Genomic DNA, 57,671 nt, shown 5'->3' on the forward strand with positions numbered 1-57,671 from the left:
ACCCTGTGGGAGAGTAGGACGCCGCCGAACTATTATTAGAAGAGCTGGTCCCTGAACTTCGGTTCAGGGACCAGCTCTTTTTTGTTTTGCGTCACTTGCCGTTCACGTTCCGCCGCCAGCATCAGAGTCATGCAGACAGTTGGCATGTTGCGAGCCGCAGGTGTCGGTGACGGTGACGAGGTCATCGTGCCGGCATACGGAAACGTCGAGATCGCCGAGGCCGTGGTCCTGGCAGGGGCCGTGCCCGTGTTCGCGGACATCGATCGGGTGACGTACTGCCTCGATCCTGACGCGGTGACCGCCGCCGTGACCTCCCGTACGGCCGCTGTGGCCGTCGTGCACCGCTTCGGGCACCCGGCCGACGTCAGGCGGCTTCGGGACGTCGGGCAGCGGCACGGCGTCCTCGTACTGGAGCAGGGCGAGTTGGACGCACCGTACGACGAGCTCGCGCAGCGGCGGGCGCACGCGACCTATCTGAGTGGGCGGCTCGGCGGTGTGATCACGCCGGACGGTGTCGAGGGGCACAGCTATCAGCAGTACGTCGTACGTGTGCCCGGCAACGGGCGGCCGGACCGGGATGCGTTCGCGCGTGCCGTGCGGGCCAAGGGAGTTGACTGCCGGGTGCCCGTGAAGACGCCCGTTCACCGCACGCCGAAGTTCTGGCGGGACGTCTATCTGCCGGAGACCGAGCATGCCGCGGACGAGACGCTGTCGCTGCCGGTCGGCGCTTCGATGTCGCGGCGCGAACTGCAGCGGGTCGTATCGGCGTGCAATGCGCTCGGAGGGCTGTTGCAGCCTGCCTTCTGAGGGGCACTCACGGCGGTTCGGATCGGGCGTGAGTTCGGGGTATGCTTTATTCCGTTGCGGAGCGGGAAACCGCGAAAGCGCAACAGGCCCCTATAGCTCAGTCGGTAGAGCGTCTCCATGGTAAGGAGAAGGTCAGCGGTTCGATTCCGCTTGGGGGCTCAGAGAGTAAGTCGGGAAAGTCCCCGCCCAGTTGGGCGGGGACTTTTTGTTTTCCGGGGGCTTGAAGGCCCCCGGAACGGAACTGTCAGTCCTTCTGGAGGCCGGGGACCCGCATCGCGAGGATCGCCATGTCGTCCGACGGGGCGTCCGTCGCGAAGCGCTCCACCGCGCGCATGATGCGGGCCGCGACCGCGCCGGCCGTGAGGCCCGTACACGTCGTGAGGACGTCTGCGAGGCCGTCGTCGCCGAGCATGCGCGTGCCCTCGCGGCGTTCGGTGACTCCGTCCGTCACGCAGAGCAGGACATCGCCCGGGTCGAGCGTCATCGTCTGTTCGTAGAGCTCCAGGTCGTCCATGACGCCCAGGAGCGGCTGCGGCTCCGCGTACGGCTCGACCGTGCCGTCCTGGCGCAGGCGGAGCGGGAGCGGATGGCCGGCGCAGACGATCTTCAGGACCGCCGAGCCGTCCTCCTGCGGCCACAACTCCCCGTAGAGCAGGGTGAGGAAGCGGCTTCGGGCGCCCTCGTCGAGGATCGCGGCGTTCAGGCGCTCAAGGACCGCCGGGCCGCCGAAGCCCTCGCGGGCGAGCAGGCGCAGGGCGTGGCGGGCCAGGCCGGTGACCGCTGCGGCCTCCGGGCCCGTGCCGCAGACGTCGCCGATCGCGAAGCCGTACGCGCCGTCGCGGATGGGGAAGAGGTCGTAGAAGTCGCCGCCGACCTCATTGCCCTCGCCGGCCGCGCGGTAGATGACGTCGACCTCGACGCCCGGGATCTGCGGGAGACCTGGAGGCAGCAGGCTGCGCTGGAGGGATTGGCTGATGGCCATGCGCTCGGAGTAGAGGCGGGCGTTGTCCAGGGCGAGGGCCGCTCGGCGGGAGAGATCTTCGGCCAATTCCAGGATCTCTTGGCGGAAGTGTTCGTCGGAGGGCTTGCCCAGCGTGAGCATGCCGATGACGCGGTTGCGGGCGACCAGGGGCAGGACGACCGTCTCGCCGCCCACCGCCGATGCCGTGGAGAGCGTCGTGCCGATGCCGGAGCCCAGGCTCATCGGCTCACCGAGGCCGAGGCTGCGCATGGAGGTGCGCAGGGCGGCCTGGTGGGCCGCTTCCGAGGGTGCGGCCCAGACGCGGGCTCCGGGGGTCGGCACGGGGTCAGGAGGGGCGATCTTGGAGAGGAGGGCCTTCAGGCCGTCGATGCGCTCCTCGTCCTCATGGAGGACGTACGAGAGATAGGGATCGGACGCCTGGTCGGCGATCGTGTAGACGGCGCACCAGGTGGCGAGCGTCGGGACCGTCATCTGGGCCATGAGGGCCAGGGTCTGGTCGCGGTCCAGGGTGCCGGCGAGGAGATCGGAGGCCTCGACGAGGAAGGAGAGCGAGCCGCGGCGCAGACGCTCGAGCTCGCCCAGGCGCGCTGACTCGACGGCGAGGGCGATGCGGTCGGCGGCGAACTGGAGGCGCAGGGCTTCTTCGTTCGAGTACCGGTCGGGGGACTCGGCGGCGACGCCCAAGGAGCCCGTGAGGCGGCCCTCGACTTTGAGGGGGACCGTGACCACGGAGCGCATGCCCGTGCCGCTGAGGAGCGGGACGGCGCCGGGGACGACCGTGAGGTCCTCGTGTACGGCCGGCATACGGGCGGAGCCGTAGCGTCCGGGCCCCGCTTCCACCGGGACGCGCGCGAAGCGCTGGCGGGCCGATGGAAGGCCTGTGGAGGCGCGAACCTCCAGCTCCGTCTCGTCGTCCGTGGCGAGGAGCAGGAAGGCGGCGTCGCCGTCGAGCATGTCGCGGGCGCGCTCGACCGTGCGCTGGAGCAGACCGTCGAGGTCGTCCGGCGCCGGGGAGCCGATGAAGACCTCGAAGGGGTCGGCGGTGTGCGACTCGGCGAGCACCCCGGGCTCGGGGGCGGGCCCGCGCAGCGGGGTCTGCAGGACTGCGCGCTCGTCGTCGCGGACGAGCAGGCAGACCGTGGACGGTTCGCCGTCGGCGTCACGGACGCGCAGGTGCGAGGCGTAGACGGGGGTCACGCGGCCGTCGGAGCTGCGGATGCCGTAACTGCCCTCCCAGCGGGAGAGTCTCAGGGCCTCCACGATGCCGGTGCTGGTGCCCGGGGTGTGCGGCCAGGCGGCGAAGTCGGTGAGCGGTTTCCCGGTGACCTGTTCGGCGGCGTACCCGAAGAGTTCTTCCGCGTCTTCGTTCCAGGCGGAGATCGCGCCCACGCGGTCGATCTGGACGACGGCGACACGGACTCTGCCGTCGGTGACCGGGAGCATCTCGGCCGGTAGTGCGGGGCCCGCGGCGCGGGTGCCCACCGAGCGGTCGGGGAGGTCGAGTTGGAACCAGACCTGCTTGTGCTCGGGGGTGTAGTCGACGCCCCAGCGGGTGGCGAGCGCCGCGCACAGCTGGAGGCCGCGACCGCCCTCGCGGTCGGGGCTGCCCATGTTCGCCGCGGACTGCTGGAGCGGGATCTCGCGCTCCGGGTAGTGGTCGGACACCTCGATGCGTACGGCGTCCTCGCTGCGCAGGCAGAGGACGTCGGCGGCGGTTCCGGCGTGGACCACCGCGTTGGTGACCAGCTCGCTGGTGAGGACGACGGCGTCGTCGACGATGTCCGTGAACCCCCAGCCCTGAAGGGTGTCGCGGACAAAGGAGCGTGCCGTCGCGACGGAACGCCCGACGGGGTCGAAAGTCGCAGCCGCGCGCGCGGTGATCACAGAACTCCTCGTACGAGTATCGACGCCCAGATCTCCCACCATGGTGCGGCCGCCCCTCCGATGCCCGCTTGTACGTGTGCCACCGCCCAGGCCGGGCAGGACCGGAGTGGTTGGACAGCCGGATGCCAGGTTACTTACCTTCGCCGTCCATGCTGATGCCGGTCGTCAGTGTTTTCCGCCCGGAGGGTGTGCGGACGGTGTGCGAAGCTGCCGAACTGTTATGGCCTGGTTCAGCCATGGTGAAACACTGGGCAAGCTTCTTGGAGAGAGCCCAGGTAACCCGAGCAGTACGGTCGACCCTTGCGGGAGGGACACAGTGGAGTCTGGCGCAGCGACGCGGGGCACTAAAACGCGTGCGAAAGACGGACAGTCCCCGAGCAAACAGCGCAAACCGCGCCACGGGGCTACTACGTCCGTGGACACGGCGGCCCTGAACAGGTTGCTCGCGGCGCTTGCGGCCATGCGGGACGGAAACTTCCGCAAGCGGCTCACGGTCTCCGGTGACGACGTCATGTCCGAGATCGCCGCCGTCTTCAATGAGGTGGCTGATCGCAATCTGCATCTGACGGGCGAGATTTCCCGGGTGCGTCGCATGGTCGGACGTGAGGGAAAGCTCACGGAACGGCTTGAGACCGGCGCCAGTGAGGGCTCGTGGGCACATGCGATCGACGCGTCGAATGCGCTCGTCGACGATCTCGTGCGTCCGGTCTCCGAGGTGGGGCGGGTGCTCTCCGCGGTCGCGGACGGCGACCTGGAGCAGCGGATGGAGCTGCGGGCGCAGGCGGACGAGGGGAGCGGCCACCCGCTGCGCGGGGAGTTCCTGAAGGTCGGCCGGACGGTCAACAATCTGGTCGATCAGCTCTCGACGTTCACCGACGAGGTCACGCGAGTGGCCAGCGAGGTGGGCACCGAGGGCAAGCTGGGCGGTCAGGCGCGGGTCCGTGGAATGTCCGGTTCGTGGAAGGACCTCACGGATTCGGTGAACACCATGGCGTACCGGCTCACCGCGCAGGTGCGTGACATTGCTCTCGTCACGACGGCGGTCGCCAAGGGCGACTTGTCCCGGAAGGTGACGGTTCACGTCGCCGGCGAGATGCTGGAGCTGAAGAACACCGTCAACACGATGGTGGACCAGCTCTCGTCGTTCTCCTCCGAGGTGACCCGTGTCGCGCGCGAGGTCGGCACGGAGGGTGAGCTCGGCGGCCAGGCGCAGGTGCCTGGTGTGGCGGGAGTGTGGAAGGACCTCACCGATTCGGTGAATCTTATGGCCGGCAATCTCACCGCACAGGTGCGTGGGATCGCCCAGGTCACGACGGCCGTCGCGAACGGCGATCTGTCCCAGAAGGTGACGGTGAGCGCGCGCGGCGAGGTCGCCCAACTCGCCGAAACGATCAACCAGATGACCGAGACGCTGCGCACGTTCGCGGACGAGGTCACCCGGGTGGCGAACGAGGTCGGCGCCGAGGGGCAGCTGGGCGGTCAGGCGAATGTGCCGGGCGCGGCGGGAACGTGGAAGGACCTCACCGACTCGGTGAACACGGTCTTCAGGAACCTCACCACGCAGGTGCGGGACATCGCGACGGTGACGACGGCGGTCGCCAACGGTGATCTGTCGCAGAAGGTCACCGTCGATGTCGCGGGCGAGATGCTCGAACTGAAGAACACCGTGAACACGATGGTGGACCAGCTCTCCGCCTTCGGTGCCGAAGTGACACGTGTGGCGCGGGAGATCGGCGTCGAGGGTGAGCTCGGCGGCCAGGCCCAGGTGCAGGGCGCGGCCGGTACGTGGAAGGACCTGACGGACTCGGTCAACACCGCCTTCCGTAACCTCACGGGGCAGGTCCGCAACATCGCGCAGGTGACGACGGCGGTCGCCAACGGTGATCTCTCTCAGAAGGTCACCGTCGATGTCTCCGGCGAGATGCTTCAGTTGAAGAACACCGTGAACACGATGGTGGACCAGCTGTCGTCCTTCGCCGACCAGGTCACGCGGATGGCGCGCGACGTGGGCACCGAAGGCCGCCTCGGCGGCCAGGCGCGCGTGGACGGTGTCAGCGGCACCTGGAAGGAACTGACCGACTCCGTCAACTTCATGGCGGGGAACCTGACGTCGCAGGTGCGTCAGATCGCCCAGGTCACCACGGCGGTGGCCCGGGGCGACCTCTCCCAGAAGATCGACGTGGACGCGCGCGGCGAGATCCTGGAGCTGAAGAACACCATCAACACGATGGTCGACCAGCTCTCCGCCTTCGCCGACCAGGTGACCCGGGTGGCCCGCGAGGTGGGCACGGAAGGCCGTCTGGGCGGGCAGGCGCAGGTGCCCGGCGTGGCCGGTGTCTGGCGCGACCTGACCGACTCCGTGAACGGCATGGCCGGCAACCTCACCGCCCAGGTGCGCAACATCGCGCAGGTCGCGACCGCGGTGGCGCGGGGCGACCTGTCGCAGAAGATCGATGTGGACGCGCGCGGCGAGATCCTGGAGCTGAAGAACACCCTCAACACGATGGTGGACCAGCTGTCGGCGTTCGCCGAGCAGGTGACGCGGGTGGCCCGCGAGGTGGGCACCGACGGCATCCTGGGCGGCCAGGCCGAGGTGCAGGGTGTCTCCGGCACCTGGAAGGACCTCACGCAGTCCGTGAACGGCATGGCGAACAACCTGACCCTTCAGGTCCGCAACATCGCCGAGGTCACCACGGCCGTCGCCATGGGCGACCTCTCCAAGAAGATCACCGTCGACGCCAAGGGCGAGATCCTCGAACTCGTCACCACCGTGAACACGATGGTCGACCAGCTCTCCAACTTCGCCGAGCAGGTGAACCGCGTGGCCCGCGAGGTGGGCACGGAGGGCAACCTGGGTGGCCAGGCGCGGGTCCCGGGCGTCACCGGCACCTGGAAGGACCTCAGCGACAACGTCAACCTGATGGCGAACAACCTGACCGGCCAGGTGCGCAACATCTCCCAGGTCGCGGCGGCGGTCGCCAACGGTGACCTCACCAAGAAGGTCACCGTCGAGGCGCGCGGCGAGGTCGCGCAGCTCGCCGACACCGTCAACACGATGGTCAAGACACTGAGTTCGTTCGCGGACGAGGTGACCCGGGTGGCCCGTGAGGTGGGCACGGACGGCATCCTCGGCGGTCAGGCCCGTGTGCCCGGAGTCTCGGGTACGTGGAAGGACCTGACGGAGTCCGTGAACGGCATGGCCTCCAACCTCACCGGCCAGGTCCGCAACATCGCGATGGTCACCACCGCGATCGCGAAGGGCGACCTGACCAAGAAGATCGACATCGACGCCCGGGGCGAGATCCTGGAGCTGAAGACCACCATCAACACCATGGTCGATCAGCTGTCGTCCTTCGCCGAGCAGGTCACGCGGGTGGCTCGCGAGGTGGGCACGGAAGGACAGCTGGGTGGTCAGGCGCGGGTGCGGGACGTCGACGGCACGTGGCGCGACCTCACCGAGTCCGTGAACGAGATGGCAGGGAACCTGACGCGTCAGGTACGCGCCATCGCCGAGGTCGCCACCGCGGTGACGCGCGGCGACCTGAACCTGAAGATCGACGTCGACGCGGCGGGCGAGATCCAGGTACTTCAGGACAACATCAACTCGATGATCGCGAACCTTCGCGACACCACCCTGGCCAACAAGGAACAGGACTGGCTCAAGGGCAACCTGGCCCGCATCTCCGGTCTGATGCAGGGCCGCCGTGACCTGGACGACGTCGCCTCGCTGATCATGAGCGAGCTGACGCCGGTGGTCTCCGCGCAGCACGGCGCCTTCTTCCTCGCCCTGCCCACGGAGGACGCCACGGAGCCCGGCGCCGAGCAGGGGGACGCGTACGAACTGCGCATGATGGGCAGTTACGGCTACTCCATGGGCTCCATGCCGACGTCCTTCCGGCCCGGTGAGACGCTGATCGGTACCGCCGCGCAGGAGCGGCGCACGATCCTCGTGGAGAACGCGCCGTCCGGCTATCTGCGGATCGCATCCGGCCTCGGCGAGGCGCCGCCCGCCCAGGTGATCGTCCTTCCGGTGCTCTTCGAAGGGACCGTCCTCGGTGTGATCGAGCTGGCCGCCTTCCAGGCGTTCACGCAGATCCAGAAGGACTTCCTCAGCCAGATCGCCGAGATGATCGCGACGAGCGTCAACACGATCAGCGTCAACACGAAGACCGAGGTGCTGCTCAAGCAGTCGCAGGAGCTCACCGAGCAACTGCGGGAGCGCTCGGCGGAGTTGGAGAACCGGCAGAAGGCGCTGCAGGACTCCAACGCCGAACTGGAGGAGAAGGCCGAGCTGCTCGCCCAGCAGAACCGCGACATCGAGGTCAAGAACACCGAGATCGAAGAGGCCAGGCAGGTACTGGAGGAGCGCGCCGAACAGCTCGCCGTCTCGATGCGGTACAAGTCCGAGTTCCTGGCGAACATGTCGCACGAGCTGCGTACGCCGCTCAACTCGCTGCTGATCCTGGCCAAGTTGCTCGCCGACAACGCCGACGCGAACCTCACCCCCAAGCAGGTGGAGTTCGCCGAGACGATCCACGGTGCGGGCTCGGACCTGCTGCAGCTGATCAACGACATCCTCGACCTGTCCAAGGTCGAGGCGGGCAAGATGGACGTCTCCCCGACGCGCATCGCCCTCGTCCAACTCGTGGACTACGTAGAGGCCACTTTCCGGCCGCTGACCGCCGAGAAGGGACTCGATTTCTCCGTACGCGTGTCTCCGGAGCTGCCGGCGACCCTGCACACGGACGAGCAGCGGCTTCTGCAGGTTCTTCGCAACCTCCTGTCCAACGCGGTGAAGTTCACCGACTCCGGAGCGGTCGAGCTGGTGATCCGGCACGCGAACGCCGATGTGCCCAACGCCATCCGCGAACAGCTCCTCGAGGCGGGTTCGCTGCGGGACGCGGACGCGGACCTGATCGCCTTCTCGGTGAGCGACACCGGCATCGGGATCGCGGGCAGCAAGATGCGGGTCATCTTCGAGGCGTTCAAGCAGGCCGACGGCACGACAAGCAGGAAGTACGGCGGCACGGGCCTCGGGCTCTCCATCAGCCGGGAGATCGCGCGTCTGCTCGGCGGAGAGATCCACGCGGCGAGCGAACCGGGCCGGGGTTCGACGTTCACGCTCTATTTGCCGCTGCACCCGAGCGAACTGCCGCCCCAGGGTTACACGCAGCTGTCCCCGCTGCCGGGAACGGTCGCGCGGCCCGCTCTGGAGGAAGGACCTTCCACGGCCGAGCAGCCGCCGCAGAGCGAGGCGCCGCCGGCGCCGCGGCTCGACGCGGTGCCCGACCCCGGCACGCTCTTCAGGCGTCGCCGACGTGCCGCGCATGCCTCCCCGGAGCAGCCGCCGGTCCTGCCGGGCCAGGGGCCGACCGCGGAGCAGCGTTCCCAGGAGCAGTGGGCGGCGACAGGCCAGGAAACGTCCGAGGCGCGTCCCGGCTATCACTTCGGCGGTGAGAAGGTTCTCATCGTCGACGACGACATCCGCAATGTGTTCGCGCTCACCAGCGTCCTGGAGCAGCACGGGCTCTCGGTGCTGTACGCGGAGAACGGCCGTGAGGGCATCGAGGTCCTGGAACAGCACGACGACGTGACGGTCGTCCTGATGGACATCATGATGCCGGAGATGGACGGGTACGCGACGACGACGGCGATCCGCAGGATGCCGCAGTTCGCCGGACTCCCGATCATCGCGCTCACCGCGAAGGCCATGAAGGGTGATCGGGAGAAGGCCATCGACTCCGGCGCATCCGATTACGTTACGAAGCCGGTCGACCCGGATCATCTGCTGTCGGTGATGGAGCAGTGGATGCGCGGGGAGTGACCGAGAAGAGGCTCCATTACGCGGAGTTGCTGACAGAGTGTGGCCGAAGTCGTGTAGAACCACGGTATTCGGGGAACCTTCTGGTCTCCCACTGCGTTTCTGCTACGTGCACAGTGACATCGCGGTGACAGGGTGTGGCGACAGGCGGGGTGCGGCTACCATGACCGGCACAAGGACGGACGGCGTAAGGGAGTCGTCCCCTGGGGCGGCGCCCGGTGTACCGCCGGGGCGAGGAGGGCGGGCCATGGTGCAGAAGGCCAAGATCCTCCTGGTCGATGACCGGCCGGAGAATCTGCTGGCGCTGGAGGCCATCCTCTCTGCGCTCGATCAGACCCTGGTACGGGCATCGTCCGGGGAGGAAGCGCTCAAAGCACTACTGACGGATGACTTCGCGGTCATTCTGCTGGATGTCCAGATGCCGGGCATGGACGGTTTCGAAACCGCCGCGCACATCAAGCGGCGAGAACGGACCCGGGACATCCCGATCATCTTCCTCACCGCCATCAACCACGGTCCGCACCACACGTTCCGGGGTTATGCGGCGGGAGCGGTGGACTACATCTCCAAGCCGTTCGATCCGTGGGTGCTGCGCGCGAAGGTCTCGGTTTTCGTCGAGCTGTACATGAAGAACTGCCAACTGCGGGAGCAGGCAGCCCTGCTGCGTCTCCAGCTCGAAGGCGGCGGCAAGTCCGCGGCGGGTGACGCCAAGGAGCCCGCAGGGCTTCTCGCGGAGCTCTCCGCGCGCCTCGCGGCCGTCGAGGAACAGGCGGAGGCGCTCTCCAAACAGCTCGACGACGACTCGGCGGATGCCGCCGCTGTCGCCACCGCGGCCCATCTCGAACGCAAACTCACCGGTTTGCGGCGGGCTCTTGACGCCTTGGAGCCGGGCACCGGCAGCGGTGCGCCTTCGGTGTCCTCGCAGAACTGAGTTCGGCGCGGACTCCGGGCGGAGCAGTGCCGGAGGCGGTGAACATCCGGAATCTTCCGGACCGGAGGCGGTGAATATCCGTCAGTTCACCGCCTCCGCAAGGGCGACACAAACGGGTGAAGCGGTGGGCACACGTGTCCGCAGTGGTCTCCACCGGTAACCTCGGACCCATGGCCTCACGTCCGTCCGCAGCCAAGAAGACGCCCGCGAAGAAGGCGGCCGCGCCCACAAAGGCTCCGGCGAAGAAGGCCGCCGCCAAGAAGCCGCCCGCCAAGAAGGCTCCGGCGAAGAAGGCGCCCGCCAAGAAAGCCGTGGCGAAGAAGCCCGTGCCCAAGCCGGCGCCCAGTCCCACGGGCGGCGTCTACCGCCTCGCACGCGCACTCTGGCTCGGTCTCGCGCACAGCGTGGGTGCGCTGTTCCGCGGCATAGGGCGAGGCGCGAAGGGGCTCGACCCGGCGCACCGCAAGGACGGCATCGCGCTCCTGCTGCTCGGTGTCGCCCTGATTGTCGCCGCGGGCACGTGGTCGAATCTGCGCGGCCCCGTGGGCGACCTCGTCGAGATGCTGGTGACCGGCGCGTTCGGCCGCCTCGATCTGCTGCTCCCGATACTGCTCGCGGTCATCGGCGTACGCCTCATCCGGCACCCGGAGAAGCCCGAGGCGAACGGCCGCATCGTGATCGGCCTGTCCGCGCTCGTCATCGGCGTGCTGGGCCAGGTGCACATCGCCTGCGGTTCGCCCGCCCGTGCGGACGGCATGGAGGCCATAAGGGACGCGGGCGGCCTCATCGGCTGGGCCACGTCCACTCCGCTGATCTTCACCATGGGCGAGGTCCTCGCCGTACCGCTGCTCGTCCTGCTGACCGTCTTCGGACTCCTTGTGGTCACGGCGACGCCCGTCAACGCCATCCCGCAGCGGCTGCGGCTGCTCGGCACCAAGCTCGGCATCGTCCAGGCGGCGCCCGAAGAGGTGCAGGGCGACTACGCGGACGACGAGCGGTACGAGGAGCAGTGGCGCGAGGCGCTGCCCGCCCGCTCGCGCAGGCGCGCCGAGGCCCCTGAGTCGTACGACCCGGACCATGCGGAGGAGGAGGCGCTCACCCGGCGGCGCAGGCCCCGCAGGGCATCCTCGCAGCCTTCCATGGACCGGCCGATGGACGCGGTGGACGTGGCGGCCGCCGCTGCCGCCGCCCTGGACGGCGCCGTCCTGCACGGCATGCCGCCCTCGCCGCTGGTCGCCGACCTCACGCAGGGCGTCTCCGCCGAGCGCGAGCGCGAGGAGCAGCCCGCGGAGACCTCCGCGCCGGTGCCGACCGCGCGCGCCACGGACAGTCCCGCACGAGAAAAGGACAGCCCGCCGCCCGGCGTGCGCCGCAAGAAGCCCGGTGAGTCCGACGACTCAGCGGTGCCGGACCTGACCAAGGCCCATTCGGACAAGCCGCGGGACCTCCCGCCGCGCGCCGAGCAGCTGCAGCTCGCGGGGGACATCACGTACTCGCTGCCCACGCTCGACCTGCTCGAGCGCGGTGGCCCCGGCAAGACTCGCAGCGCCGCCAACGACGCGGTCGTCGCCTCGCTCAGCAATGTCTTCACCGAGTTCAAGGTCGACGCGGACGTCACCGGGTTCACACGGGGCCCGACGGTCACGCGGTACGAGATCGAGCTCGGCCCGGCCGTGAAGGTCGAGAAGATCACGGCCCTTGCCAAGAACATCGCGTACGCGGTCGCAAGCCCCGACGTCCGCATCATCAGCCCCATCCCCGGCAAGTCCGCGGTCGGCATCGAGATCCCGAACTCCGACCGCGAGATGGTCAACGTGGGCGACGTGCTGCGTCTGGCGGACGCCGCCGAGGACGATCACCCCATGCTGGTCGCGCTCGGCAAGGACGTCGAGGGCGGTTTCGTCATGGCCAACATGGCGAAGATGCCGCACATCCTGGTCGCCGGAGCCACCGGCTCCGGCAAGTCGTCCTGCATCAACTGTCTGATCACGTCGATCATGATGCGGGCGACCCCCGAGGACGTACGGATGGTCCTCGTCGACCCCAAGCGCGTCGAGCTCACCGCGTACGAGGGCATCCCGCACCTGATCACGCCGATCATCACCAACCCCAAGCGGGCCGCCGAGGCGCTCCAGTGGGTCGTACGCGAGATGGATCTGCGCTACGACGACCTGGCGGCGTTCGGCTACCGGCACATCGACGACTTCAACCGGGCCGTCCGCGAGGGCAAGCTCAAGACGCCGGAAGGCAGCGAGCGGGAGCTCACCCCGTACCCGTACCTACTGGTGATCGTCGACGAGCTCGCCGACCTGATGATGGTCGCCCCGCGCGACGTCGAGGACTCGATCGTGCGCATCACGCAGCTGGCGCGCGCGGCGGGCATCCACCTGGTGCTCGCCACGCAGCGGCCGTCCGTGGACGTCGTGACCGGTCTGATCAAGGCGAATGTGCCCTCACGGCTCGCCTTCGCGACCTCCTCGCTCGCCGACAGCCGCGTCATCCTCGACCAGCCGGGCGCCGAGAAGCTGATCGGCAAGGGTGACGGGCTCTTCCTGCCGATGGGCGCGAACAAGCCCACCCGAATGCAGGGCGCCTTCGTCACCGAGGACGAGATCCATGCGGTCGTCCAGCACTGCAAGGACCAGATGGCGCCGGTATTCCGGGAGGACGTCACCGTAGGCACCAAGCAGAAGAAGGAGATCGACGACGACATCGGCGACGACCTCGATCTGCTCTGTCAGGCCGCTGAGCTGGTGGTTTCCACTCAGTTCGGGTCCACGTCGATGCTCCAGCGCAAGCTGCGCGTCGGCTTCGCGAAGGCCGGACGGCTCATGGACCTCATGGAGTCGCGCGGCATCGTGGGGCCCAGCGAGGGCTCCAAGGCTCGTGACGTTCTTGTGAAACCTGATGAGCTGGATGGCGTGCTGGCCGTGATCCGCGGGGAGGCTCACCCATAAGGGTGCGGCAGGCAACCGTTTCCCTTCGACATACGTCAAGTTGAGGGGAGGGACAGCACCATGCCCCACCATCAGGATGTCCCGCCATTCCGATGGCGTACAAAGTCCGTCGCCCAGTTGCCCCACCCTTCGCGAACCCCCCTAGACTGAACATCCGGCAGGTGGCTACACGCTCGAAAGGCGCCCCCGTGTCCATCGGCAACTCCCCTGAAGACGACCGCCCTTCAGACCACCGACCTACAGACGACCAGCCCGCCGAGAACCTTCCGGCAGCTGAGAGTCCGGCAGACGACCGGCCCACGCCGGCGGAAGACCGGCCCTCGATCGGGCGCACGCTGCAGCAGGCACGCGTTGACGCGGGCCTGACCGTCGACGAGATCAGCACGTCCACCCGGGTGCGGATCCCGATCGTGCACGCGATCGAACAGGACGACTTCTCCCGATGCGGCGGCGATGTGTACGCCCGCGGCCACATCAGGACGCTCGCACGCGCCGTGGGGATCGATCCTGCCCTTCTCCTTGCCCAGTACGACGAGGCGCACGGCGGCCGCCCGCCCGCGCCCACTCCGGCGGCGCCGCTCTTCGAGGCCGAGCGGATCAGGTCCGATCCGCGCCGCCCCAACTGGACCGCGGCCATGGTCGCCGCGATCGTCGCCGTCATCGGATTCGTCGGCTTCACCGCCTTCAGCGGGGGCGACGACAGCAACGGATCGAAGTCGCAGGTCGCCGAGGGCTCCACGCCTGCCACCACCAAGCCCCCCACGACGAAGCCCGCGCCCGACAAGCCCGCCGACCCCAAGCCGGACCCGTCGGACAGCGCGATCGCCGGCGCCCCCCGGGACAAGGTCACGGTCAAGGTCAACGCGTCGGACGGCCGCAGCTGGATCTCGGCCAAGGACCACAGTGGTCGGACCCTCTTCGACGGCGTCCTGGAGGAGGGCAAGTCGAAGACCTTCCAGGACAAGCAGAAGATCGACCTGGTCCTCGGCGACGCGGGCGCGATCAAGCTGTTCGTGAACGGCAAGGCGGTCGAGAACGAGTTCGACCCCGGTCAGGTCGAGCGGCTCACGTACACCAAGGGCGATCCCGAGGTCGGCTGAGCTCGGCGAGCTCTGAGAGCTGTGTAGGCCTTGTGACGAGGGCCCGGACCCTCGCGGCGGGGGCCCGGGCAGGGACAAAGTAGTCTTGAGAGCATGCCCGAACGCCGTACTGTCGCCCTTGTCACTCTTGGCTGCGCCCGTAACGAGGTGGACTCGGAGGAGCTGGCAGGCCGCCTTGAGGCGGACGGCTGGCAGCTCGTCGAGGCCGCCGAAGACGCGGACGTCGCCGTAGTCAACACCTGTGGATTCGTCGAAGCCGCCAAGAAGGACTCCGTCGACGCCCTCCTGGAAGCCAATGACCTCAAGGGTCATGGCAAGACCCAGGCCGTCGTGGCCGTCGGCTGCATGGCCGAGCGGTACGGCAAGGAACTTGCCGACGCCCTCCCCGAAGCCGATGGTGTCCTCGGCTTCGACGACTACTCCGATATCTCCGGCCGCCTGCAGACCATCCTCGGTGGCGGCAGTGTCGAGGCCCACACCCCGCGTGACCGGCGCAAGCTCCTTCCGATCAGCCCCGCGGAGCGACAGGAAGCAGGCTCTGACGTCTCGCTGCCCGGGCACGCGCCCGTGGATCTGCCGGACGGCCTGGCGCCGGCCTCGGGGCCCCGCGCCCCGCTGCGGCGGCGCCTTGGCACCAGCCCCGTCGCCTCGGTGAAGCTGGCCTCCGGTTGCGACCGGCGCTGCTCGTTCTGCGCCATTCCCTCCTTCCGCGGCTCCTTCATCTCGCGGCGCCCCTCGGACGTCCTCGGCGAGACGCGCTGGCTGGCCGAGCAGGGCGTCAAGGAGGTCATGCTCGTCTCCGAGAACAACACCTCGTACGGCAAGGACCTCGGTGACATCCGGCTCCTGGAGACGCTCCTTCCCGAGCTCGCCGCCGTCGACGGGATCGAGCGGGTGCGGGTCAGCTACCTCCAGCCCGCCGAGATGCGCCCCGGACTCATCGACGTACTGACCTCCACGGAGAAGGTCGCCCCTTACTTCGACCTGTCCTTCCAGCACTCCGCGCCCGGCGTGCTGCGGGCGATGCGGCGCTTCGGTGACACCGACCGGTTCCTCGAGCTCCTGGACACCATTCGGACGAAGGCCCCGCAGGCAGGCGTGCGGTCCAACTTCATCGTGGGCTTCCCCGGCGAGACCGAGGCCGACGTGGCCGAGCTCGAGCGGTTCCTCACGGGTGCGCGGCTGGACGCCATCGGCGTCTTCGGGTACTCCGACGAGGAGGGCACCGAAGCGGCGACGTACGACAAGAAGCTCGACCAGGACGTCGTCGACGAGCGGCTCGCGCGTATCTCGCGGCTCGCCGAGGAGCTGACCTCGCAGCGCGCCGACGACCGTCTCGGTGAGACCGTCGAGGTGCTTGTGGAGTCTGTGGACGAGGAGGACGGTGCGATCGGCCGGGCGGCCCACCAGGCGCCCGAGACGGACGGCCAGATTCGGTTCACCGGCGCCACGGGTGGGGACGGCCTGCAGGTCGGTCGTATGGTCGTGGCAAAGGTGGTCGGCACGGAAGGCGTGGACCTGGTGGCTGAGTACAGCGAAATTCTGGGGGACCCGCCCCGGATCCCGGCCGAGGAGGCGCGCAGATGACCGGAGTCCCGGCATCCGCGGCGGGCGGCTCCGGCGCGCAGGGCGCCAAGCCGGTGCGCGGTGGAAAGTTGGGCGCTGCGGCCGTCAATCAGGCCAGCGTGTGGAACGTCGCCAACTTGTTGACGGTGATCCGGCTGCTGCTCGTGCCGGGCTTCGTGATGCTCCTGCTCGCCGAAGGCGGGTACGACCCGGCCTGGCGCGCGTGGGCCTGGGCGGCCTTCGCCGTCGCCATGATCACCGACCTGTTCGACGGCCACCTGGCTCGCACGTACAACCTGGTCACGGACTTCGGGAAGATCGCTGACCCCATCGCCGACAAGGCGATCATGGGCGCCGCGCTGGTCTGTCTGTCCTACCTCGGCGATCTGCCGTGGTGGGTGACGGGCGTCATTCTCGGACGTGAGCTCGGGATCACACTGCTGCGGTTCTGGGTGATCCGCTTCGGTGTCATTCCGGCCAGTCGCGGCGGCAAGATGAAGACGCTCTGGCAGGGCGTGGCGGCCGGGATGTATGTCCTCGCGCTGACCGGGCCGCTCGCCACACTGCGGTTCTGGGTGATGGCGGTCGCCGTCGTCCTGACCGTTCTGACCGGGCTCGACTATGTGCGGCAGGCCTTCGTGCTGCGCCGTCTCGGCCTTGCGGAGGCGCGGGAAGCGGCGGCCGCTTCCGCCGCGGCCTCCGGTGAAGGGACCCGGGAGTCGACGACGTGATGTCCGCCGAGCTGTCCACCGGCCTGTCCGCCGATCCGGCTGCGGAGGTCCTGCGGCTTCTTGAGGCTCGCGGCGAGACGCTTGCCGTCGCCGAGTCGCTCACCGGCGGTCTGGTGGCCGCAGAGGTGACGGCGGTGCCGGGGGCCTCACGGGTCTTCCGGGGGTCCGTGACGGCGTACGCGACTGAGCTGAAGCACCAGGTGCTCGGGGTCGACGGCACTCTGTTGGCCGAGCGTGGCGCCGTGGATGCCGAGGTGGCGCTGCAGATGGCGGCCGGTGTGCGCAAGGTCATGGGCGCGGACTGGGGGATCGCGACCACGGGCGTCGCGGGTCCTGATCCGCAGGACGGGCAGGCGGTCGGGACCGTTTTCGTGGCGGTCGACGGGCCGGATTCCACTGTCGGCGGGCTGGTTTCCACGCCCGGCGGGCCGGGGTACGCGCTTCGCTCTGAGGGGAAAGTAGCGGCACTGCGGTTGAACGGTGAGCGTTCGGACATTCGTATGGAGAGTGTACGGAGCGTGCTCAGGCTGCTGCTCGAGCGGCTGTCCGGCGAACGTGCTGGGAATGGGCGGGCACAGGATACGGAACAGAACGGGGGGACTTGATGTTTGCAGCCCTGAGTGAACACGACATCGCTCCCCGCACGGCCGCGGCGCGAGGCGGTACGGTGGGGCGTGAAGGATGCGGCTACGCGGTCCGAGGAGGGAGCCACCGATGATTCTGCTCCGTCGCCTGCTGGGTGACGTGCTGCGTCGGCAGCGCCAGCGCCAGGGCCGTACTCTGCGCGAAGTCTCCTCGTCCGCCCGAGTCTCGCTCGGCTATCTTTCCGAGGTGGAGCGGGGGCAGAAGGAGGCATCCTCCGAGCTGCTTTCCGCAATCTGCGACGCGCTTGACGTACGGATGTCCGAGCTCATGCGCGAGGTGAGCGATGAGCTCTCTCTCGCCGAACTGGCTGCGTCGGCAGCGGCTACGGAACCGGTGCGAGCACCGGTTCGCCCAATGCTCAATTCCGTCTCGGTGAGCGGTGTGCCGCCGGAACGGGTCACTATCAAGGCGCCTGCGGAAGCGGTGGACGTCGTCGCCGCGTAATGCCGCGTTGACTGTGCACACTGCTTGAGCGCTCAGATGTGACGAAAGCCCCGGCCGGGTTACCGGCCGGGGCTTCGTGCGTTCTGACGTTCTGATGTTCTGGCGTTCTGATGTTCTGGGTCAGGACGCGAGGCCTGTTTAAAGCGGCGATTTGAGGTGACTCGTTCATGTGCTGAGCCGACTGTGAGATGTCCCTATTGGTGCACTCGTGTCATGGTTGGTGGGGATTTTCGCTTACGCGATCCCATGATCTTTGGAGGTTGGATGAACGTCGTCAAGAGCCCCCTGTCCGATGCGGATCTGAAAACGGTCTCGGAGGCCCTGCAGGGGGCGCTCGTGGACCTGGTCGACCTCTCCTTGGTGGCCAAGCAGATTCACTGGAACGTGGTCGGCCCGCGATTCCGCTCCGTCCACCTGCAGCTCGACGAGGTCGTGGACACGGCGCGGCTGCACTCCGACACGGTGGCCGAGCGGGCTTCCACGCTCGGCGTCTCGCCCGACGGCCGTGCGGCGACCGTGGGGCAGAGCAGCGGGATCGGCGAGGTCGCCGGTGGCTGGGTCAAGGACACGGATGCGGTGGGAACGCTCGTGGACGCGCTCGGTGCGGTGATCACGCGGATGCGGGAGCGGGTCGGGGCGACCGGTGAGGCGGATCCGGTGAGCCAGGACATCCTTATCGGGATCACGGCCGATCTGGAGAAGCATCACTGGATGTTCCAGGCGGAGAGCGGCTGATCGGCTGGTCGGTCGATCCGCTGGTCGGTTGGTGGGCTGGTCCTCTGGTCCTCTGGTGGGCTGGTCCGCTCGTCGGTTGATCGGCTGATGACAAGAGAGTCAAGAGAGTAAGGAACGGTTGATCAGGGCGGGCAGGACAGGGCAGGGCAGGGCGGTGGCCGTGCCTCGTGTGCTCTGTGGTGCGCCCTCCCGCCCGGTGGAGCCGGGCGTCTAGCGTCGACGGGTGTCGGGTGTCGGCCGTCGGGTGTCATGCATTGGGCGGCTGGCCTCTGGCGTCTGGCGCCTGGTGTCTTGCGTCGGGTATAGAGCGGACCTCGTGCGGAGGTGGTGGCCGTGGCATGGAGAGTTGTGCGGTGGACGCCGGCTCTGGCGTTCGGGGCGCTCTGGTGGTGGGGCGTGCTGCGGCTGGCGCTCGCTCCTGATGCGGGGGTTCTGGAGGGGACCGTCGCGGCCGGAGGGTGGGGGCTGAGCCTGCTGCCGGTGCACTGTGTGCCGCAGTCCCGGGCGGTGCGCGCCGCGTCCCTGGCCAGGGAGCGCACTCCGCGGGCGGATGGTGCGCGGTGGCCAGGCGGGCGTGCGCCGCGGTGGTCCGAGGAGCGTACGGCCAGGGGCGCCGCTCGGTCCGCTGCCGGGGCCGTCACCAGGGCATGGCGACGCCGCCGTTCGGGCGAAGGATCTGGCCCGTCGTGAAGGCGGACGCGTCCGATGCCAGGTGCAGGACGGCGTGCGCGATGTCTTCCGGTTCGCCGACGCGGCCCAGCGGGGACATGCGGACCATCAGCCCCTCGGTGTGCGCCTGGGTGGCGGTGTCGTGGCGGTCGGTCATGGGGGTGCGGATCCAGCCCGGTGCGACGGCGTTGACGCGGATGCCGTGCGGGCCCACCTCGGTGGCGAGGGTCTTCGTGAGCTGGACGACGGCGGCTTTTGCCGCGCCGTAGCAGAGGAGGCCGGGGCCGCCGGTGTCCACGGCCCCTGAGGCCATGGTGATGATGCTGCCGGGGCGGCGGGACCTGTTGGCTTCGTCGGCGTTCGTCGCGGTTGCAGCGGTTGTGGTGGTGCCGGTGTTTGCGGCGATCATCGCGCGGGCCGCGGCCTGGCAGGCGTACAGGACGCCCTTGAAGTTGATGTTCAGGACCCGGTCGAGGTCCTCGTCGCGGGTCTCCAGGACCGGGCTGTTGTGCATGATCCCGGCGATGGCGGCCATGACGTCCAGGCGGCCGGTGGCCGCGGTGGCGCTCGCGACGGCCTGGTCGACCTGAGTTCTGTCCGCCACGTCCAGGGTGTGGGTGTGTGCGGTGCCGCCCGCGTCCTTGATGAGCGTGGCCGTCTCGTGGAGCCCCTGGGCGTCGCGGTCGGCGCAGTGGACGGTGGCGCCCGCTTCCGCGAGGAGTACGGCCGAGGCCCTGCCGATGCCGCTTGCCGAGCCGGTGACGAATGCGGTGCGTCCGCTGAGGTCGTACGCCGTTAGGGGCATGACGGGACGGTACGGCGATATCTGACGGGGCGTCAACTGATGTGCGCATGCCGGATTCAGGGGGTCGGGCCCTGTTGGCAGGAGGGGCACCAGTACGTGGGGCGGTCGCGGGAGCCGTCGCCCTGTTGGGCCTTGCGGATCGGGGTGCCGCAGCGCAGGCAGGGGCGGGGTGCGCGGCCGTAGACGTACAGGCGCTGGCCAGGGCGGTCGCGGCCCGTGGTGGTGCGCGACGGGCGGTCGCGGTTGGCTTCCAGGAGCTTCTTGGAGAGGGCGGGGAGGCGCGCGGCCGTCTCGGCGGGGAGCTCGCCGATGGGGAGCCACGGTGTGGTGCCCAGGAGGAAGCAGATCTCGCTCTTGAAGACGTTGCCGATGCCCGCGAGATTGCGCTGGTCGAGCAGAGCCTCGCCGAGGGGGCGCTCGGGGGTCGCGAGGAGATTGTCGAGCGCCTTTTCGGGGTCCCAGTCCGGGCCCAGGAGGTCGGGGCCGAGGTGCCCTACGGCCTTGTGCTCGTCGGCGGTGCGCAGCAGTTCGAGTACGGGCAGGCGATAGCCGACGGCTGTGCGCTCGGCGGTGCCCAGGATCGCCCTGATCTGGTATCCGGGGCCGCCGCTCCAGCGCTCGCCGGGGGCGTATACCCGCCAGGAGCCGTCCATGCGGAGGTGGGAGTGGAGGGTGAGCCCGCCCTCGATGCGGGTGAGGAGGTGCTTGCCGCGCGGGGTGACGTCCAGGACGGTGCGCCCGGTGAGGTCGACGGTCGCGAGCTTGGGGACGCGGAGGTCGGAGCGCGTGACCGTGTGCCCGGCGAGAGCGGTGTGCAGCCGCCGGGCTGCCTGGTGGATGGTGTCCCCTTCGGGCATGAGGTCCAGGGTGGCATGTCGGTTGCGGGGCGGGGGTGAGGCGAGGGGCTCCGGGCGCGGCTGGGCGCGGCTGGGCGCGGCTGGGCGCGGGTGGGCTCGGATGGGCGGGGCTGTGCGGGGTGGTGGGTGCCCTGGTGAGCTGGCCTTACGTGTGGGGCGTAAGGCGTCACGCACGCAGGCGTAGGCCCCGAGGGGTGGCGTGGAAGCCTGCTCCTTCCAGGAGAGGGGCGAAGGGGGAGGTCAGGGAGGAGCTTCCGTTGATGCGCTCGACCGTGACTGTGCCGAGTGAGCCCGCTCGGGCCGCGGCGGCGAGGGCTTCGGCGGCAGCCTGCAGTCGGGCGTCCTCGGCGGCGGGGGCATCGTCCTGCGGGGTCGAGGGCCAGGCAAGCAGGGTCTTGCCGCCGCGCTCCATATAGAGGGTCAGTTCGCCGTCGACGAGGACGACCAGGGAGCCTGCCTTGCGGCCCGGTTTGTGACCCGCGTCGTTGGGCGGCTCGGGCCAGGGGAGTGCTGCTCCGTACGCGTTGGCCGGGTCGGCTGCGGCAAGCACGAGGGCCTGGGTGTCAGAGGGGCGCGGGGAGTAGTTCATGGCGGACGGTGAACTCTCCGTACGGTCGCGGGCGTTCGCCGCCGCGCGGAGGCGGTCCACCGCGCCGTCCATGGCGAACTGGGCTGCGCCGAGCCCTTCGACGACATAGCCGCGCCGTGCCTGACCGCTGTCCTCGAAGGCGGACAGGACGCGATACGTCGCCGAGAAGCCGCCCTCGACTCCCTCGGCCGCGACCGCCCCACGGGTGACCACACCGTGCCGGTCCAGGAGGGTGCGGGCCAGGGCGTGGGCGCGCAGGGTGGGGTCGGGTTCGTGGGCGGGGAGCAGCGACCAACGGCCCGCGACGGTCGGCGGGCCCGTGCGCGAGGTGGGGCGGGCGGCGGCTGTCAGCGTGCCGTAGCGCCCGCGCGGGGCGCTGCGCTTGGCGCGGTGGGCCGTGGAGCCCGCGGTGCGGCCCGAGCCGAGGAGCGAGCGCATTGGGCCGAGCGTGTCGTTCGTGAGCCGCCCGGACCAGGCCAGATCCCAGATCATGTCGGCCAGTTGGAGATCGGAGGCCTCGGGGTGGGTGGTGGCGCGGATCTGGTCGGCGATCTGCCGGAAGAACAGGCCGTACCCCCCGGAGAGGGTGTCAAGGACCGATTGGTGGAGCGCGGTCAGCTCCAGGGGATGAGCCGGCGGCAGGAGCAGGGGTGCGGCGTCGGCCAGATAGAGGGAGACCCAGCCGTCCTTGCCCGGCAGGGATCCGGACCCGGCCCACACCACCTCTCCGGCGGCGGTGAGTTCGTCGAGCATCGCCGGTGCGTACCCGGAGACGCGGGAGGGCAGGACGAGCTTTTCGAGCGCGGACGCGGGCACGGTCGCCCCCTGCAACTGTTCGATGGCGCGCACAAGGCCGTCCATGCCCCGCAGTCCGTGCCCGCCCAAGTGCTGCCACTGCGGCAGGAACTGGGCGAGCGCGGCGGGCGGCACCGGCTCCAGCTCATGCCGGAGGGCCGCCAGGGAGCGGCGGCGCAGACGGCGCAGGACGGCCGCGTCGCACCACTCCTGTCCGATGCCCGCCGGATGGAACTCGCCTTGTACGACACGTCCGCCCGCGGCAAGGCGCTGCAGCGCGCCCTCGGTGACCGCCGCGCCCAGGCCGAAGCGGGCGGCGGCTGTGGCGGAGGTGAAGGGGCCGTGCGTGCGGGCGAACCGGGCGATGAGGTCGCCGAGGGGGTCCTTGACCGGCTCGGTGAACGCCTCCGGGACACCGACCGGCAGCGCCGTGCCCAGCGCGTCGCGCAGGCGGCCCGCGTCCTCGATCGCCGCCCAGTGGTCGGCCCCGGCGATGCGGACACGGATCGCGCGGCGGGCGGAGGCCAGCTCCTGCGCCCACTCCGGCTCGCCGCCGCGCTCGGCCAACTCGGCCTCGGTGAGCGGCCCGAGGAGACGCAGCAGGTCGGCGACGCCTTCGGCGTCCTTGATGCGGCGGTCCTCCGTGCGCCACTGGAGTTCCTGCTCCAGTTCCGCCAGGACGTCCGCGTCGAGCAATTCGCGCAGCTCGGCCTGGCCGAGGAGCTCGGAGAGCAGCCGGGAGTCCAGGGAGAGGGCCGCCGCGCGTCGCTCGGCGAGCGGTGAGTCGCCCTCGTACAGGAACTGCGCCACGTAGCCGAACAGGAGCGAGCGTGCGAAGGGGGACGGTTCGGGGGTGGTGACCTCGACGAGCCGGACCTTGCGGGACTCGATGTCGCCCATCAGTTCCGTGAGACCGGGGACGTCGAAGACGTCCTGGAGGCACTCCCTGATCGCTTCCAGGACGATGGGGAACGATCCGAACTCACTGGCCACCTGGAGCAGTTGCGCGGCGCGCTGGCGCTGCTGCCACAGGGGCGTGCGCTTTCCGGGGCTGCGGCGTGGCAGCAACAGCGCGCGGGCGGCGCACTCGCGGAAGCGCGAGGCGAAAAGGGCTGAGCCGCCCACCTGGTCGGTGACGATCTGATTGACCTCGCCCTTGTCGAAGGCGACGTCCGCCGCTCCTACGGGCGGCTTGTCGTTGTCGTAGTCCAGAGGCTGGTCGGTGGGTTCCTGGTCGAGCAGGTCAAGGCTCATCAGGTCGGCGTCAGGCAGGCGCAGCACGATGCCGTCGTCGGCGTGCATGACCTGGGCGTCCATGCCGTACCGCTCGGCCAGCCTGGAGGCGAGCGCCAGCGCCCAGGGCGCGTGCACCTGCGCGCCGAACGGGGAGTGCACCACGACCCGCCAGTCGCCGAGCTCGTCGCGGAAGCGCTCGACCACGATCGTGCGGTCGTCCGGGATGTGACCGCAGGCCTCACGCTGCTCGGCGAGGTACGTCAGTACGTTGTCGGCCGCCCAGTCGTCCAGGCCCGCGGCCTGAAGGCGCACGCGCGCGTCGTCGCGCGACTGGGAGCCGACCTCGCGGAGGAACGCGCCCACCGCACGGCCCAGTTCGAGCGGGCGGCCCAGCTGGTCGCCCTTCCAGAAAGGGAGCCGCCCCGGGACGCCGGGTGCGGGGGAGACGAGCACGCGGTCGCGCGTGATGTCCTCGATGCGCCAGGAACTGGTGCCGAGCGTGAAGACGTCGCCCACCCGGGATTCGTAGACCATCTCCTCGTCGAGCTCTCCGACGCGGCCCCCGCCCTTCTTGGGGTCGGCGCCCGCGAGGAAGACACCGAAGAGGCCGCGGTCGGGAATCGTGCCTCCGGAGGTGACCGCGAGGCGCTGGGCGCCGGGCCGCCCGGTGACGGTGCCGGCGACGCGGTCCCAGACCACGCGGGGGCGCAGCTCCGCGAAGGCGTCCGACGGATAGCGGCCCGCGAGCATGTCCAGGACGGCCGTGAAAGCCGACTCCGGGAGCGCGGCGAAGGAGGCGGCACGGCGGACCAGCGCAAGCAGGTCGTCGACCTGCCAGGTGTCGAGGGAGACCGTTGCGACGAGCTGTTGTGCCAGGACGTCCAGGGGGTTGGCCGGGATGCGCAGCGACTCGATGGAGCCGGTCCGCATGCGCTCGGTGACCACGGCGGCCTGTACCAGGTCCCCTCGGTACTTGGGGAAGACGACGCCGGTGGAGACCGCGCCCACCTGGTGTCCTGCTCGGCCGACCCGCTGCAGGCCGGAGGCCACGGAGGGCGGTGACTCGACCTGGACCACCAGGTCGACCGCGCCCATGTCGATGCCGAGCTCCAGGCTGGACGTGGCGACGACGGCCGGCAGGCGGCCCGCTTTCAGGTCCTCCTCGACGAGCGCGCGCTGCTCCTTGGAGACCGAGCCGTGGTGGGCCCGGGCGAGGACCGGAGGGGCGCCCTTGGCCGCGCCCGACTCGGCCATCAGCTCAGCGGGGGAGTGGTCTTCGGGGAGCGGCTCTCCCGTCGCGCGTTCGTACGCGATCTCGTTGAGCCTGTTGCACAGGCGCTCCGCGAGACGGCGTGAGTTGGCGAACACGATCGTCGAGCGGTGCGCCTGGACGAGGTCGGTGATGCGCTCCTCGACGTGCGGCCAGATCGAGGGGCGCTCCGCGCCCTGGTCGGAGTCGGCGACCGGGGAACCGCCCAGCTCGGCGAGGTCCTCGACCGGCACGACCACGGACAGGTCGAACTCCTTGCCGGACGGTGGCTGGACGATCTCCACCCTGCGCTGCGGGGACAGATAGCGCGCCACCTCGTCCACAGGACGGACCGTCGCCGACAGGCCGATGCGGCGGGCGGGCCTGGGAAGCAGTTCGTCCAGCCGCTCCAGGGAGAGGGCGAGATGGGCGCCGCGCTTGGTGCCCGCGACGGCGTGCACCTCGTCCAGGATCACCGTCTCGATGCCCGTCAGGGCGTCCCGTGCGGCGGAGGTGAGCATCAGGAAGAGCGATTCGGGCGTGGTGATCAGGATGTCCGGCGGGCGGGTGGCCAGGGAGCGGCGCTCGGCGGGCGGGGTGTCGCCCGAGCGGATACCGACCCGCACTTCCGGCTCGGGGAGCCCGAGGCGGACGGATTCCTGTCGGATGCCGGTCAGCGGGCTGCGCAGGTTGCGCTCCACATCGACCGCGAGGGCCTTCAGGGGAGACACGTACAGCACCCGGCAGCGCTTCTTGGGGTCGGCGGGCGGCGGGGCCGAGGCCAGCTGGTCCAGGGCCGCGAGGAACGCGGCGAGCGTCTTGCCCGAGCCGGTGGGCGCGACGACCAGCACGTCCGAGCCCTCGCCGATGGCCTTCCACGCCCCGGCCTGCGCGGGCGTGGGCGCCGAGAAGGCCCCCGTGAACCAGCTGCGGGTCGCGGGGGAGAACTCATCGAGAGCGCTGCGGGCACTGGCTGCGGACCTGACCATGACCCCATCGTGCACCCCGCCACTGACAACTGCGCCGACCTGCGGAAAAGGGCTTGCGTGGCTGTCGCAGAATGGGGTCATGGCAGGTTCGTCGGAGCAAGCGCGGCATTGGCGGTACGCGGAGCTGCCCGGGGTCGACCTGCTGCGTGCCCACTACATCAGCAAGACGTTCGTGCGACACACCCACGAGCACTTCGTGATCGCCGCGATCGCCGAGGGCGTCGACGTCTTCCAGCATGGCGGCGCCGATCGGCGTGCGGGGCCCGGAACCCTCGCCCTGATCAACCCCGACACCATGCACACGGGCCGGGCCGGCGGGCCCGAGGGCTGGCGGTACGCCGTGGTCTATCCGTCGCCGGATCTGGTCGCGGCCATCGCCGCCGAGACCACCGACATCCGCGGGACCCCCGGCTTCGTACGTCCGGTCCTTGAGGATCCGTACGCCGTGACCCTCGTCCACCGGGTGCTGCGCGCCGCCGAGGAGGGCAACGCGCTCGCCGCCGACACTCTGCTGCGGGTGGCCGTGACCCGGCTCCTTCGGCTGAACGGTGGAACCGTCCCCCAGCGTGCCGTGCGCACGGCGGGTGCCAGGATCGCGGCACGCGCGCGTGACGTCCTCCAGGAGCGTCTTGCCGACCCGCCGAGCCTGGAGCGGCTCGCAGCCGACCTCGGCGTCGGCCCCTTCGCCCTGCTGCGGGCCTTCCGTGACGCGTACGGGATGCCGCCGCACACGTGGCTCACCGACGCGCGTGTGCGCGACGCACGGCGCCTCCTGGACGCGGGGACGGCACCCGCGGCGGCGGCCGTCGCCGTGGGCTTCACCGACCAGCCACACCTGAACCGGCACTTCGCGCGGATCGTCGGGGTGCCGCCCGGGGCCTATCAGCGCGAGCGCAAGAACGTACAAGACGGGGAATCGGCCCTGCTCGTACCGTCCGGCGTGTGGCAGAACAGACGACACCCGCAGACATGACAGCCGGACTTCCGGCAGACATATCAACCGGCCTCCCGGCAGACATGACAGGCGACCGCACACCGGAGAAACCCGATTCCGCCGTCGTCCGCGACGCTCTCGGCGTCGGGATCGCCGTCGGGCTCTCCGGCTTCGCCTTCGGAGTGACCTCGGCGGGCAGCGGCCTCACCGTGCTGCAGACCTGCGCGCTCAGCCTGCTGGTCTTCACCGGCGCCTCGCAGTTCGCGCTGGTCGGGGCGCTCGCGGGCGGCGGGAACCCCTTCACGGCCGCGGCGGGCGCCTTCTTCCTCGGCGTACGCAACGCGTTCTACGGGCTGCGGCTCTCACAGCTCCTGTCCCTCCCGCGCGCGCTGCGCCCGTTCGCCGCCCACTGGGTCATCGACGAGACCACCGCCGTCTCGCTCGCACAACCGACACGGCGCGCCGCACGCATCGGCTTCACCGTCACCGGACTGAGCCTCTACGTGCTGTGGAACCTCACCACGCTGCTCGGCGCTCTCGGTGCCGAGGCCATCGGTGACACCGACGCGTGGGGGCTCGACGCCGCGGGACCCGCGGTCTTCCTTGCGCTTCTCGCGCCGATGGTGCGTACGAACACGGAGCGGGCCGTGGCGGGGATCGCGGTCGTCCTGGGGCTCGGCCTGCTGCCCGTACTGCCCGCAGGAGTACCGGTCCTGGTGGCCGCGCTCGCCGCCCCGGCCGTGCTCTACGTGGAGGGCCGCAAGGCCGCCGCCAAGGAAGACGCACGCCCCGGCGACACCCGGAACGACACCCAGAACGAAGCGCAGAGGGAAGAACGTTGAACATCTGGATCGCGATCGGCGTGACCTTCGTCGGTTGTTACCTCGTGAAGCTCGCGGGCCTGCTGGTACCCGTGGGCGCCCTGGAGCGCCCGCTCGTCAAGCGCATGGCCGCCCTGCTGCCCGTGGCGCTGCTCGCCGCGCTCACGGCCCAGCAGACCTTCGCCGAAGGGCGTGTCCTGCAGCTCGACGCCAAGGCCCTGGGGCTCGCGGCGGCAGCCCTGGCGCTGCTGCTGCGCGCGCCGTTCCTGGTCGTCATCGGGGCGGCCGTGGTCGTCACCGCGGGGGTGCGGGCACTCACGGGCTGACCGCTGCCGTCGTCCCCGCAGCCTCGAACACCCGCTCCCGTCGCACGCGGGTCCCGTGGGTAATGTGACGCGTCACCATCGCGGCCCCCGGAGAGGAGACATCGTGGCGCTGTCCTCCGAAGCCAGATCCCTCGCGGCGCGCTGTGAACCCAGGGTGAATGAACTGGCCCGCAGGATGGCCCGTGAGTCGTTCGAGGAACTGCCCGGATACGCCGAGCTCCCCGACGACGTGAAGGACCTGGAGATAGCCGCGACCGCACGCCACGGAGTGCGCCTCTTCCTGCGCCGCGTCACCGATCAGCCCGGCAGCCACCGGGTCTTCCGCGAGCGGGCCGCACAGCGCGCGGAAGAGGGCATGCCGCTGCACCTGCTGCTGCGTACGCACGCTCTGGGGGTCTACGTCCTGTGGCAGGCGCTGCGCGACGTGGCACGCCCCGGCGAGGAAGCGGCCCTGGTCGAACTCGTGGACGTGCTGCTGCAGTCGCACCCCGCCATCGTCGGGACCGTGGCCGAGACCTACCTGGACGAGCGCTCCGCACTGGAGGCCGAGCAGCGCGCCCAGCGCAGGTCCCTGGTCCGCGGCCTGCTCGACGGCATGGTGCCGCCCGGCCATGTGCTTCTCGACCAACTGAGTCTGGCGGGGCCCGCTCTCGTCCTCGCGGTGGGCTTCGACGGGGCGCCGGTCGAAGGCCCCGTGGCGGTACGGCGGCGGCTGCGGCGTGTGCAGACGGCCCTGGACCACGCCTTCGACGTGGAGGTGCTCGCGCTTCTCGATGCCGGAGGCGGGCGGGTCATCGTGCCCAAGGAATGCCGGCCACCCGAGGATCTGCCGCGCCGCATCGGCAAGGCCTGCGACCTTCCGGTGCGCGTGGCCGCCGTGGACGCCGCAGGGCCCGAGGCCGTGACCGGCGCGGCCCGTACCGCGACCGAGATACTGCGCATCACGCGCGCGTGCGGGATGCCTCCGGGCCTGCACCGCATGGACGACGTGCTCCTGGAGTACCACCTCTCCCGTCGCAACGAGAGCAGCCACCTCATCTCCGCGCTGCTCGACCCGGTGGCCGACCACCCCGAGCTCATGGAGACACTGCGCACCCACCTCGCCCATCAGCAGGAGCGCAGGGCGACCGCCGCCGCCCTCGGTCTGCATCCCAACACCGTCGACAACCGCCTCGCGAAGATCGGCGAACGCACCGGCATCGACCTGTCGGCGCCGCGCGGCACGGCACTGGCCATCGCGGCGCTGCTGTTGAGGGAGGCGGAGGAAGCGCCGTCAGGCGATGGAGCGGCCATGCGCCCGTAGCGTGCGCAGCGCCTCGACGGTGACGATCGGGCGCGATTCGAGGGCGCTGCCCGGCGCCCACTGCCGCCACCGGATCGGCCAGCCGCCGTCCTCCTGCTGCTCCTGCTCGAGGAAGTCCAGGGAGCGCGCCATCTCCTCGTCGGTGAACCACGCGCGCGCGAGGGACTCAGGCGTCTTCGCGTAGTCGTGGGCGAAGTGATGCTCGTCCGGTGCGTAGCCGGGCGCCACGGGGTACGCGTCAAGGCGCTCGGGGTCGAGCGCCACGAGGCGCTGCTCCCGGGTGAGCCTGCCGAGCCGGTCGGCGGCCGCCTGCGCGCGCGGGCGGTCGGGTGCTCCGTCGAGGAAGGCGACGGCCGCCTGGATCTCGTACGGATGAGACTTCTCGAGGGACTCGACGACGGCCCAGCAGAAGTCGGTGGCCCTGAACAGCCAGGCGTGCCACACCTCGTTGCGGTGCAACAGGCCCACTACGGGGCCGGTGGCGAGGAGTTCGCTCGGCGGATCGTCCACCACGGGCACGAACGGAGCCGAGGGGTAGCCGCGCTGGCTCGGATGGATCGCGGGAAGGGCGCCGTCGGACGTGGAGACCGAGGTCAGATAGCGGCACACGCGCTCGACCCGCTGCCCGCCGCAACGCCGGACCGAGTCCAGGACGCGCAGCGCGTGCCCGACGTGCAGGGGCTGGCTCACGGGGCCGCGCAGATCCGGTTCGAGCGCATATCCGTACCCGCCGTCCTCGGTGTCGTAAGCGGCCAGGGCGGACTCCACCGCGTCGGCCAGCGGGTCGGCTCCGCCGCCGCCCGTGCCGCTCAGGAAGTGATAAGCGAAACGTCGCTGCTCCAGGACGCGCGCGGTGAGCCAGACGAAGTGCTCGGCGCGTGCGACCGGCGAGGGCACAGCGTGCGGGGATGCTCCGGTTTCGGCCATGCACAGACCGTAGGCCGGAAAGCGCCTTCGGTAAGCCCTCTGCGTCCGGCTGCACTCTCAAGGGCGTGATACTGGAGGCATGCGGTTGACGATTTTCTGGGAGCGGATGGCGGACCACTTCGGGCAGGGGTACGCCGACTCGTTCGCTCGCGATCACGTGATGGCGGAGCTCGGCGGGCGCACGGTGCATCAGGCGCTGGACGCGGGCTGGGACGCCAAGGACGTCTGGCGCGCCGTGTGCACGGCGATGGACGTACCGGCCGATAGGCGCTGACCGCGGACAGTTCGCCGCCCTCGGGAGGGCCCGTCCCGGGTTCTGGTGGGCGCGAAGATGAGGGGGCGGCGGCTGAATGCCGGTGACGTGGGCGAGACTGGGCCCGTGGCATCGACAGACGAGACCGCGCAGGTCACCCAGGATGTAGCTCCACTCGGCACGACGCCGCCCGCACAGCCCCCGGGCGGGGTGGAGACCGGGCGGGCCGCCAGCATGCCGCGCTGGCTGCCACGCGCCATGGTGCTCGCCCTCGCGCTCATCGCCTGTTTCCAGTTGGGCAGTTGGGCCTTCCACCAGCTGACCGGGCTGCTGATCAACATTCTGATCGCGTTCTTCCTTGCGCTCGCGGTCGAGCCCGCGGTGAGCTGGATGGCCGCGCGCGGGCTGCGCAGGGGCTTCGCCACCTTCCTGGTCTTCCTCGGCGTCCTGATCGCGAGCGCGGGTTTCGTCACGCTCATGGGCTCGATGCTCGCGGGCCAGATCGTGGACATGGTCGAGGACTTCCCCGAGTACCTCGACGATGTCATCAGCTGGATCAACCAGACGTTCCACACGGAGCTCTCCCGGGTCGAGATCCAGGACAGCCTGGTCCACTCGGACTGGCTGCAGAAATACGTGCAGAACAGCGCCAGCGGCGTCCTGGACGTGTCGGCGCAGGTCCTCGGCGGCCTCTTCCAGCTCCTGACGGTCCTGCTGTTCTCGTTCTACTTCGCGGCCGACGGACCGCGGCTGCGTCGAGCGCTCTGCTCCGTGCTCCCGCCCGCCCGGCAGGCCGAGGTGCTCCGTGCCTGGGAGATCGCGGTCAACAAGACCGGCGGCTATCTCTACTCGCGCGGCCTGATGGCGCTGATCTCCGGAGTGGCGCACTACATCCTGCTGGAGGCCCTCGGCGTGCCGTACGCGCCCGTGCTCGCGGTGTGGGTCGGCCTGGTCTCTCAGTTCCTCCCCACCATCGGCACGTATCTGGCGGGCGCGCTGCCGATGCTGATCGCCTTCACGGTCGACCCTTGGTATGCGCTGTGGGTGCTGATCTTCGTGGTGGTCTACCAGCAGTTCGAGAACTACGTCCTGCAGCCCAAGCTCACCGCCAAGAGCGTGGACATCCACCCGGCGGTCGCCTTCGGGTCGGTCATCGCGGGCACGGCACTCCTCGGCGCGGTCGGCGCCCTGATCGCCATCCCGGCGATCGCGACCCTGCAGGCCTTCATGGGCGCGTACGTGAAGCGGTACGACGTCACGGACGACCCGCGTGTCCACGGGCACCGGCGAAAGGGTGGAGCGTCGCTCCTCACGCGCATGCGGCGTGCTCTGCGCGGGCCGAACCATCCGGGGGCGGCGTCGGAGGCCGAAGTGGCGGCGGAGGAGGCCGCAGACCCGGGGCCGGACGAACGTCAGTAGGTGCGTATGCCCGGGCAGTAACCCTGGGTGCGAGCTCGGCGCGGAGGCTCGCGAGGGCGATGTGCGCCGGGCGGACCGGACCCTTCCGTACTCTCGGTGGAGCCGCGTGGTGCGCTTGACACCGAAATCGAACATCCATTCTTATGGGTTGCCTGGCGGCGTTTTCCCGGGGTTTTCGCGGGGGGATCCCTGGGGCTCCGGCGGATTCCGGCGGGGCGATCGCCCCGAGTTATCCACAGGCCGGACGGGCGCCGGGGCGGATTGTCAGTGGCAGGCGCTAGCGTCATTGACGTGAAGCGATCGACACAAGCAAATCGGGTGGAACCCATGGCAGGAACCGACCGCGAGAAGGCGCTCGAAGCCGCGCTCGCACAGATTGAACGGCAATTCGGCAAGGGCGCAGTGATGCGCATGGGCGAGCGGCCGAACGACCCCATCGAGGTCATCCCCACCGGGTCGACCGCGCTCGACGTCGCGCTCGGCGTCGGCGGCATCCCGCGCGGCCGTGTGGTGGAGGTGTACGGACCGGAGGCCTCCGGCAAGACGACCCTGACCCTGCACGCCGTGGCCAACGCACAGCGGGCAGGCGGCTCGGTGGCCTTCATCGACGCCGAGCACGCCCTCGACCCCGAGTACGCGAAGAAGCTCGGCGTCGACATCGACAACCTGATCCTGTCCCAGCCGGACAACGGCGAGCAGGCTCTGGAGATCGTCGACATGCTGGTCCGCTCCGGCGCCCTCGACCTGATCGTCATCGACTCCGTCGCGGCCCTGGTGCCGCGCGCGGAAATCGAGGGCGAGATGGGTGACTCGCACGTGGGTCTGCAGGCCCGCCTGATGAGCCAGGCGCTCCGGAAGATCACCAGCGCGCTCAACCAGTCCAAGACGACAGCGATCTTCATCAACCAGCTCCGCGAGAAGATCGGCGTGATGTTCGGCTCCCCGGAGACCACGACCGGTGGCCGCGCGTTGAAGTTCTACGCCTCGGTGCGTCTCGACATCCGCCGCATCGAGACCCTGAAGGACGGCACGGACGCGGTCGGCAACCGCACCCGCGTCAAGGTCGTCAAGAACAAGGTCGCGCCGCCCTTCAAGCAGGCCGAGTTCGACATCCTCTACGGCCATGGCATCAGCCGCGAGGGCGGTCTGATCGACATGGGCGTGGACAACGGCTTCGTCCGCAAGGCGGGTGCCTGGTACACGTACGAGGGCGACCAGCTCGGCCAGGGCAAGGAGAACGCCCGCAACTTCCTGAAGGACAACCCCGATCTCGCCGACGAGATCGAGAAGAAGATCAAGGAGAAGCTGGGTGTCGGCGTGAAGCCGAAGCCGGAGGAGCCGACCGCCGAGCCCGGCAAGGACACGGAGGGTGTGATGGGCGCGGCCGAGGACGCCGCCAAGACGGTGCCCGCACCGGCGGCCAAGGTCACCAAGCCCAAGGCCGCCGCGGCCAAGAGCTGATCCATGACGCGGCGCACGGACTGGGCGGACCAGATCACTCCCGAGCACCACACCGACCCCGCGGGCCGAGGCTTCGCGGACGGTGCGGATCAGGGCGGCGCCGACCAGGCTGGTGACGGCACCGGCCTCCGCGGGGGCGGCGGCCGGAGGGGCCGCCGACGGCGTGGCGGCTTCGGTGAAGGCCGAGGTGACGGTGCACAGGACAGCGGCCCCCCTTCCTCGTCGAGGGCCGAGAAGGGGGAGCCGCCGACGGGGGATCCGGGTGAGCGGGCACGGGCGATCTGTCTGCGGCTGCTCACCGGGACCCCGCGTACGCGCAAACAGCTGGCGGACGCGCTGCGCAAACGGGACATCCCGGAGGATGTGGCGGACGAAGTGCTGACCCGCTTCGAAGAGGTCGGCCTGATCAATGACGGTGCCTTCGCGGGCGCGTGGGTGGAGTCACGGCACCACGGCCGGGGCCTGGCCCGACGAGCGCTCGCGCAGGAGCTGCGCACGAAAGGCGTGGACCCCACGCTGATCGAGGAGGCCATGGGGCAGCTGGACTCGGAGCAGGAGGAGGCGACCGCGCGCGAGCTGGTCGCCCGCAAGCTCCGTGCCACGCGGGGCCTCGACCGCGACAAGCGGCTGCGCCGCCTCGCGGGCATGCTCGCCCGCAAGGGCTACTCCGAAGGCCTGGCACTCCGGATCGTCCGGCAGGCACTCGAGGAAGAGGGCGAGGACGCGGGGGACTTGGGGTACGACGGGGATTGAGCCGGCCAGGGCCCTCGCGGGGGTGGGGCTCAGGTCAGGGCCGGGCAGCGCGGTGCGAACCGCGGCCCGGCCCTTTTGCGTGCCGCGGGGATCCGCATCCGCTTCGAAAATGCGCTGCGCTTCTCGCCGTGGAGGGACTCCATAGGGCTTTGCGCCGTAGGTGTTACTCCGTAGGGCTTCACGCCACAGGGGTACTCCGCGGGCCTCGTTCCGCAAGGTAGGACTCGCCTGGGCCTCGCTCCGTAGGCCCGGCCTCAACTCCCCCTCTTCGCCCAGAGGGTGGGGTTAACCCCCTGCTGAAGACGCCGGTCCACCGCACTGCAAAGGAACCTGTGCACAGACGACTGTGTACGCATGGCAAAGGAACCCGGCACCACCGATGGCGCCCCCGAGGAGCTGAGCGACCTCCGCGTCCTCAAAGCGCTCGCACAGCCGCGGCGCCAGCAGATGCTGCAGCACCTCACCGTGCACGGCCCGGCCACCTCCGCGACGCTCGCCAGGGCGCTCGGCCTCAATACCGGGGCCACCAGTTACCACCTGCGCGAGCTCGCCCGCTACGGCTTCGTCGAGGAGACCGAAGGCACGGGCGCAGGCGCAGGCGCAGGCGCGGGCCACGGACGCGAACGCTGGTGGCGCGCGGTCCCCGGCGACCGGCGCTTCCCGCCGCGCAGTCGGCAGAACGCCGAGACGCGGCTCGTCATGGACGAGTTGAACCACCTCTCGTACGCCGCCGACCTTGAGCTCTTCGAGCAGTTGCAGCGAGACGGTGGCGCCGAACCCGGTGAGTGGGCCGACGCGTTTCCGTACTCACGCGGCACGATCCGGCTGACGCTCCCCGAACTCCGCGAGTTCTTCGAGGAGTACATCGCCCTGCTCAACCGTTACAAGCGCCCCGATGCGGAGACACCGGCCGACGCCCGCACCGTACTCACGCGGCTCCTGGCCTTCCCGGCGCCCGCATCGACCGACGCGCCCGCGCCCGCTGACGCGCCCGCGCCCACCGGCGCACCCGGGCCCGCCCGCGCCCCTCTGCCCTCCCATGCCCCTCTGCCCGCACACTCCTCAGAGCCCGAGGCGACATCATGATGCTGCGCTACGCACTGCAGACAGTCCGAGACCGTAAGGGCGGATTCCTCGGCGCCTTCCTGGCCTTGATGTGCGCCGCCGCGCTCATCACGGCCTGCGGCACCCTCCTGGAGACCGGCCTGCGTGGCACCATCCGGACCGAGCGCTACGCCGCGGCCCCAGTGATCGTCTCCGCCGACCAGAACGTCCACCGGACCACCGTCAAGCACAAGAAGGGCAAGACCAAGGTCAAGCACAAGGCCAAGCCGATCGCCGAGCGGGCCTGGCTGTCGGCCGACGTCGCGCACAAGCTCAAGGGTGTGCCGGGCGTCGGCAGAGTCATCCCTGAACTCACCTTTCTCGCGGCGCCACTGACTCCGGAGGCAGGTGATCTTTCCGACAAGCCCGCGTACGGCCACTCCTGGGAGTCGGCCGCGCTGACGCCCTTCCGCCTTGTCGAGGGCGAGGCCCCGCGCGCCGCCGGTGACCTCGTCATCGACCGCGACCTCGCCGGGCGCGCCCACCTCAAGACCGGCGACCGCCTCACCGTCCAGTCGACACAGGCCCCGCGTTCCTACCGCGTCACCGGTGTCGCAGCCCCCGCCAAAGGCGCCCTCGCCCACCAGACGTCCCTCTTCTTCTCCGCCGAAGAGGCCGAGCGGCTCGCCGCGCACCCCGGCCGGATCACCACCCTCGGCGTCGTGCCGGCCAAGGGCACCGGGACGGGGGACCTCAAGAAGGCGGTCACAGACGCCATCACCGGTACGAAGGCGCAGGTCAGCACCGGCGACGACCGTGGACCCGTGGAGTTCCTCGACGCGGCGGCCGCCCGCATCAAGCTGGTCAGCATGGGCGGCGCGATGGGCGGCACCTCCCTCCTTGTCGCCATCCTCGTGGTCGTCGGCACCTTCGCCCTCTCCGTGCAGCAGCGCCACCGCGAACTCGCCCTGCTCCGTGCCATCGCCGCGACGCCGAAGCAGATCCGGGGTCTCCTCGGCCGCGAGGCCCTGATCGTCGGCGCGGCGGCAGGCGTCATCGGCTCGCTCGCCGGGATCCCGCTGGGCGGCTGGCTGCACGGCAAGTTCGTGGACATGGGCGCCGTCCCCGCCACTCTGGAGCGGACAGTGAGCGTTTTCCCGCTCTTCGCCGCCGTGGCCGCGACGCTGCTCGGAGCCTGGGCCGCAGCCCGCCTCTCGGCCCGCCGCATCGCGCGTATCCGACCGGCCGAGGCCCTCGCCGAAGCGCGTGTCGAGAGCACCCGGCCGCCGTGGATCCGCATCATCGCGGGTCTTGCCCTTCTCGCCGGAGGCGCCGTCCTTGTCGCCGTGCTCAGCGTGCTGCGCACCGAGCCCGCGTCGACGCCGGTGACGTTCCTGAGCGTTGTGGTTCTCGCCTCCGCCGTCGCGCTCCTCGGCCCGCTCCTGGTCAGGGCGTCGGCCGCCGTACTCCGTGGCCCGCTGCGGATCTCCGGGCCCAGCGGCCGACTCGCGCACGCCAACCTCCGTGGAAATGCCGCCCGGATGGCGGCGGCCGTCACCCCGCTCACCCTCCTGACCGGCATGGCCTGCACCGTCCTGTTCGTTCAGCCCACCCTCGGCGACGCCGCCCGCGCACAGGCACGCGAGGGCATCCGCGCCGACTGGGTCCTTGCGGCGCAGGGGCCCGGCGTCCCGGCCCGGGCCGCGCAGAAGCTGCGTACGACCGAAGGCGTCGAGGCCGCCACCGAGGTCGTGCGCACCACCGTGCGCGTAGGGCTCGACAAGTACCCGGCGCAGGGCGTCAGTGCGGCCGGTCTCACCCGCACCTGGGACCCGGACGTGACCGCCGGAACCCTGAGGGGCTTCGGCAAGGGCAGTGTCGCCGTCAGCGAACTGGCCGCTGATCAGCTCAACTTGAAGCCCGGCAGCACTTTGAAGCTCACGCTCGGCGACGGCACGAAGACCGCGCTCAAGGTGGGCGCCGTGTACACACGGGGACTCGGGTTCGGAGACCTGACCATGGCGCACGACCTGGTCGCCCGCCACGTCGACAACCCGCTCGCCGCCACGGTCCTGATCAAGAGCGACCGTACACAGCAACAACTCGCGGCAGGCGTCGCGAAGTTCCCGGGCGTGCGGGTGCTCGCCCCGGCCGCCGCCGACAACCTCCAGGCCGAGCGCCAGCAGGCGAACTCCGAGGTGAACTACCTGGCCATGGGCCTCATCCTGGCCTTCACCGCGATCGCCGTCGTCAACACCCTCGCGATGTCGGTCTCCGAGCGCGTCCGCGAGTTCGCGATGCTGCGTCTCGCGGGGGCGAGCCGCCGTCAGGTCCTGGGCATGCTGCGCACCGAGGCGCTGTCCGTCCTGCTCATCGGCACGGCCATCGGCAGCGGCATCGCGCTCGCCGTCCTGACCGCTTTCAGCATCGGCATGACGGGCAGCGCCGCGCCTTCGATCACGCCCCTGGTGTACGTCTCCGTGGTGGCCGTCGCGGCTCTGCTCGCCCTCACCGCGACCGCGCTCCCTGGCCGCGCCGCCCTGAAGCCCCGCCCCGTCACGGTGGCGACGGCCAAGGAGTGAGCGTGCTCAGCCCCCGGCAGGAAGGTCGGCGTCGACAGGAAACCCTGCGGCCTTCCACGCCTGGAACCCGCCGATGAGGTCGGTCGCGTGCCGCAGCCCCAGCTGTCGCAGAGAGACGGCCGCGAGACTCGACGCGTAGCCCTCGTTGCAGATCACGACGACCCGCAGGTCGTGGCTCACGGCCTCCGCGGCACGGTGGCTCCCCTGGGGGTCCAGGCGCCACTCCAGCTCATTGCGCTCGACGACGAGGGCGCCGGGGATCAGACCGTCCCGCTCGCGCAGGGCGGCGTACCGGATGTCGACCAGAAGTCCCCCGGCGGCAGCGGTGTCGCGCGCCTCCTCCGGAGTGACCCGGTCGAGGTCGAGCCGCACGCGCTCAAGCAACTCATCGATGCCTACGGGAGGTACATCTGCAGGAGGTACATCTACGGGACGTGCGTCTACGGGCTGCTCACTCACTGCCAGTCCTCCGGGCGCTCCACGGACTCCAGGCGCAGGACCGCGCCCGTACGGCTGTAGCGCCGGATACGCGGCAGTGGCGGATAGTAGGCGTGCACGGAGATGGCGTGCTCGCTCGTGGACTCGTTCAGAACCTCATGGACGTGGTTCTGGCCGAACGCCCTGCCCTTGCCGGCCGTCAACTCGCGCTCGCGGTCCACCCCTTCGGACAGCTCAAGGGTCTTCCAGCCGTCGGTGGGCAGCCGGGCGGCGAGTGAGTTCTCCTTGAGGGCGCCGGCAGCGGTGAGGAAGGCACCGACCGACTCCGCGTGGTCGTGCCAGCCGGTGCCGGTGCCGGGCGGCCAGCCGATCAGCCAGGCCTCGCTGCCGCCGGGCCCTTCGAGACGCACCCAGGTGCGCCCCTCGGGGTCGAGCGGCAGTGAGGCGATGAGCTCGGGGTCGGCCGCGCTGCGGCGTACGAAATCGAGAAGCTCGGCGGCGGTGGGCGCGGGCGCCGCCGTGGAGGCATGCGTGGCGGGAACAGTCGAAACGGTGGAAGTCGAAACGGTGGAAACAGAAGCAGACACGGCTACCGTCCTGGAAGTTCGCGGAAGCGCGCACCACAGACCCAGAGAGGGGCAGGCGCGCAGAGGAAAGGCGAATTCAGAAGGACGTGCGACACACGCAGCCCGCATAGCGGATGAGGTCCATATGGACCCTCCGCCACAGGCGCACATCGGTGTCGGTCATATTTCGGAGTAGACCATGACGCTGCGTGCCGGTCAACTCCTGTTCACTGGGTGGTCGGCCTGCTCGCGACGGCCGTGCTCTCCTCCTTCACCGTGGTGTCCGCACTGTCCGCGCGTCGCTTCGGCACCGCCCCGCCCAGGGCTGCCTCGGCCGCCGTATACAGCTCGGCGGGGCGTACCCCGCCGAGCGCGGTGACCAAGTGGCCGTCGGGGCGGATGAGCAGCACCGAGTGCGCGGGAGCCCCGGGGTAACTTTCCGCGACCAGAAGCTCCGCCGGGTGCGGCAGCGCCGTGACGGCGGCGGCGAGCCGGGGCATGATCCCGGCCGTCACCCAGTGCCGCCGCTCCCACACCACCGTGCCGGGCGCGACGAGGACGACGAGCAGATGCCCCACGCCGAGCCGGTCCCGCAGCCGCACCAAGGAGCCGTCGGGCGCCGTCACCGGCACATCGGCCACGGGCGCCCCAGGCTCCGTGTCCACGGGCACCTCGGACTCGGAGGGCGCGGGCGCCAGCGGTGACTCCGCGTACGACGTGGGCGCTCCGAGGGGCCCGCGGCCCACATGGCCGTCGGTGAGGAGCGTGTCGTGCCCGCGCGCCGATCCCGGCACGTACGAGCGCAGGCCCTTGCCGCCCCGCAGTATCGGCAGCGACTGGTCGGCGGCGCGCAGGCGTGTGGCGACGCCGGCCCGCCGCTCGGTCTGATAGCTGTCGAGCAGGGCGTCCCGCGCGCCGTGATGCCAGGCAAGGGCCAGCTTCCAGGCGAGGTTGTCCGCGTCCCGCAGCCCTTCGTCGAGCCCCTGAGTACCGAGCGCGCCGAGCAGATGCGCGGCGTCCCCCGCGAGGAAGGCACGGCCGACCCGCCACCGTCGGGCAAGGCGGTGGTGGACGGTGTGCACGCCCGTGTCGAGAAGTTCGTACGGTGGCGTGGAACCCCCGCACCAGCCCGCGAGAGTCTCGCGGATGCGGACCACGAGGGCGTCGGGCGTCACGAGATCACCGCGCGGCGGCAGCAGCCAGTCGAGCCGCCACACCCCGTCGGCGAGCGGGCGGCCCGTCACCTCGGCGCCCCCGTGGCGCCACGGAGGCATCCGATGCAACAACGCCTCGCCGGGCCCGGGAAGTTCCGTGCGCAGCGCGGCCACGGCGTGTCGTTCGACAGCCGTGCGCCCCGGGAAGCGGACGTCGAGGAGCTTGCGCACCGTCGACCGAGGTCCGTCGCAGCCCACCAGATAACTGCCGCGCCACCAGGTGTCCTTGGGACCGCGCGTGTGGGCCGTAAGGCCGCCCGCATCCTGCTCCAGGGAGTCGAGCTTGCTCTCCACCGCGATCTTGACCAGACGCTCCTCGGCGATGGCCGCGCGCAGCGCGCCGGTCAGCGCGTGCTGGGGCACATGCAGCGGGGCCGGTGTCTCGTCACTGAACGTGAGCTCCCGCATCAGCTGCTTGCGCCGCAGGGACCGCAGGCCGACCCATCGCGCGCCGGAGTCCTGGTCACCGAACGAGTGACCGGCGAGCCGCTCCATGAGGGCCGCGGTGTCATCCCGCAGGACGACGGTCCGCGCGGGCCGCTGCTCGTCCTTGCCGGGACCTTCGTCGAGTACGACGGTGGGTACGGAGTGACGCGCGAGAGCCAGGGCGAGCGTGAGACCCACGGGGCCCGCGCCGACGACGATCACCGGGTCCACGGGGCGCACCCTCCCGCCGCAAGGGCCCGGGAGCGCTGGACGTACGTACAGGAACTTACAGTTGGAGCCCGGTGCGCGATCACAGAACGTATGCAACAGACTGCTTGGCGAGCCGTCAAGCTGGACGCACTGGAGGCCGGGCTTCGGCTGGGATCGTTCGTGTGGGCACCCGGTGGGGCATGCGTCAGGGCCCGTCGAACGGATTCGACGGGCCCTGGGACACGCACTGCTGACAGAGCATCACTGCCGCATGGATCGCGTCAGTTCTTCTTCTCCGGGTCGTCACCCGGCTGCGCGTCCGCTGCCGCGGTGCCCCCGGCGGCGGGGCCCTGAGGCGCGGAGGGATCGAGCACGCCTGGTGCCTCGGCCGGTTCGGCGGCCGCGGCGACGGCGATACCGGTCTTGGCACGACGGCCGCGCTTCTCGATCCAGGTGGCCAGCGAGGAGAGGAGCAGGCAGAGCCCGATGTAGATGGCGCCGAACACAGTGACCGTCTGGACGAACGGGTATACGCCGTTGACGGGTGTGTTGTTGGCGATCAGCCGGGCCGACTGGAGCAGCTCGGGGTAGAGGACGAAGAATCCGAGCGAGGTGTCCTTCAGCGTCACCACCAGCTGGCTGATGATGGTCGGCAGCATCGACCGGACCGCCTGCGGGAAGAGCACCGAAGCCATGACCTGGGTCTTGCGCATACCCAGGGCGTAGGCCGCCTCCATCTGCCCCTTGGGCACCGCGTTGATGCCCGCGCGGAGCACCTCGGCCTGGACGCATCCGTTGTAGATGGTCAGGCCGAGCACCAGCGCCCAGAACGGGGTCATGTTGCCGACCAGGCCGACCCAGAACGCGAAGATGGTGATGAGCAGCGGAATGGACCGGAAGAGGTCGATGAAGGCGACGGCGAACCAGCGCACCGGCTTGTGCTCGGAGAGCCGCGCCACACAGAGCACCACGGCGAACACCAGCGAGAAGATGCCCGCGAGGGCGAACACCTTCAGCGTGGCGACAAGGGAGTCCAGAATGTTCTGCTGAATTCCGGTGTAGTTGAAGATGTCCCAGAGGTCACCTTCGAACTCGCCCTTGCTGTTCAGCCGCAGAATGATCCAGAGAATGCCGCCCAGGAAAGCCGCGGTGCCGACAACGCTGTAGATGATGTTGCGGACACGGGCTTTGGGGCCGGGGGCGTCGAAGAGAACGTTGGCACTCATCGGGCGACCTCCAGGCGGTGCTCAAGGAGTCGGAAGAGGCCGTTGATGGCGTACGTGATGATCAGGTACGCGACGGTGATCCAGATGAAGATCATCACGATGTCGTAGCCCTCATTGCTCAGCGTCTTGGAGATGTTGAACAGCTCGACGTTGTCGAAGGCACCCGCGATGGCGGTGTTCTTCGTCAGAGCGATGAAGATGCTGGAGAGCGGCGGCACCACCGTGCGCGTGGCCTGGGGCAGGACGATGAGCCGCATCGTCTGGGCGAAGCTGAGCCCGACCGCTCGGGCCGCCTCGGCCTGCCCGAGCGGCACGGTGTTGATGCCTGAGCGGACCGCTTCGGCCACGAATGCGGAGGTGTAGAAACCGCAGGCGAACGTGGCGAGGACGAAGGAGTCCAGGTCGGGATAGAGCACCTTGGGCAGAACGAAGAACGCCACAAGGAAGAGCAGAGTCAGAGGGGTGTTCCGCAGCAGTGTGACCCAGAGGGTTCCGAATATTCGCAGCGGTGGAACGGGTGATACCCGGAACCCGGCGATGATGACCCCGGCCACCACAGCCACGAGCGCGCTGGATGCGGTCAGCTTCAGAGTCCCCAAAAACCCTTCGCGGAAAAGCGACAGGTTGTCGAGCAGTACGTCCATGAATTCTCCGCGAGGTCTTTCGCGACGGGTCGCAGGTGATCGCGACGGGCCCCGGCCTTCAGGGCCGAGGGCGGTGGCAGGGTTTCGCGACAGGTCCGGCCGCGATGCGCGCAGCGAACGTCCCGCTCCGTACCGTCGATGAAAGCGGACGGAGCGGGACGCGCCGGATTACTTCGGGTCGGTGAAGGCCGGCGGGTCCTGGTAGTCGGAGCCGGACTTGCCGAGGGTGGCGTCGTAGGCCTTCTTGTAGTCGCCGCTCTCCTGGTGCGCCTTGATGGCGTCCGCGACGGCCGTCTGCAGGGCCGCGTCGCCCTTCTTCAGGCCGACACCGTAGGGCTCGTCAGAGAAGGGCTTGCCGACGACCTTGAGCTTGCCCTTGTTCTGCGCCGCGTAGCCCATCAGGATCGCGTCGTCGGTGGTGACGGCGTCGACCTGGTTGTTCAGGAGCTGGGCGACGCACTCCGAGTACTTGGAGAGCTCGGTGACCTTGGCGCCGTACTTCGGCTTCTTGATGTTCTGCAGCGGCGTGGAACCGACGATGGAACAGACCTTCTTGCCGCGGACCGTCTCCGGGCCCTTGAGCTCCTTCTCGTCCTTGCGGACCAGGAGCGAGGCGCCGGCGTGGAAGTACGGTCCCGCGAAGTCGATCTGCTTCTTGCGCTCGGGGTTGATCGTGTACGTGCCGATCATCAGGTCGACGTCGCCCTTGGAGACCGCGGTCTCACGCGCGCCGGAGTCGACCGTCTTCCACTCGATCTGCTTCGCCGAGAAGCCGAGATCAGCCGCGATCATCTTGGCGATCTCGATGTCGAAGCCGGAGTACTCCTTGGTCGACTGGTCCTGGAAGCCCAGGTACGGCTGGTCGGCCTTGGCGCCGATCACCAGTTTGCCGCGCTTCTTGGCGGCCTTGAAGACGGACGAGTCGACCGAGGCGTCCTTCTTGACCTCGTAGCTGAGGGCCTTGGCGCCGGAGGTGTCGGGTCCTTCCGGCTTGTCGCCGGCGGAGCCCTCCTTGCCGCCGCAGGCCGTGGCGGCGAGCGACAGCGCGGCGACAGCCGCTACGGCGGCGGCGGACTTACGGAGCTTCATGGTGAACATCCTTTGATTCGACTGGCGTTGAGACGACGTAGGAGCCTCAGTGTTTAAGGATCTTCGACAGGAAGTCCTTGGCCCGGTCGCTGCGCGGGTTGCTGAAGAACTGTTCCGGCACGGCCTCTTCGACGATGCGGCCGTCCGCCATGAAGACGACGCGGTTGGCCGCGGATCGCGCGAAGCCCATCTCGTGGGTGACCACGACCATGGTCATGCCGTCACGTGCGAGCTGCTGCATGACCTCCAGGACCTCGTTGATCATCTCCGGGTCGAGCGCCGACGTGGGCTCGTCGAAGAGCATCACCTTGGGGTCCATCGCCAACGCGCGGGCGATCGCGACGCGTTGCTGCTGGCCGCCGGAGAGCTGCGCGGGGTACTTGTCGGCCTGCGTGGCGACACCCACGCGGTCCAGAAGGGCACGAGCCTTCGTCTCTGCTTCCGCCTTGGACGTCTTGCGCACCTTGATCTGGCCCAGCATCACGTTCTCGAGCACGGTCTTGTGCGCGAAAAGGTTGAAGGACTGGAAGACCATGCCCACGTCCGCACGGAGACGGGCGAGCTCCTTGCCCTCCTGGGGCAACGGCTTGCCGTCGATCGAGATGTCTCCCGACTCGACCGTCTCCAGACGGTTGATGGCGCGGCACAGCGTCGACTTGCCCGACCCGGAGGGGCCGATCACGACGACGACCTCACCGCGGGTAATGGTCAGGTCGATGTCCTGGAGGACGTGCAGAGCGCCGAAGTGCTTGTTGACGTTCTTCAGCACGACCAGGTCGTCCGCTCCAGGCGGTATGGCGTCCTTGGTCACCGATACTTCGGTCACGGCTTGTGCTCCATCCTCCTCGGTTGGGAGGACAGTAATAACCCGGTGCGACCAGCGTCATTACATCTGAGGGGAAATTGAGCATAACGATCCGGCCGCAACCGGACACTCCGTGTGAAGGGGACGCCCCCGCACGTTCCGGCTGCGTAACGGAACGTGCCCGTGGCCCGAACCCTCTTGACGCGGTCCTTACCTATCGGAGTGGATGCGTTGGTGCCTGTGCACGCGCGCGTACCGGCCATCGGCGAGCGCGAACGGAACGACCGATGAACCGGAGGGGGCCCGTATGAGACTGCTCCTCGTCGAGGACGACAATCACGTGGCGGCGGCCCTGTCCGCGGTCCTGGCCAGGCACGGCTTCGACGTCGTGCACGCGCGCAGCGGCGAGGAAGCGCTGCAGGCCCTGCTGCCCGGCAAAACGGCACCCTTCGGAGTCGTGCTCCTCGACCTGGGGCTGCCCGATCAGGACGGCTACGAGGTGTGCGGAAAGATCCGCAAGCGCGGGTCGATTCCCGTGATCATGGTGACGGCGCGTGCCGACGTGCGCTCGCGGATCCATGGTCTGAACCTCGGGGCCGATGACTATGTGGTGAAGCCGTACGACACCGGGGAGTTGATCGCCCGCATCCACGCGGTCATCCGGCGACCTCCGTCCGGAGCCGCCGCGGGGCCCGCGGACAGCGAGCTGCGCCTCGGTTCCGTACGCATCGAACTGGCCACCCGTCAGGTCAGTGTGGACGGTTCGACGGTCCAGCTGACCCGCAAGGAGTTCGACCTGCTCGCGCTTCTCGCGCAGCGGCCCGGTGTGGTGTTCCGCCGGGAGCAGATCATCAGTGAGGTGTGGCGCACCAGCTGGGAGGGGACGGGGCGCACTCTTGAGGTGCATGTCGCTTCCCTGCGCTCCAAGCTGCACATGCCGGCCCTGATCGAGACCGTACGGGGCGTGGGCTATCGGCTCGTCGCCCCGGCCGCGTAGCCAGTAGCGAGGTCAGGTGCGCTCTCGCCTCCTCCCGCTGCTCATCGTCCTCATGGCGGGGGTGCTGCTCGCGCTCGGCTTCCCGCTCGCGGTGAGCGTGGCCGCGGCGCAGCAGCAGAAGGTGGTCGTCGACCGGATCGACGACACGGCACGCTTCGCGGCACTCGCGCAGTTCGTCACCAAACGCCCCACAGGGTCGCGCCAGCGGAACAAGGACGAACGCCGCGCAACCCTCCAGACCGAACTCGACTACTACCACGAGGTCTACGGGATCAAGGCAGGCGTCTTCTTCCGGGACCGTGAGCCCATGGCTCACGCGCCCGGGAGCTGGTTCCTGCCCCCCAGGGGCGCCGAGGTGCGGGAGGCCTTCGAGGAGGCCCTCAGGTCCCGTGGAAGCCACGATCCGCAGCAGGTGTGGCCCTGGCAGCGCGGCAGGCTCGTCGTCGCCTCTCCGGTGATCAGGGACGGGGACGTCATCGCGGTCGTCGTCACCGAATCACCTACGGGGCGCATGCGTTCGAAGACACTGCAGGGGTGGCTGCTCATCGGCGCCGGCGAGTCGGCCGCCATGCTCCTGGCCGTCGGTGCCGCGCTGCGCCTCACCGGCTGGGTGCTGCGTCCGGTACGGGTCCTGGACGCGACCACGCACGACATCGCGACCGGCAGCCTGAAGTCGAGGGTGGCGGCCGCGGGCGGGCCGCCCGAACTCCGGCGCCTCGCCCGGTCGTTCAACGAGATGGCCGACAACGTCCAGGACGTCCTCGAGCAGCAGCGGGCCTTCGTCGCCGACGCCTCGCACCAACTGCGCAATCCGCTCTCCGCCCTGCTGCTCCGCATCGAGCTGCTCGCCCTCGAACTGCCCGAGGGCAACGAGGAGATCGCCTCCGTGCGCACCGAGGGAAAACGCCTCGCCCAGGTCCTCGACGACCTCCTCGGTCTCGCGCTCGCCGAGCACGCGGCGGCCGATCTGCAGCTCACCGACATCGGTGCGCTCACGGCCGAACGGGTCGGCGCCTGGCGGCCGCTCGCCGAGGAGCGCGGGGTGCGGCTGACCGGCACCTGCCCGGCGACCACCGGCTGGGCCGACCCGGTCGCCCTGTCCAGCGCCCTGGACGCGGTGATCGACAACGCCCTCAAGTTCACGCCCGAGGGCGAGGAGGTGAGCGTGGAGGTCTCCTGGAGCGGTGAGCTGACGACCATGGTGATCACGGACGGCGGCCCCGGCCTCACGGAGGACGAGCTCGCCCGCATCGGCGACCGCTTCTGGCGCAGCAACCGCCACCAGAACGTGCAGGGCTCGGGCCTCGGCCTGTCCATCTCGCGGGCCCTGCTCACCGCGGGCGGCGGTTCGATCGCCTACGAACAGCGCGAGCCGCACGGACTGCGGGTGACCGTCGGCGTCCCGCGCGGCGAGCCCGGCACCCGGACCTGACGGCTACGGCTTGACCGACTGGTAGTAGCGGCGTGCGCCCTCGTGCAGGGCGAGCGGGTCCGTGTAGAGCGCCGTGCGCAGGTCCACGAGCTGGGCCGCGTGCACCTCGTCACCGATGTGATCGCGGCTGTCGATCACCGTGCGGGTCAGGCCCTCGGTCAGCTTCGGGTCCGCCCGGTCCGTGGTCACCAGGAGGTTCGCCACGGCAAGGGTCGGTACGGCGTCGCTCTGCTGCACGGCGGGATAGGCGTCGGCGGGCATCACCGCTGCCCGGTAGTAGCGGGAGGCTCCGCCCTGCTTGTGCAGCGCGTCCACGAGGTCGCCGAGCGGGACGAGGCGGACGTCGAACTTCTCGGAGAGCTCGGCCACGGTGAGGGTCGGCAGTCCGCCCGACCAGAAGAAGGCGTCGATGTCGCCCTTCTTGAGAAGATCGGGCGCCGTGTCGATACCGGCGTCCACCGACGTGAGGTCCTTGTCGGGATCGAGGTCGGCGGCCTTGAGCACCCGGTCCGCTATCAGCTGCACGCCCGAGCGCGGCTGGCCCACGGCCACCTTCTTGCCCCGCAGGTCCTGCGCCTTCCCGATGTCCGACGAGCGCCGGACGACGAGCTGTACGTAGTCGTCGTACAGCCGCGCACAGCCCCGCAGCCGCTCCGCGCCCGCACGCCCCTCCTGGCGGTACTTCGCGACGGCGTCGGCCGCCGCGACGGTGAAATCGGCCTTCCCCGTCGCCACCCGCTCGACGTTCTGCTGCGACCCCTCGCTGTTGAGCAGCTTCACGTCCACCTTGGGCATGTCATGGGAGACCGCGGTCCGCAGGAGCTTGCCGTACCGCTCGTACACCGCGTTCTTCACGCCCGTACTGAACGTGATCCGGCCCTCCGGAGAGTCGTCGCCCGCCGGAACGAGCCACCACATCAAGAGCCCGAAGACCACGAGGGCGGCCGCCGCACCCTGGAGTGCGCGGCGCCTGCTGATGTGGAGGGGTGCCTTGAGCATGCGCGCGATCCTGCCAGGCCACTCGCCGCGATGGCCAGGGCAGAGCTCCCGGCAGGGACACTTCAGCGACCGCCTACCCTTGTCGTATGAGCAGCGGCGACCGGGGACAGGCAGTGGGCGTTAAAGGAACGTACGAGGTACGCACTTACGGGTGCCAGATGAACGTCCACGATTCGGAGCGCCTCTCCGGTCTCCTCGAGGGCGCCGGATACGAACGCGCGCCCGATGGCTCGGACGGCGACGCCGACGTGGTCGTCTTCAACACGTGCGCCGTGCGGGAGAACGCCGACAACAAGCTGTACGGCAACCTCGGCCGCCTGGCGCCGATGAAGACCAAGCGGCCCGGCATGCAGATCGCCGTCGGCGGCTGCCTCGCCCAGAAGGACCGCGACACCATCGTCAAGAAGGCGCCCTGGGTGGACGTCGTCTTCGGGACGCACAACATCGGCAAGCTGCCGGTGCTCCTGGAGCGGGCCCGCGTTCAGGAAGAGGCGCAGGTAGAGATCGCCGAGTCCCTGGAGGCGTTCCCCTCGACGCTGCCCACGCGCCGCGAGAGCGCGTACGCGGCGTGGGTCTCCATCTCCGTGGGCTGCAACAACACCTGCACGTTCTGCATCGTGCCCGCCCTGCGCGGCAAGGAGAAGGACCGCAGGACCGGCGACATCCTCGCCGAGATCGAGGCGCTCGTCGGTGAGGGCGTCTCCGAGGTCACCCTGCTCGGCCAGAACGTGAACGCGTACGGCTCGGACATCGGTGACCGCGAGGCATTCAGCAAGCTCCTCCGGGCCTGCGGGAAGATCGAGGGCCTGGAGCGCGTGCGCTTCACGTCACCGCACCCGCGTGACTTCACGGACGACGTGATCGCCGCCATGGCCGAGACCCCGAACGTGATGCCCCAGTTGCACATGCCGCTCCAGTCAGGATCGGACCCCATCCTCAAGGCGATGCGCCGCTCGTACCGTCAGGACCGCTTCCTCGGCATCATCGAGAAGGTCCGCGCCGCCATGCCCGAGGCGGCGATCTCCACCGACATCATCGTCGGCTTCCCCGGAGAGACCGAGGAGGACTTCGAGCAGACGATGCACGTCGTCCGTGAGGCCCGCTTCGCCAACGCCTTCACCTTCCAGTACTCCAAGCGCCCCGGTACGCCCGCGGCGACCATGGAGGGGCAGATCCCCAAGGAGGTCGTGCAGGCGCGCTACATGCGTCTTTCCGCCCTCCAGGAGGAGATCTCCTGGGACGAGAACAAGAAGCAGGTCGGCAGGACCCTGGAGCTGATGGTCGCCGAGGGCGAGGGCCGCAAGGACGGCGCCACCCACCGCCTCTCCGGACGAGCCCCCGACAGCCGTCTGGTCCACTTCACCAAGCCGGACACCGAGGTCCGCCCCGGTGACGTCGTGACGGTCGAGATCACCTACGCGGCGCCGCACCACCTGCTCGCCGAAGGCCCCGTCCTGAACGTGCGCCCCACGCGCGCGGGTGACGCCTGGGAGAAGCGCAACACCGAGGCGGCGGCCAAGCCCGTCGGCGTGATGCTCGGGCTGCCGAAGGTGGGCGCCCCCGAGCCGCTTCCGGTGGCCGCGGGCAGCGGTTGCGGCTGCGACTGACCGGGGCGAGCGGCGGCAACGGGCGGGCGGCGGACAACGGGGGATGGGCTGATGGCGCGCTGGGCGCTGATGATGGAGAACCCTCCGGGGCCGGGGGCGTGGCATCTGTTCGAGCTGATGGCCACGGTGGACGGCACGCATGAGGAAGCGGTGGAGCGGTTCGCGGAGTTCGTCCGCCTGTACCGCCCCAAGCACCCCCGCTATCCCGTACGGATGCGGCGTTACCGCACGGCCGACGGCTGGATGGTGATCGGCGACGGTTCGTCCGGGGGCTCTTTCCCGTACCGCTTCTCGATCTCCGAGCTGGAGTGGGACTCGGGCCCGATCGCCTACTAGCGCGCGGGCGCGCGTTACGCTGCCGATCATGCTTGTCGCCGCAGCCGTCTGCCCCTGCCCGCCCCTGCTCGTCCCCGAGGTCGCCGCGGGCGCTGCCCCCGAACTGGACGCCGCGCGCGCCGCGTGCACGGACGCCATCGGAGTGCTCGCGGCCTCGCGGCCCGACCGGCTCGTCGTGGTCGGCCCCGCCGAGCAGAGCGGGCGTGGCCCGCATCCGCAGGGCGCCCGTGGGTCCTTCCGCGGTTTCGGCGTGGACCTCGACGTACGCCTCGGGCGATCCGGCGACGACGGTGCGAACGGCACGGACGCTGCGGCGGAGCGCGAGCTTCCGCCCTCGCTTGCCGTCGCCGCCTGGCTGCTCGACCGTACGGCGTGGTCGGCGGCCCCGCTGGAAGGGCTCGGGGTGGGGGAACCTCTGGCGGCCGAGCGGTGCATTCAGGTCGGCGGGGAGATCGCGGTACGCGGCGAGCGGGTGGCCCTGCTGGTGATGGGCGACGCCAGCGCGTGCCGCACGCTGAAGGCACCGGGATATCTCGACGAGCGGGCGGCCGGGTTCGACGCGGAGATCGCTCGTGCGCTGGGGACGGCGGACGTCGAGGCACTCAAGGCGTTGGACGCGGAGTTGGCGTACGAACTGAAGGCGGCGGGCCGGGCTCCGTGGCAGGTGCTAGCGGGCGCTGCCGCGGGCGCCGGCCTGAGCGGCGAGCTTCTTTACGAGGACGCTCCGTACGGCGTCGGGTATCTGGTCGCCACCTGGTCGTAGAGGCCTGAGGCTGTGACCTGACCCAGGCGGACCGCGCACGCTGCCGGGGCGCTCCGGAGGCGCACGGCGACGGCCGCGGAGCTGGGGGGCGCTCCACGGCCGTCCGCCGGTGTTGTTCAGTGACCCGGTCGGCTGACTCGGGCGGTGCTCCGGCGCTGTGCTGCCGCCGGTGGGCCGACGAGCGATTCAGCCGATGGTTTCAGGGAGCCGGAGGGGGCTTCGGTGGGGCGGCGTCGCCGCCCGGGCCCTTGCCCTCGTCGGGCGTCCCGGCGAGGCGGTCCTTGGCATCCTTCGCCTTGCCCGTGCCCGTCTGGATCTTGTCGCTGTACTTGCCCTTTGTCTTGTCGTCGACCATCTTCGCGGCCTTGTCGAGACCCTGGTCGATCTTGTCCCCGTGCTGTTGCGCGAGGCCTGCGACCTTGTCCTTTGCCGGGGCGAGCTTGTCTTTCAGGCTCTGCAGGAAGCCCATCGGTTACCTTCCCTCGCTGGGAGAGTCACTTGCGGGCGCCTTCGTCGGCCTCGTCGTTGTCGGCGGCCTTCTCCGCGGACTGCTGCTTCGGGATGTCCACGTTCTCCGCGGCAGCCTCTTCGGTGCTCTCCGCCTCGTCCTCGGTCTTGCCCTCGGTCTCGGCGTCGGCCTCTGTGTCGGCCTTGGTCTCGTCCTCGGCGGCGGCTTCGGCCTTGGCCTCTTCCTTGCCGGACTCGGGCTCGGGGGACTCCCCGGCCGCTTCCGGCTCGGCCGTCAGGGTGTCGGCCGACGCCTCGGTTGTTGACGCCTCTTCCGTGTCCTTGGACTTCCTACGGAACCGTGCAAAAACGCCCATATCTACTCCATACGGTACTCGTGTGGGCGAAATCCCGCGCCGCCCGGTGCGCCCTGTTGCGCCGCCCGGGTCGCCGGTCCTCGAAAACCGGCGGCCGGAACCTCGCAACAGGCAACGACCCCGGACGTGTGGCGTCACGTAGCTCGTTCGGGAAGTGGTCGCGGTGTTTGCGAGACTGGGGCGGTGAGTAGAGCAGCTCCCGCACCGCGGGTCATCGCCGTCGTCGGTCCGACCGCGGCAGGAAAGTCCGATCTGGGCGTTTTTCTCGCCCAGCGTTTCGGCGGCGAAGTCGTCAACGCCGACTCCATGCAGCTCTACAGAGGGATGGACATCGGAACCGCCAAGCTGACCCTCGAAGAGCGCGACGGGGTCCCGCACCACCTCCTCGACATCTGGGACGTCACGGAGGCGGCGAGCGTCGCCGAGTACCAGAAGCTGGCGCGAGCCGAGATCGACCGTCTCCTTGCCGACGGGCGCTGGCCGATCCTGGTCGGCGGCTCCGGGCTCTACGTCAGGGGGGCCGTGGACCACCTGGAGTTCCCCGGTACGGACCCCGCGGTCCGGGCCCGCCTGGAGGAGGAGCTGGAGCTCCAGGGCTCCGGCGCACTCCATGCCCGCCTCGCCGCCGCCGACCCCGGGGCGGCCCAGGCCATCCTCCCCAGCAACGGCCGCCGGATCGTGCGCGCCCTCGAAGTCATCGAGATCACCGGCAAACCCTTCACCGCCAACCTCCCCGGACACGACTCCGTCTACGACACCGTCCAGATCGGCGTCGACGTCGGCCGCCCCGAACTCGACGAACGCATCGCCACGCGCGTGGACCGCATGTGGGACGCGGGCCTCGTCGACGAGGTGCGCGCTCTGGAGGCGGTCGGACTGCGCGACGGGCGTACGGCGTCGCGCGCTCTCGGGTACCAGCAGGTGCTCGCGGCGCTCGCGGGGGAGTGCACCGAGGACGAGGCGCGCGCGGAGACCGTGCGGGCGACCAAGCGCTTCGCGCGCCGTCAGGACTCGTGGTTCCGCCGCGATCCCCGGGTGCACTGGCTCAGTGGCGCCATGGCCGATCGAGGGGAACTCCCAGGGCGGGCGCTGACGTTGGTCGAACGAGCGGTCACAGCCTGATCACGTGATGGCATCGGGACGCTCAGGCGGTCATCCCGGCCCCTGGCGCCGTGCCATCATCGACCATCGATCGACCAGTGGAGTCCGAAGCAGGAGGGCGGATGGCGATGGAGGCCGGCCCTCGTGACACCGCACATGGCGGCGGCGAGCTGACTCCGGACGGCCCCGACGGGGCACCGGACGGCGTGACCGACGACGGTCCCGGCGCGGACCAGATGGCCGTGGCCGAGGTCGAGGTCGAACTGCGCCCGCAGCGCCGTCTGCGCATCTGGCAGCTCGCACCGATCGTCATCCTCGCCGCGGCGGGATCGCTGATGTTCGCCTTCCCGCTGGCCTTCGAGTTCGGTGACGGCGGAGCTGTCGTCGCCATGCTCGGACTCCTGATCAGCTGCTGCGCCGCAGGCTGGGGCATGATGGCCGCGCGCCGCGTGGGGCACACCTGGCCCGGGCTTCCGGAGCGCGATTCGGGAAGCCGCCCGGACTGGCGGATCGTCTGTGCGTACGCCCTGGTGTTCCTGGCCGTCGCCGTCCTCGCCGTGTGGCGCGTCGCACGCCTTCGCTGACCCGCGTCCTGCGAGGTCAGGGCCCTGGTGGGCACCGTAAGGGCCGAGTGTCCTGGCCCTCCCGTACGATCGAGGAATGAGCACGCGGATCGCCTTCCTCAAGGGGCACGGGACCAAGAACGACTTCGTGATCGTCCCGGACCCCGAGAACGCCATTGAGCTGCCCCCGGCCGCTGTGGCCGCCCTGTGCGACCGCCGCGCGGGCATCGGGGGCGACGGCCTGCTGCATGTCGTGCGTTCCGCGGCGCACCCGGAGGTTCGCCATCTGGCCGCCGAGGCCGAATGGTTCATGGACTACCGCAACGGCGACGGTTCGATCGCCGAGATGTGCGGCAACGGCGTGCGCGTCTTCGCCCGCTATCTGCAGCGCGCCGGACTGGTGGGCGAGGGCGATCTGGCCATCGCGACCCGCGGTGGCGTGAAGACCGTGCACATCGCCAAGGCCGCGGCCGGTGGGGACGTCACCGTCGGCATGGGCAAGGCGCTCTTCCCCGAAGGGGATGTCACCGTCTCGGTGGCCGACCAGCACTGGCCGGCGCGCAACGTGAACATGGGCAACCCCCACGCGGTCGCCTTCGTGGACGACCTGGCCCACGCCGGAACTCTGTACGACCCGCCGCCATTCAGCCCCGTCTCGGCCTACCCTGACGGCGTGAACGTCGAGTTCGTCGTCGACCGTGGCCCGCGTCACGTCGCCATGCGCGTGCACGAGCGCGGGGCGGGCGAGACCCGCTCGTGCGGCACGGGCGCGTGCGCCGTCGCCGTCGCGGCGGCCCGCAGGGACGGGGTGGACCCCGCAACGACCGGTTCGCCGGTCACGTACACCGTCGATCTGCCTGGTGGGAGCCTGGTGATCACCGAGCGGCCCGACGGTGAGATCGAGATGACGGGCCCCGCGGTGATCGTCGCCGAAGGCGAGATCGACGCGGAATGGCTCGAAACTGTAAACCCGTGAACTGTCGCTCGAATGGGTGATCCGTTTCACGCTCGGCGAGAGGCGGTCAGCGGCGCGTGATGGGCTCGGTAGCATCAAGCACCGGCCCGGACGGAGTATGCCGTCGTCCGCCCACCGCCGGTCGGAGCAGCCGGAGGTGCCCATGAGTGCGGAGGCTACAAACCCTGCGATGCCTGGCCCGGTGACGCCCGCGGCGCAGCGCAGGCGCGGTCGTCCGCGGCTTGACCTGCGAAGGCTCGGCCGGGCTGCCCTGCTGGGGTCCGGCACACGGGACCGGTTGCCGGACGCGATCGGCCATGTGGCGGAAGCTCATCGCGCCCATTACCCGGACGCGGATCTGGAGCCGTTGCGGCGTGCGTGGGTCCTTGCGGAGTCCTCCCACCGCGGCCAGATGCGCAAGAGCGGTGAGCCGTACATCACACATCCGCTCGCGGTGACGTTGATCCTGGCGCAACTGGGCGCCGAGATCACGACCTTGACCGCGTCCCTGCTCCACGACACCGTCGAGGACACGGACGTGACGCTCGATCAGGTGCGTACGGAATTCGGCGACGACGTCTGTTATCTGGTCGACGGCGTCACGAAGCTGGAAAAGGTCGACTACGGAGCGGCCGCCGAGCCGGAGACCTTCCGCAAGATGCTCGTCGCCACCGGCAACGACGTACGCGTCATGTCGATCAAACTGGCCGACCGCCTGCACAACATGCGCACGCTCGGCGTCATGCGCCCCGAGAAACAGGCGCGGATCGCCAAGGTGACGCGGGACGTGCTCATTCCGCTCGCCGAGCGCCTCGGTGTACAGGCGCTCAAGACCGAGCTGGAGGACCTCGTCTTCGCGATCCTCCTGCCGGAGGAGTATTCCCAGGTCCAGGAGCTGATCGCGGCCAACGCGGCACACGGCGGCGACCCCCTGGAAGGGACGGCGGACGACCTCAGGGCGGTGCTGCGCGAGGCGGGCATCGCGGCCGAAGTTCTCATCAGGCCACGGCACTTCGTCTCGGTCCACCGGGTGCACCGCAAACGCGGCGAGATGCGCGCGGCGGACTTCGGACGGCTCCTGGTCCTGGTGAACGAGGACGCGGACTGTTACGGCGTCCTGGGCGAGCTGCACACGTGCTTCACGCCGGTGGTCTCGGAGTTCAAGGACTTCATCGCCGTACCGAAGTTCAACCTCTACCAGTCGCTGCACACGGCCGTGGCCCGCCCGGACGGAGAGGTCGCCGAAGTCCTCATCCGCACGCACCAGATGCACAAGGTGGCCGAGGCCGGCGTCGTGGCCCTGCGCAATCCGTACGCTCCTCCTTCGGAGGAGCAGTCCGATACCGCTTCCGACACCCTCTCCGACGACACCATCGAGGGCGAACGCGCCGACCCCACCCGGCCCGGCTGGCTCTCCCGCCTGCTCGACTGGCAGGAAGCGGCCCCCGACCCGGACACGTTCTGGTCCACGCTCCGCGAAGACCTCGCCCAGGACCGCGAGATCGCCGTCTTCCGCCCCGACGGCGGCACCCTCGGACTGCCCGCAGGGGCGAGCTGCGTGGACGCCGCCTACGCCCAGTACGGCGAGGACGCCCACGCCTGCATCGGCGCACGTGTCAACGGACGCCTGGCGACACTGAGCACGGTCCTGCGGGACGGCGACACGGTCCAGCTGCTCATGGGGCAGGACGCGGCGTCCGGGCCGTCGCGCGAATGGCTCGACCACGCCCGCACGCCCGGCGCCCGGATCGCCATCCGGCGCTGGCTGACGACCCACCCCACGCCCGCGTCGGCTCCCGCGGCGGCGACCACGGAGAAGCCCGCGCCCCCGCCGCAGGCCTCGGACTTCCCCCGCCCCGCCGAGGCGAACGCCGTCGTGGACAGGGAAGGCGCGAGCGTACGGCTAGCGGGCTGCTGTACGCCGGTGCCGCCCGACGAGGTGACCGCCTTCGCCGTGCGCGGCGGCGTCGTCACCGTGCACCGGGTCGAGTGCCCCGCGGTCGCACGCATGAAGGAAGTGGGGCGCGCCGAGGTCGGAGTGCGCTGGGGGGACAGCGCGGAGTGCCGGGTCACGCTGATCGCCGAGTCGTTCGGGCGGGCGCATCTGATGGCCGACCTCACCGAGGCCATCGCCATGGAAGGCGTCGAGGTCATGTCGGCGACCGTCGAGCCGCCGAGCCAGCAGCGCGTGCGCCACACGTACACGCTGCAACTCCCGGACGCGGCCCACCTGCCGGGGCTGATGCGCGCGATGCGTGCGGTACCCGGGGTGTACGACGTCACCCGCGCCCAGCATCCGGCGGCAGCGACTTCGTAGCAGCGCGCCACGGGGTGTCAGCGCCGCCGCAGCCGCCTACTGGCGACTCGTTCGAGTGGCATGTCGCGCGCCGACACCGGCGCGGAAGGTCCGCGCTGATAGCGGTAGTTCATGCTGCTCACCCCCCGGGTCAAGGCCTCGCGGCCGAAGACTCTTCGCATCGCGACCGCGCTCCTGGCCGCGGCCGCCTCCGCCACGCTTCTCGCCGCGACTGTGCCGTCACCGGCCAAGCCGCTCGGCATCGGCGACCGGCTCTTCCCGCACCTGGGAAATCCCGGGTACGACGTCATGTCGTACGACATCGCCTTCACGTACCGCGGCGACAACAAGAAGCCGCTCGACGCCGTGACGGTGATCGACGCGCGGACGAGTGACCCGCTGGAGCGGGTCAACCTCGACTTCGCCCACGGCAAGGTCCGCTCCGTCGACGTCAACGGCACCCCTGCCCGCTTCGAATCCACCGGTGAGGACCTGGTCGTCACACCCTCGCGGCCGCTGGGCCGGGGCGAGAACATGCGGATCACCGTCCGGCACACCAGTGATCCCGCGCCCGCCAAGGACCAGGAGGGCGGCTGGGTGCCCACCTCCGACGGGCTCGCCATGGCCAATCAGGCCGACGCCGCGCACCGCGTGTTCCCGAGCAACGACCACCCCGCCGACAAGGCGATGTTCACGTTCCGCGTCACCACCCCGAAGGGGCTCACCGCCGTCGCCAACGGCCTGCCCGTCGCCACGGCGCACACCGGGTCCACCACGACCCGGGTCTTCCGTACCCACCACCCCATGGCGACGGAACTGGCGCAGGTCTCCATCGGCCGCTCCACCGTGGTGCAGCGCACCGGGCCGCACGGCCTTCCCGTACGCGATGTGGTGCCCACCAAGGACCGCAAGGCGATGGAGCGCTGGCTGAAGAAGACGCCGGACCAGATCGGCTGGATGGAGGAGAAAGTCGGGCGTTACCCCTTCGAGGCGTACGGGGTGCTGATGGCGCAGGCGCAGACCGGCTTCGAACTCGAGACGCAGACCCTCTCGCTCTTCGAGAGCGACCTGTTCAAGCGACCCGAGTTTCCCGAGTGGTACGTGGATTCGATCATGGTGCACGAGCTGGCGCACCAGTGGTTCGGCGACAGCGTGAGCCCGCGCTCCTGGTCCGATCTCTGGCTCAACGAAGGACACGCCACCTGGTACGAGGCACTCTTCGCCGAGGAGAAGGCGAAGAAGCCCCTCCAGAAGCGGATGCGTGCGGCCTATCGCCAGTCCGACGGCTGGCGTGCCGCCGGCGGGCCGCCGGCCGCGCCGAAGGGCCCTGAGCCGGGCCAGAAGATCAGCATCTTCCGCCCCGTCGTCTACGACGGCAGTGCGCTGGTGCTCTACGCGCTGCGGCAGGAGATCGGGCACCGCAACTTCGACCGCCTCGAGCGGGACTGGGTGCGGACCTACCAGGACGGGAACGCGACGACCGAGGACTTCGTGCGGCTCGCCTCGTCGATCGCCGACCGTGATCTGAGCGGATTCTTCGAAGCCTGGCTGTACGGCGCGAAGAC

Annotated in this window: 46 protein-coding genes and 1 tRNA gene (1 of these 47 running past the window's edge); 31 read left to right on the plus strand and 16 right to left on the minus strand. The window is 69.9% G+C overall.

Annotation, left to right across the window (positions count from 1 at the left end; all coding sequences use genetic code 11):
• Positions 1-144: 144 nt before the first annotated feature.
• Together ACFQ7F_RS15540 and ACFQ7F_RS15545 are read left to right on the plus strand one after the other, a co-directional pair.
• Entirely contained in the window at positions 145-807 is a 663-nt protein-coding gene (locus tag ACFQ7F_RS15540) for a DegT/DnrJ/EryC1/StrS family aminotransferase (RefSeq protein ID WP_383270720.1), read from the plus strand.
• An 86-nt stretch (positions 808-893) separates the two neighbouring features.
• Positions 894-966: transfer RNA gene (locus ACFQ7F_RS15545), tRNA-Thr, on the plus strand.
• Between the two features lie 85 nt (positions 967-1,051).
• Here the strand turns inward: ACFQ7F_RS15545 and ACFQ7F_RS15550 are convergent.
• Positions 1,052-3,715, minus strand: coding sequence for a SpoIIE family protein phosphatase (locus tag ACFQ7F_RS15550; RefSeq protein WP_383270627.1), 2,664 nt, complete (start codon positions 3,713-3,715; stop codon positions 1,052-1,054).
• A gap of 274 nt (positions 3,716-3,989) precedes the next feature.
• Here ACFQ7F_RS15550 and ACFQ7F_RS15555 point away from each other — a divergent pair, with 274 nt between their 5' ends.
• From ACFQ7F_RS15555 to ACFQ7F_RS15595, 9 genes are all read left to right on the plus strand, one after another.
• Positions 3,990-9,497, plus strand: a complete 5,508-nt coding sequence (locus tag ACFQ7F_RS15555; RefSeq protein ID WP_383270628.1) for a HAMP domain-containing protein — start codon at positions 3,990-3,992, stop codon at positions 9,495-9,497.
• A gap of 244 nt (positions 9,498-9,741) precedes the next feature.
• Positions 9,742-10,425: a two-component system response regulator gene (locus ACFQ7F_RS15560; RefSeq protein WP_190086597.1), complete on the plus strand. Its 684-nt coding sequence runs from the start codon at positions 9,742-9,744 to the stop codon at positions 10,423-10,425.
• A gap of 170 nt (positions 10,426-10,595) precedes the next feature.
• A complete protein-coding gene (locus tag ACFQ7F_RS15565; RefSeq protein WP_383270630.1) occupies positions 10,596-13,382 on the plus strand; it encodes a DNA translocase FtsK in 2,787 nt (928 codons plus the stop codon).
• A gap of 188 nt (positions 13,383-13,570) precedes the next feature.
• The gene (locus ACFQ7F_RS15570; RefSeq protein ID WP_383270632.1) at positions 13,571-14,482 is read left to right on the plus strand and encodes a helix-turn-helix domain-containing protein; all 912 of its coding nucleotides are present in this window, start codon (positions 13,571-13,573) and stop codon (positions 14,480-14,482) included.
• A gap of 93 nt (positions 14,483-14,575) precedes the next feature.
• A complete protein-coding gene (rimO, locus tag ACFQ7F_RS15575; protein WP_383270633.1) occupies positions 14,576-16,069 on the plus strand; it encodes a 30S ribosomal protein S12 methylthiotransferase RimO in 1,494 nt (497 codons plus the stop codon).
• Positions 16,066-16,779 carry a CDP-diacylglycerol--glycerol-3-phosphate 3-phosphatidyltransferase gene (gene pgsA, locus ACFQ7F_RS15580; protein WP_383270635.1) on the plus strand — a complete coding sequence of 238 codons (714 nt, stop codon included), beginning with the start codon at positions 16,066-16,068 and terminating at the stop codon, positions 16,777-16,779. Before rimO ends, pgsA begins: the two co-directional genes overlap by 4 nt.
• Positions 16,779-17,384, plus strand: a complete 606-nt coding sequence (locus ACFQ7F_RS15585) for a CinA family protein (protein WP_383270636.1) — start codon at positions 16,779-16,781, stop codon at positions 17,382-17,384. The genes pgsA and ACFQ7F_RS15585 overlap by 1 nt, the downstream gene beginning before the upstream one ends.
• Before the next feature lie 109 nt (positions 17,385-17,493).
• Positions 17,494-17,868: a helix-turn-helix domain-containing protein gene (locus ACFQ7F_RS15590; protein ID WP_160507571.1), complete on the plus strand. Its 375-nt coding sequence runs from the start codon at positions 17,494-17,496 to the stop codon at positions 17,866-17,868.
• Positions 17,869-18,132: 264 nt separating this feature from the next.
• Entirely contained in the window at positions 18,133-18,603 is a 471-nt protein-coding gene (locus tag ACFQ7F_RS15595; protein WP_383270638.1) for a Dps family protein, read from the plus strand.
• 637 nt (positions 18,604-19,240) lie between these two features.
• Here ACFQ7F_RS15595 and ACFQ7F_RS15600 read toward each other — a convergent pair.
• The 3 genes from ACFQ7F_RS15600 to ACFQ7F_RS15610 all read right to left on the minus strand — a co-directional run bounded on the left by ACFQ7F_RS15600 (position 19,241) and on the right by ACFQ7F_RS15610 (position 25,792).
• A complete protein-coding gene (locus ACFQ7F_RS15600) occupies positions 19,241-20,077 on the minus strand; it encodes an SDR family NAD(P)-dependent oxidoreductase (protein ID WP_383270640.1) in 837 nt (278 codons plus the stop codon).
• 56 nt (positions 20,078-20,133) lie between these two features.
• Positions 20,134-20,934: an Fpg/Nei family DNA glycosylase gene (locus tag ACFQ7F_RS15605; RefSeq protein ID WP_383270642.1), complete on the minus strand. Its 801-nt coding sequence runs from the start codon at positions 20,932-20,934 to the stop codon at positions 20,134-20,136.
• Positions 20,935-21,100: 166 nt separating this feature from the next.
• A complete protein-coding gene (locus ACFQ7F_RS15610) occupies positions 21,101-25,792 on the minus strand; it encodes an ATP-dependent helicase (RefSeq protein WP_383270644.1) in 4,692 nt (1,563 codons plus the stop codon).
• Between the two features lie 79 nt (positions 25,793-25,871).
• On the opposite strand from ACFQ7F_RS15610, the gene ACFQ7F_RS15615 reads away from it, so the two are divergent.
• The 4 genes from ACFQ7F_RS15615 (at position 25,872) to ACFQ7F_RS15630 (ending at position 29,176) form a co-directional block, all read left to right on the plus strand.
• Entirely contained in the window at positions 25,872-26,765 is an 894-nt protein-coding gene (locus tag ACFQ7F_RS15615) for an AraC family transcriptional regulator (protein WP_383270646.1), read from the plus strand.
• Complete coding sequence (locus ACFQ7F_RS15620; protein ID WP_383270648.1) at positions 26,735-27,568, plus strand: AzlC family ABC transporter permease; 834 nt, start codon at positions 26,735-26,737, stop codon at positions 27,566-27,568. Before ACFQ7F_RS15615 ends, ACFQ7F_RS15620 begins: the two co-directional genes overlap by 31 nt.
• A complete protein-coding gene (locus tag ACFQ7F_RS15625; protein WP_383270650.1) occupies positions 27,565-27,873 on the plus strand; it encodes an AzlD domain-containing protein in 309 nt (102 codons plus the stop codon). The genes ACFQ7F_RS15620 and ACFQ7F_RS15625 overlap by 4 nt, the downstream gene beginning before the upstream one ends.
• A gap of 103 nt (positions 27,874-27,976) precedes the next feature.
• Positions 27,977-29,176: a PucR family transcriptional regulator gene (locus tag ACFQ7F_RS15630; protein WP_383270652.1), complete on the plus strand. Its 1,200-nt coding sequence runs from the start codon at positions 27,977-27,979 to the stop codon at positions 29,174-29,176.
• Here ACFQ7F_RS15630 and ACFQ7F_RS15635 read toward each other — a convergent pair.
• Entirely contained in the window at positions 29,147-30,103 is a 957-nt protein-coding gene (locus ACFQ7F_RS15635; protein WP_383270654.1) for a hypothetical protein, read from the minus strand. The two genes, ACFQ7F_RS15630 and ACFQ7F_RS15635, sit on opposite strands and share 30 nt — an antisense overlap.
• 79 nt (positions 30,104-30,182) lie before the next feature.
• Between ACFQ7F_RS15635 and ACFQ7F_RS15640 the strand changes: the two genes are divergently transcribed.
• From ACFQ7F_RS15640 to ACFQ7F_RS15665, 6 genes are all read left to right on the plus strand, one after another.
• A complete protein-coding gene (locus ACFQ7F_RS15640) occupies positions 30,183-30,377 on the plus strand; it encodes a DUF3046 domain-containing protein (RefSeq protein ID WP_351173787.1) in 195 nt (64 codons plus the stop codon).
• Between the two features lie 105 nt (positions 30,378-30,482).
• Positions 30,483-31,775, plus strand: coding sequence for an AI-2E family transporter (locus ACFQ7F_RS15645; RefSeq protein ID WP_383270655.1), 1,293 nt, complete (start codon positions 30,483-30,485; stop codon positions 31,773-31,775).
• Between the two features lie 327 nt (positions 31,776-32,102).
• Positions 32,103-33,236 carry a recombinase RecA gene (gene recA / locus ACFQ7F_RS15650; protein ID WP_383270657.1) on the plus strand — a complete coding sequence of 378 codons (1,134 nt, stop codon included), beginning with the start codon at positions 32,103-32,105 and terminating at the stop codon, positions 33,234-33,236.
• A gap of 3 nt (positions 33,237-33,239) precedes the next feature.
• Entirely contained in the window at positions 33,240-33,989 is a 750-nt protein-coding gene (gene recX / locus ACFQ7F_RS15655) for a recombination regulator RecX (protein WP_383270658.1), read from the plus strand.
• A 354-nt stretch (positions 33,990-34,343) separates the two neighbouring features.
• On the plus strand, positions 34,344-35,075 hold the full coding sequence (locus tag ACFQ7F_RS15660; RefSeq protein WP_383270660.1) for an ArsR/SmtB family transcription factor: 732 nt from the start codon (positions 34,344-34,346) through the stop codon (positions 35,073-35,075).
• Positions 35,072-37,615: an FtsX-like permease family protein gene (locus tag ACFQ7F_RS15665; RefSeq protein ID WP_383270662.1), complete on the plus strand. Its 2,544-nt coding sequence runs from the start codon at positions 35,072-35,074 to the stop codon at positions 37,613-37,615. The genes ACFQ7F_RS15660 and ACFQ7F_RS15665 overlap by 4 nt, the downstream gene beginning before the upstream one ends.
• 6 nt (positions 37,616-37,621) lie before the next feature.
• Here the strand turns inward: ACFQ7F_RS15665 and ACFQ7F_RS15670 are convergent, their stop codons facing one another.
• The 8 genes from ACFQ7F_RS15670 to ACFQ7F_RS15705 form a co-directional block, all read right to left on the minus strand.
• Entirely contained in the window at positions 37,622-38,074 is a 453-nt protein-coding gene (locus ACFQ7F_RS15670) for a rhodanese-like domain-containing protein (RefSeq protein ID WP_383270663.1), read from the minus strand.
• The gene (locus ACFQ7F_RS15675; protein WP_383270664.1) at positions 38,071-38,640 is read right to left on the minus strand and encodes a cysteine dioxygenase; all 570 of its coding nucleotides are present in this window, start codon (positions 38,638-38,640) and stop codon (positions 38,071-38,073) included. Before ACFQ7F_RS15675 ends, ACFQ7F_RS15670 begins: the two co-directional genes overlap by 4 nt.
• A gap of 76 nt (positions 38,641-38,716) precedes the next feature.
• On the minus strand, positions 38,717-38,803 hold the full coding sequence (locus ACFQ7F_RS15680) for a putative leader peptide (protein WP_383270722.1): 87 nt from the start codon (positions 38,801-38,803) through the stop codon (positions 38,717-38,719).
• A gap of 43 nt (positions 38,804-38,846) precedes the next feature.
• Positions 38,847-40,490, minus strand: a complete 1,644-nt coding sequence (locus tag ACFQ7F_RS15685) for an FAD-dependent monooxygenase (protein WP_383270665.1) — start codon at positions 40,488-40,490, stop codon at positions 38,847-38,849.
• A gap of 260 nt (positions 40,491-40,750) precedes the next feature.
• Positions 40,751-41,695, minus strand: coding sequence for an amino acid ABC transporter permease (locus tag ACFQ7F_RS15690; protein ID WP_383270667.1), 945 nt, complete (start codon positions 41,693-41,695; stop codon positions 40,751-40,753).
• Complete coding sequence (locus tag ACFQ7F_RS15695) at positions 41,692-42,339, minus strand: amino acid ABC transporter permease (RefSeq protein ID WP_383270669.1); 648 nt, start codon at positions 42,337-42,339, stop codon at positions 41,692-41,694. Before ACFQ7F_RS15695 ends, ACFQ7F_RS15690 begins: the two co-directional genes overlap by 4 nt.
• Before the next feature lie 168 nt (positions 42,340-42,507).
• The gene (locus tag ACFQ7F_RS15700; RefSeq protein WP_383270671.1) at positions 42,508-43,428 is read right to left on the minus strand and encodes a glutamate ABC transporter substrate-binding protein; all 921 of its coding nucleotides are present in this window, start codon (positions 43,426-43,428) and stop codon (positions 42,508-42,510) included.
• A 46-nt stretch (positions 43,429-43,474) separates the two neighbouring features.
• A complete protein-coding gene (locus tag ACFQ7F_RS15705; RefSeq protein WP_383270673.1) occupies positions 43,475-44,254 on the minus strand; it encodes an amino acid ABC transporter ATP-binding protein in 780 nt (259 codons plus the stop codon).
• Positions 44,255-44,540: 286 nt separating this feature from the next.
• Between ACFQ7F_RS15705 and ACFQ7F_RS15710 the strand changes: the two genes are divergently transcribed.
• The gene (locus tag ACFQ7F_RS15710; RefSeq protein WP_383270675.1) at positions 44,541-45,230 is read left to right on the plus strand and encodes a response regulator transcription factor; all 690 of its coding nucleotides are present in this window, start codon (positions 44,541-44,543) and stop codon (positions 45,228-45,230) included.
• Positions 45,231-45,246: 16 nt separating this feature from the next.
• Positions 45,247-46,662, plus strand: a complete 1,416-nt coding sequence (locus tag ACFQ7F_RS15715) for an ATP-binding protein (RefSeq protein WP_383270677.1) — start codon at positions 45,247-45,249, stop codon at positions 46,660-46,662.
• A 3-nt stretch (positions 46,663-46,665) separates the two neighbouring features.
• On the opposite strand, the gene ACFQ7F_RS15720 is transcribed toward ACFQ7F_RS15715, so the two are convergent.
• Positions 46,666-47,661, minus strand: coding sequence for a TAXI family TRAP transporter solute-binding subunit (locus ACFQ7F_RS15720; RefSeq protein WP_383270679.1), 996 nt, complete (start codon positions 47,659-47,661; stop codon positions 46,666-46,668).
• An 86-nt stretch (positions 47,662-47,747) separates the two neighbouring features.
• On the opposite strand from ACFQ7F_RS15720, the gene miaB reads away from it, so the two are divergent.
• From miaB to ACFQ7F_RS15735, 3 genes are read left to right on the plus strand one after another with little or no spacing between them, the layout of a single operon-like run.
• Positions 47,748-49,268, plus strand: a complete 1,521-nt coding sequence (gene miaB / locus ACFQ7F_RS15725; RefSeq protein WP_383270681.1) for a tRNA (N6-isopentenyl adenosine(37)-C2)-methylthiotransferase MiaB — start codon at positions 47,748-47,750, stop codon at positions 49,266-49,268.
• Positions 49,269-49,319: 51 nt separating this feature from the next.
• Positions 49,320-49,604, plus strand: coding sequence for a hypothetical protein (locus tag ACFQ7F_RS15730; protein WP_383270683.1), 285 nt, complete (start codon positions 49,320-49,322; stop codon positions 49,602-49,604).
• 28 nt (positions 49,605-49,632) lie between these two features.
• Complete coding sequence (locus tag ACFQ7F_RS15735) at positions 49,633-50,367, plus strand: class III extradiol dioxygenase subunit B-like domain-containing protein (protein WP_383270685.1); 735 nt, start codon at positions 49,633-49,635, stop codon at positions 50,365-50,367.
• A gap of 199 nt (positions 50,368-50,566) precedes the next feature.
• Here the strand turns inward: ACFQ7F_RS15735 and ACFQ7F_RS15740 are convergent, their stop codons facing one another.
• Together ACFQ7F_RS15740 and ACFQ7F_RS15745 are read right to left on the minus strand one after the other, a co-directional pair.
• Positions 50,567-50,836: an antitoxin gene (locus ACFQ7F_RS15740; protein WP_383270687.1), complete on the minus strand. Its 270-nt coding sequence runs from the start codon at positions 50,834-50,836 to the stop codon at positions 50,567-50,569.
• 25 nt (positions 50,837-50,861) lie between these two features.
• On the minus strand, positions 50,862-51,191 hold the full coding sequence (locus tag ACFQ7F_RS15745) for a hypothetical protein (RefSeq protein ID WP_383270689.1): 330 nt from the start codon (positions 51,189-51,191) through the stop codon (positions 50,862-50,864).
• 183 nt (positions 51,192-51,374) lie between these two features.
• Here ACFQ7F_RS15745 and miaA point away from each other — a divergent pair, with 183 nt between their 5' ends.
• The 5 genes from miaA to ACFQ7F_RS15770 all read left to right on the plus strand — a co-directional run.
• Positions 51,375-52,313: a tRNA (adenosine(37)-N6)-dimethylallyltransferase MiaA gene (gene miaA, locus ACFQ7F_RS15750; protein ID WP_383270690.1), complete on the plus strand. Its 939-nt coding sequence runs from the start codon at positions 51,375-51,377 to the stop codon at positions 52,311-52,313.
• Positions 52,314-52,414: 101 nt separating this feature from the next.
• Positions 52,415-52,876 carry a hypothetical protein gene (locus ACFQ7F_RS15755; RefSeq protein WP_383270692.1) on the plus strand — a complete coding sequence of 154 codons (462 nt, stop codon included), beginning with the start codon at positions 52,415-52,417 and terminating at the stop codon, positions 52,874-52,876.
• 76 nt (positions 52,877-52,952) lie between these two features.
• Positions 52,953-53,831 (plus strand): diaminopimelate epimerase, encoded by an 879-nt coding sequence (gene dapF, locus ACFQ7F_RS15760; protein WP_383270694.1) that lies wholly within the window; start codon positions 52,953-52,955, stop codon positions 53,829-53,831.
• A 142-nt stretch (positions 53,832-53,973) separates the two neighbouring features.
• Complete coding sequence (locus tag ACFQ7F_RS15765; RefSeq protein ID WP_383270696.1) at positions 53,974-56,127, plus strand: RelA/SpoT family protein; 2,154 nt, start codon at positions 53,974-53,976, stop codon at positions 56,125-56,127.
• A 111-nt stretch (positions 56,128-56,238) separates the two neighbouring features.
• On the plus strand, positions 56,239-57,671 hold the 5' portion of the coding sequence (locus ACFQ7F_RS15770; RefSeq protein WP_383270698.1) for a M1 family metallopeptidase. 55 nt of this gene lie beyond the right edge of the window; 1,433 of the gene's 1,488 nt are visible here — the first part of the coding sequence; its start codon is at positions 56,239-56,241; its stop codon lies off the right edge, out of view.

Source organism: Streptomyces sp. NPDC056486 (assembly GCF_042795295.1).
GTDB lineage: Bacteria > Actinomycetota > Actinomycetes > Streptomycetales > Streptomycetaceae > Streptomyces.

Coding starts and splice junctions, on each gene's coding strand:
- ACFQ7F_RS15540 (WP_383270720.1), top strand. CDS start 145: ATGTTGCGAGCCGCAGGTGTCGGTGACGGTGACGAGGTCATCGTGCCG.
- ACFQ7F_RS15550 (WP_383270627.1), bottom strand. CDS start 3,715: ATGGTGGGAGATCTGGGCGTCGATACTCGTACGAGGAGTTCTGTGATC.
- ACFQ7F_RS15560 (WP_190086597.1), top strand. CDS start 9,742: ATGGTGCAGAAGGCCAAGATCCTCCTGGTCGATGACCGGCCGGAGAAT.
- ACFQ7F_RS15565 (WP_383270630.1), top strand. CDS start 10,596: ATGGCCTCACGTCCGTCCGCAGCCAAGAAGACGCCCGCGAAGAAGGCG.
- rimO (WP_383270633.1), top strand. CDS start 14,576: ATGCCCGAACGCCGTACTGTCGCCCTTGTCACTCTTGGCTGCGCCCGT.
- pgsA (WP_383270635.1), top strand. CDS start 16,066: ATGACCGGAGTCCCGGCATCCGCGGCGGGCGGCTCCGGCGCGCAGGGC.
- ACFQ7F_RS15585 (WP_383270636.1), top strand. CDS start 16,779: ATGTCCGCCGAGCTGTCCACCGGCCTGTCCGCCGATCCGGCTGCGGAG.
- ACFQ7F_RS15590 (WP_160507571.1), top strand. CDS start 17,494: ATGATTCTGCTCCGTCGCCTGCTGGGTGACGTGCTGCGTCGGCAGCGC.
- ACFQ7F_RS15595 (WP_383270638.1), top strand. CDS start 18,133: ATGAACGTCGTCAAGAGCCCCCTGTCCGATGCGGATCTGAAAACGGTC.
- ACFQ7F_RS15600 (WP_383270640.1), bottom strand. CDS start 20,077: ATGCCCCTAACGGCGTACGACCTCAGCGGACGCACCGCATTCGTCACC.
- ACFQ7F_RS15605 (WP_383270642.1), bottom strand. CDS start 20,934: ATGCCCGAAGGGGACACCATCCACCAGGCAGCCCGGCGGCTGCACACC.
- ACFQ7F_RS15610 (WP_383270644.1), bottom strand. CDS start 25,792: ATGGTCAGGTCCGCAGCCAGTGCCCGCAGCGCTCTCGATGAGTTCTCC.
- ACFQ7F_RS15615 (WP_383270646.1), top strand. CDS start 25,872: ATGGCAGGTTCGTCGGAGCAAGCGCGGCATTGGCGGTACGCGGAGCTG.
- ACFQ7F_RS15635 (WP_383270654.1), bottom strand. CDS start 30,103: ATGGCCGAAACCGGAGCATCCCCGCACGCTGTGCCCTCGCCGGTCGCA.
- ACFQ7F_RS15640 (WP_351173787.1), top strand. CDS start 30,183: ATGCGGTTGACGATTTTCTGGGAGCGGATGGCGGACCACTTCGGGCAG.
- recA (WP_383270657.1), top strand. CDS start 32,103: ATGGCAGGAACCGACCGCGAGAAGGCGCTCGAAGCCGCGCTCGCACAG.
- recX (WP_383270658.1), top strand. CDS start 33,240: ATGACGCGGCGCACGGACTGGGCGGACCAGATCACTCCCGAGCACCAC.
- ACFQ7F_RS15660 (WP_383270660.1), top strand. CDS start 34,344: ATGGCAAAGGAACCCGGCACCACCGATGGCGCCCCCGAGGAGCTGAGC.
- ACFQ7F_RS15665 (WP_383270662.1), top strand. CDS start 35,072: ATGATGCTGCGCTACGCACTGCAGACAGTCCGAGACCGTAAGGGCGGA.
- ACFQ7F_RS15680 (WP_383270722.1), bottom strand. CDS start 38,803: ATGACCGACACCGATGTGCGCCTGTGGCGGAGGGTCCATATGGACCTC.
- ACFQ7F_RS15690 (WP_383270667.1), bottom strand. CDS start 41,695: ATGAGTGCCAACGTTCTCTTCGACGCCCCCGGCCCCAAAGCCCGTGTC.
- ACFQ7F_RS15695 (WP_383270669.1), bottom strand. CDS start 42,339: ATGGACGTACTGCTCGACAACCTGTCGCTTTTCCGCGAAGGGTTTTTG.
- ACFQ7F_RS15700 (WP_383270671.1), bottom strand. CDS start 43,428: ATGAAGCTCCGTAAGTCCGCCGCCGCCGTAGCGGCTGTCGCCGCGCTG.
- ACFQ7F_RS15710 (WP_383270675.1), top strand. CDS start 44,541: ATGAGACTGCTCCTCGTCGAGGACGACAATCACGTGGCGGCGGCCCTG.
- ACFQ7F_RS15720 (WP_383270679.1), bottom strand. CDS start 47,661: ATGCTCAAGGCACCCCTCCACATCAGCAGGCGCCGCGCACTCCAGGGT.
- miaB (WP_383270681.1), top strand. CDS start 47,748: ATGAGCAGCGGCGACCGGGGACAGGCAGTGGGCGTTAAAGGAACGTAC.
- ACFQ7F_RS15730 (WP_383270683.1), top strand. CDS start 49,320: ATGGCGCGCTGGGCGCTGATGATGGAGAACCCTCCGGGGCCGGGGGCG.
- ACFQ7F_RS15735 (WP_383270685.1), top strand. CDS start 49,633: ATGCTTGTCGCCGCAGCCGTCTGCCCCTGCCCGCCCCTGCTCGTCCCC.
- ACFQ7F_RS15740 (WP_383270687.1), bottom strand. CDS start 50,836: ATGGGCTTCCTGCAGAGCCTGAAAGACAAGCTCGCCCCGGCAAAGGAC.
- ACFQ7F_RS15745 (WP_383270689.1), bottom strand. CDS start 51,191: ATGGGCGTTTTTGCACGGTTCCGTAGGAAGTCCAAGGACACGGAAGAG.
- ACFQ7F_RS15755 (WP_383270692.1), top strand. CDS start 52,415: ATGGCGATGGAGGCCGGCCCTCGTGACACCGCACATGGCGGCGGCGAG.
- dapF (WP_383270694.1), top strand. CDS start 52,953: ATGAGCACGCGGATCGCCTTCCTCAAGGGGCACGGGACCAAGAACGAC.
- ACFQ7F_RS15765 (WP_383270696.1), top strand. CDS start 53,974: ATGAGTGCGGAGGCTACAAACCCTGCGATGCCTGGCCCGGTGACGCCC.